This is a genomic window from Nitrosospira sp. Nsp2 (assembly GCF_003050965.1).
Classification (GTDB): domain Bacteria; phylum Pseudomonadota; class Gammaproteobacteria; order Burkholderiales; family Nitrosomonadaceae; genus Nitrosospira.
Genome location: NZ_QAOU01000007.1, coordinates 57,672 through 115,342, shown reverse-complemented (window position 1 = coordinate 115,342; position 57,671 = coordinate 57,672). Strand labels below are relative to the sequence as shown.

Sequence of the window (57,671 nt, the reverse complement as noted above, 5' to 3'; positions counted from 1 at the left end):
ACGACAGAATGTCACACTCCTTAGGATTTTTGAATTAAACGACAGGAACTTAAGTTAATTGCGTGAGATTGAAATTTCAAATGAATAATGATAGTATACTTAAGAATACTGATATGTAGTGCGGGTACAATTCCTCCAGAACGTGGAGGAGACGTTAGTCCGGTTACCTGGCGAAATATCTGAGTCTCCAAAATGATGGGGAAGTGTCGAGCCGACGGCTTGCGCTTCCCTTTTGTATTTGGGTGGGCCAATCCGTCAAGAAATCCACTTTCTTGATTGGAGAGCAACATGCAACATACATCCGCAACATCCCCAGTTCCTAGCCCTCGTCCCACCTTCCAGCTAAGCTCGACCGACGCAGCCGCGTATCTTGGCATTACCGCTGGTACTCTTAACGTTTGGCGCTGTACGAAAAGATACCTTATCCCATACATCAAGGTTGGCCGTCTCGTGAAATATCGCGTAGCCGATCTGGATAGCTGGCTCGCTTCCCGCACTATCACGGCAGGGGGCCTAAATGAAGACTGAGAAGAGTGCATTGCCGAAAGATGGCGAAGTACCAGAGTTGGTAAATGGGGAAGTGTCTCGTGGCGCTAATGTGCCCTCTCTGTTCCCCGTTAATTCCCGCTCCAAAGGAGAAGGAATTATCAATTGTTTCCCCAGTGCGCCTCAAGACGCGCCAGCGTTAAAACGACAACAAAGACTCACAGATATAGGGAACGCAGAGCGGCTAGTGGTTAAACATGGGGTAAACATCCGCTGGGTCGCAGAGTTTAAGCGGTGGATTGTCTGGGACGGCCTTCGATGGACCCCCGACGTCGACGGGGCAATCATGCGCTTTGCCAAAAAAACAGCAGAACAAATCTATCGTGAAGCAGCAAAGGCACAGGATAGGGAGCAAGCAAGAACCGTAGCCGCCCACGCTGATAAATCCCAGAATCTACCAAGCCTCCATGCAATGATAGAGCTTGCCAAGTCAGAGCCGGGGATTACGATCAGTCAGAAAGAGTTAGATCAGGACGACTGGTTACTTGGGGTTAACAATGGAGTTATAGACCTTAGAACCGGCCGGCTGAGAAAATCCCGTCGAGAAGAATATGTTACCAAGCATGCGCATGTTGATTACGAGGATGATTCGCACTGCCCAACCTGGATTTCATTTCTGGATAAGATTACAGGCGGCAACGTTCACCTTGTGGAATTCCTTCAGCGAGCCATCGGTTACAGCTTAACCGGAAACGTTTCCGAGCAATGCCTTTTCTTCCTCCACGGAATGGGCGCAAATGGCAAGAGTACGTTCCTGAACGTGATCAGGGAGATGTTGGGAGGCTATGCTACCCAGTGTGCGGCAGAAACTCTGATGGTGAAACGCGAAGGCAGTGCTACCAACGACATCGCTCGATTGCGTGGAATGCGTTTTGTGGCTACTTCCGAAACAGACGAAGGCCGCCGGTTTGGGGAGGCCACGGTTAAGCAACTTACCGGCGGCGACGATATTGCAGCCCGATTCCTTTATGGCGAACACTTTGTGTTCAAACCGACTAGCAAGATTTGGCTCGCCGCCAACCACAAGCCAGTTATTCGCGGTGATGATTACGCCATATGGCGGCGTATTCACCTAGTGCCTTTCAGTGTCACCTTTTCGCTAGATGAAATGGATCGCAAACTCGGAGATAAGCTGCGCTTGGAATATTCAGGCATTCTTGCATGGGCGGTCAACGGATGTCTGGACTGGCAGCGGCAGGGGTTAAACCCTCCCCGTGAAGTTACGGGCGCTACCGATCTATACAGGAAAGAAATGGACTTGGTCGGGGACTGGCTGGAAAGCTGCTGTATACAATTGGCTAGTGCTACTAGCGCAGCGAAATCGCTCTATAGCAGTTTTAAGCGACATACGGAAAATAGTGGGCGGGATATCATGAACTCCTGCCAGTTCGGAAGAAAGTTGACAGAGCGCGGTTTCACGAAAGATAAACGGGGGACGGTCTTTTATCACGGTATCGGTTTATTGGACGGTTCGGATAGTTCGGAGGGTTTTGGGAGAATTTCACCTAGTAACACTTATATGGGAATACTTCCTGAAAAACTATCCGAGCCTTCCAAACTGTCCAACAGCTGCGTACCTGGTTCAGGTGGTGTCGATTCGCTGGAAGGAGGGCAAAAGTCATGACAGTATTAAGGAATGTCGGGCATGAGAAACTCGCTAGCGATCTGGGAGATGGGCTCTCACACGAGAAGGCCTACGTTGCGGGCTGCGTCCTGGCTGGGTGCTCCGAAACTCCTTTAGCTACGTAACACGCCAGGATAGCCACGCTCTTTTATCTCTCGAAGCAACACTACGGCCGGAATCCAGTGCGGCCCTGCGGCATGGACACGTTCCAGCAAATAATCCTTGTACGGATCAAGCTTGATTGGACGCGCCATCTCCCGAATTCGAGTACCGGGCCGCATCAATACCTTGATTGATTTTTACTGCTTCCTCCTGAGTCAACATAATCGGCAGCCAAAAAGTCCCTATATTCACCCAAGCGAGTCAGTTTTACTCCGGTTCAATGGGTCAGTATTACAGCGGCACTAACACGTAGGATTCGTAGCGAATTGGGATCAATCGACTGAGTCTAATTAGATCATGGCGACTCGCTTTTTATGCGCCGCCACCAGTTAAATTTTTTCCTAGAATTATGTTATGGCCCTCAGTTTTACATAAAGTCGAAAAACAGGATTAATAAATTCATATATCCCTTGTCCTTCCGGAATTCTCCTTAATACTGGGCCATAGTTTTTATCGATTAAACGCGGAAGGTTTTGATCGAGATTATCGACATCAAAATCTGGTGCGTCCCTCCTAACGTTTTTAAGAAAAATCCGTCCAACGTCCTCGTGAAACAATGTCTCTTCCTCTGGGTGGTCAGCGAGAAGGTGTAATAGCATTTGTCTGCTTTCAGAATTACCAATGGCTTTTTTATAGGAACTCTCAAGATTGGGGAAAGCGATACCGTTCTTTATGTCGTTCATTACCTTGCCGTAAACAGTTTCATTGACGCAAGTAGCTCCCAGTTGAGATGCTTTATTGGCACAAGATTTTCCTATCATCTGTATAAAGTACGGGTAGCCTTGGGATACAGACACTATTGCGTCTTTTACATCGCGATCAATAGTAAGCTCTCCCTGAAATAATTCTTCCGCCTTATCCAAAACAGCACAGGCTTCGTCATGGGGCATTGGTTTAACATGGATAGCGCCTTGTTCCAAAAGACGCTCTACCGATGCGTGATCATCAATAAGATTTGTCAAATCTTGACCGATGCCACAAACACCAAACTTTACATCTTTGGAGCTTAGCGATTTAATTAGTGAACCCAACCCTGTTTTGTTCGGTAAAACATCAAACTCATCTAGGAGGATGAGTAAACCATCCCGTTTCATCATTTTCTTAACTTGGTGCTGAACGATAGATGAAACAAAATTCCTAAAAGTTTGAACCGTATTGCCGTCTACAACCTTGGCGTATTTTGATGTTTCAATTCCTTTAATACCCCAATTAACAACCTTCAAATCAGCGCCGCCGCCGACTTCTTTGGTCCTAGTAAACTCTACCAATTCCTTACCGTCACTAGGCACAAGCCGCAACAATCCATCTTCATCATTTTGGTCATTACATAATCGGTGGAGGAGTTCCTCACCGGAATTTATGATTGAGTCACAGGAATAAAAAACGGTTAAAAACGTTCTAGGCGATTGGGGTATTTCATGATCTAAACCGGCCCTAGTTGCTAAACTGTAATCTCCTAGAGCCATTTGTTGCACTTGTCTTAGTAACGATGATTTTCCAACCCCCCGTTTGCCATATATTGCGATTAAGCTAGTGGGGGAGTTCAGTGCTTGCATGCAGGATCTGATGAGTTCCGTACGTCCAACAAATCGTTCCGGATCTGTTATAACGTCGGATGTGAATCCTTTTTCTGGATCAATCAAGTAAGACCTCTTTGATAGTGATAGCTTGGATAAATACTAAGGTTGAAAAAAATGAAGAGAGAAAGTAGGAGTTTTTAACAGTCGGGAAGACGCATATCCAGGATATTCCATGTCCGGTATTGCCGGGAGGGTCGGACAGTCCCTGTGGCAATGTGACTTTGACTATCAAAAAAAATAGACACAAAGTATTAGAGTATTAGCAGAAATGGTCCAGGGCTGGAAATGGCAAAGGTTGAGTAAATTGCTGAGCAATGTAAATCTTGCCAATAACGCATACGCCCAAATCGGTCGAGATACTCCTATCCTTTTCACCCACGTCAGTATTGAACCTGAACCCCTGGCGCCCTGTCACGTGTTCATTATTGGAGCTTCGTTACAATATTGGGTATCAAGTGAGGGGGACATTAACAATAGCTTAACGAACGGCAGATGATAAATTAAAGTTTTCCAAACCGAATCTTGTCAAATATGCCGTTTAAACAATCTAATTGGTGTGCGAATTGGAAAATCGGGCAGCCAAGGTAAGACGCTAGTGGAAACTGGAAACGTTTCCAGTGTGGCGAGTTAAGTCATTGAGAATTAAGGATGTTTATTTTGGATTTTTGCCCTGACCCCCTGAGCTTATGACGCCGGAGGAAAGTCAGGAGCTACTGTGTAGTATAAGCAATAGCGAGCCGTGTTTATACGCTACTGTGAGGTTTACATGTTAATAAGCACGGTCTCCCATTGTTAACTTTGTTCATAGTAATGATGAGCCTCTTGAAAGCGAAAAACTATTGACAAGGGGTGACGTGCTCCCCATAAACAGTGCATTTAGAATCTAGGAAAGTTCGTTTTTCGAGAGGAGAACGAATGTGAAGAAACGGTTTACGGATGAGCAAATTATTGGGTTTCCGAAACAGGCCGATGGAGGGGTTCCGGTCCGGGAATTATGCCGCCAGTATGACTTTAGCGATGGCTCGTTCTACACTTGGCGTGCGAAGTTTGGCGGGATGACCGTGCCGGACGCGAAACGGCTGCGGGACCTTGAAGCTGAGAATAACCAACTCAAAAAGCTATTAGCAGAGTCATTTCGGGATGCTGAAGCCCTGAAGGTAGCCTTGGGCCGAAAGCCTTAACTCCACAAGCAAGGCGTGAGGCAGTAAACGGCGATGTGGGAGCAAACGGGGATCTCGGAGCGTCATGCCTGCCTGTGGAATTATCGCGCACCGTATTGCACTACGATACATCTTTAGGCAAATTTTCTAGATGGGTTATTATCGTTGGCGCATGCGATAACAGTGTAAAGAATCCGGCTCCAATAGCAGAAACGACAGCCGAATTTGTTTTCCGCTGCATGTTAAGTATCTGCTCCTCTTGCGTAATGGATCTAATGTGCGGTCATCGCTGGAACGTTCTTTGGACGAAAAGATGGAGTGGATCATGCTCGTAACACGCCTCCTTCGCATGTTCATGACTGCCAACTAAAGCTACCTCAAGCATTTCCGCCCTTCTCTTGGAATTGCTCCATTCTGTAGCCAGCTTTGCCCTTGGTTAGGAAATTACCCGTGCACGCCTACGTTAGATTCATCGATAAAATCTACTAATTTCTTAATCTGCTTCTTCAAATCTAATCTCGACAGATCGGGCTGGCAGTTTTCACTTATATGTTTCGCAACTTTCACTTTCGAAGCTGTGCCGGTTTTACCCTTGCTATCTAGCACAGATAAGTAATTCTCATACACCGTGAAGCTTGAAATGCAAGTTAAAGAGGGCTGTGCTGTTCTTATAGCCTCTTCTATATGTGTCGAATCTAAGTAATTTTCGATCTCTCTGCCTTCAGTTATCCAGGCAAATCCGGGGCCTTTGTCGAATTCTTCGCGCAGTCGCATCTTCGTCGAATTGATAGGAGACCTTTTCTTCTCCCTGTCACTATCGATTAAAACAACTCCTCGTCGGTTAAGGCGTCGTAATGATATGAAATCGTCCAGAAACCCGTTTATGTCTTTTACATCTTCTCCCGAAAGGTGAGAAGCTAGCCTACCTCCATAAAACATGATCGAATAATGAATCCCTTCAATCAATCGCTTCGTAATTGAGCTGATCCACCAGTTCAGGTAAATACGATCCGATGGCCCCTCCACCCATATCACGCAGTTCGACTGAAGCAAATCCGAGGGGTGATACCCTAGATCTTCGCAAATGGCGGACCTTGTTTTATCCGTTGTCGCACGTTCTACCATAGACTTTCCACCTAAAAGCTGAATGTGGTAGATCTCGGCTTGTGGTGTGTCCATAAAGGACGCAGAGTGAGTTGAGATAAAGTATTGATTATTAGTAGAATTCAAGAGATGCCTAATTAGTTTCTTTTGAAGAACCGGATTCAAGTGAAGTTCCGGCTCTTCCATGCAAACGACTGTGTTCTCCAAGATAGTCGCAGCAGCTGCCAGTATTATGACCTCATGAATTCCCGTACCCAGGGACTCTAATGGGAGCGCCTTTCCGTCCATGATAACGAGAATGGTATCTTTTTCGTGAGGGATCTCTATTAAAGCAGTTTCGTTATCCGTAACGGTCTGTAGAAACCTAACGATTTTTTGAAACTTCTCGTTATCTGTTCGATTATGGACGCCGGGATTCTGCAGCTTTACCAAGCGTTCGATAATTCCATCGCCGCTGAACTCCTCGGACAGGCTACCTTTGGTTCCCACGCGCCTAATCGCAGGGACCATCGCGACGCTGAAAGCTTTGAATTTTGGTGTAAGTGACCTCAAGCAGTCAGGATACCAATCTCTTTGGCGCATCCCGCCAGATTTAGCCGTCAATGAAGACCACAGCATTTCCATCTCGCTGTCTGAAAGGACTCGAAACGCTTCTTCCCAGTTCTGCTGAATTAAGCTGCGATCGGGATTGAAATCGAACCACACCTTTTTCGTATCATCTAGCTTGGCTTTTTCGCGGAAGACTCGTAATACGAACTCTTGCAATTTCGGCTGAGGTTTTCTGATTATGGGAAGGATCTCTTTATCGAAGTCACTCCAGTGGCTTCCCGAGTCGTCTGGAAAGGAAACAGCTGTTCCTGTTCGAAAGGCTGCGTGAGATGGAACGTGAAGGTCTAGCTTATCAAGACCTATGGAACCCTGCGCGAGCTTGGGATAAATATCGTAAAGGAAACGTAGGACGTTAGATTTTCCACAGTTGTTCTGTCCCACAAAGAGATTGATCTTCGAAAAGTCCTCAAATCGTTGGATGTTGTCCCCAAAGCTTCGGTAGCCTCCTAGGGCGAACCCTTTTATTAAAACATTCTTATTGTTCATCTTGAGTTCAGATTAATGAAAACATCCGACTTAAAAGCGCTCTTATTTTTCGTTGCGTGATGCAGTAGCAGCCAGCAACAAGAGCTAAGGCCGCCGAATAGTAGGGCGGGAATGACGCAGACGCGCCACGAAACATCTGCCCCTACGTTGGTGGTGACCTTACCCACCGGTCAGCGGGAGGCATTATATTCTAGAGCTTCTTTTTCAGCTGGCTATTGGACTTAGGTACGCCAAACACACCTATGCGTTGGAACAAAAGCCGCAATAGGCACATTGCAACCGGAAACGTTTCCACCTCGGATGAGCAACTGCCAAAGCAATCCGCACGGGGACATGTTGAATAATTATTCGGGTCAGTGCATCTGATTCCCTTTTTGCCATCGAAATTGTTAAAGGAATCGATCGATTGAACTTGCAGCCGTGACCCTTTCGAGGATCGACGGTAACGCTTTCCTGGCTCCTATAAACCGTGTAAAGGTTGTTATGCTGAAGGGTCCCTTTGGGAACGATTGACCTACCATAAGTAAGAGAAGTTTTTCTAGAAGATTTAAGTCTTCCCTAATCTACTTGGGGCGAAGCCGCTGACGTTCCCTAATGCTTTCTTCGTTGCGAAAGATTCGGGATATTAGTGACTATTCAACTGGAAAGCGACTGGGTGTTGGAAGTGAGCAATACGACGCAAGCGGGGGGAAAAGCACGAAAGGCTTAACATCTTAAGCCCTTCCTTATCGCAACAATTCGAATGAAGTTACCCCGGCGTTACCCGGCCGGTACCCCGCTGCTGACAGGTTTATGTAAGCCATTGGTGGAGATGGTGCTGTTGAGAGGAGTCGAACCTCCGACCTACTGATTACGAATCAGTTGCTCTACCAACTGAGCTACAACAGCCTTGAAAAGCGAAATGCGATTATAGAGGTTTGAACAACTACGGGCAAACGCGAGTTGTTTCCAGCAATCCGACTCGTCCATGTGGAAGATAAGCGAGCCAATTTTTTTGCCTGCCAAGTTTATTGCAATCTGTGCTGAGACAAACCGGGGGCCAACGACCGCTTTACGCAACCAAAAGCCGTGGCTCGTAGTAAGTCTAGGCAAAATCCCGGTATATTCGGCTATTTTCGCCGATCAATCAACCGATGCTAGACATTTTCGCAAGTTTACGTCAAACTTGCCGCCATGAAAAAGGGCCTAACTCGAGCACGAAGTATTTTGGTCTTGCATGGCCCCAATCTGAATTTATTGGGAAACCGAGAGCCGGGCATCTATGGAACGGTTACACTCGACGAAATTAACAGCAATTTGGCGAACATAGCAGCAGAAGCAGGTGCCCGATTAGCGCACTTTCAAAGTAATGCCGAAGCGGAGCTGATCAATCGTATTCAGAGCGCGCGCCAGGAACAAATCGACTTTATTATCATTAACCCCGCCGCTTATACGCATACCAGCATCGCGCTTAGGGACGCGCTGGCCGCGACCGGGATTCCTTTTATTGAGGTTCATCTTTCCAACATCTTCTCGCGTGAACCATTCCGCGCAAAATCCTATTTCTCCGATTTGGCCCGTGGCGTGATCACCGGCCTCGGACCGAAGGGTTATGAGCTCGCCCTGGGTTATGTACTGTCCCGAGATGCCCTCGAAGGGGGTGGCTTGGAATGATCGGTCAAAACGAGATTTTTACAACCACGGCCTATAACGCTTAGTGCTAACAGCAGATACTTGCGTTCATCGATGTTTCGACCAAACTGCAGTTAAAAATAAGCGTTATTGATTAGGCAAGATTACGAAAAATCTGGGGTGCTCCCCGGGAGGCTATATGGATCTTAGAAAGCTCAAAAAATTAATTGACCTGGTCGAGGAATCCGGTATCGCCGAACTGGAGATTACTGAAGGGGAAGAGAAAGTTCGTATCAGTAAATCGTCAAGTTCGGCGCAAGGCGCTGTCACCCAAAGGGTAACCACAGCTCCGCAGCAAGCTCCCCTTTTGTCTCCCCCCGCCGGTTCCCCGGAGCCGCAGGCTGCAGAGACAATTCCCGAGGGTCACATCGTAAAATCCCCGATGGTGGGAACGTTTTACCGCAGCTCTGCTCCCGGGGCCCCCGCGTTCGTTGAGGTGGGGCAAACGGTGAAAGAAGGCGATACGCTTTGTATCGTTGAGGCGATGAAGCTGCTGAATGAAATCGAGTCTGACAAAAGCGGAGTGATAAGGGCGGTCCTGGTGGAAAACGGGCAGCCGGTAGAGTATGGCGAACCACTATTTGTTATCGATTGATCTGGTCCCGCCTGAGTAATTAACGGTAAAACATGTTCGGAAAAATTCTAATTGCCAATCGTGGCGAAATCGCACTGCGGATACAGCGTGCGTGCCGCGAGATGGGTATCAAGACGGTAGCGGTACATTCGGAGGCGGATGCGGAAGCGAAATATGTCAAACTCGCCGATGAATCGGTCTGTATCGGACCAGCGCCTTCAGCCCAGAGTTATCTCAATATCCCGGCTATTATCAGTGCCGCGGAGGTAACGGACTCCGAGGCGATTCATCCGGGCTATGGGTTCCTGTCGGAAAACGCCGACTTCGCTGAGCGCGTGGAGCGGAGCGGTTTTGTGTTTATCGGGCCGCGGCCCGACACAATTCGGCTGATGGGCGATAAGGTCAGCGCCAAGTTGGCAATGAAAAAGGCGGGCGTGCCCTGCGTTCCCGGGTCGAATGGCGCGTTGCCCGATGCTCCGGAAGAAATCAAGGCGATTATGCGCGCTATTGGCTACCCCGTGATCATCAAGGCTGCCGCGGGCGGGGGCGGCCGGGGCATGCGGGTGGTACATACCGAAGCCGCATTGTCCAACGCGGTTATCATTACCCGGAACGAAGCCCAGGCGGCGTTCGGCAATCCGACGCTTTACGCAGAAAAATACCTTGAAAACCCTCGGCATATCGAGTTTCAAGTGCTGGCTGACGAACACCGCAATGCGATTCACCTCGGAGAACGGGAATGCTCGATGCAGCGGCGTCACCAGAAAATACTCGAGGAATCGCCCGCGGTCGGCATTCCTACGCGCTTGCGGGACAGGATCGGCACCCGTTGCGCGGACGCTTGCCGCCGTTTTGGTTATCGTGGCGTAGGCACGTTCGAGTTTCTTTTCGAACGAAACGAGTTTTATTTCATCGAAATGAACACACGCCTGCAAGTCGAACATCCCGTGACCGAAGCGGTAACCGGAATTGATCTGGTCCAGGCGCAGATTCGAGTGGCGGCTGGGGAAAAATTGAATATTCGCCAGCGGGACGTGACATGGAAGGGTCATGCTATCGAGTGCCGCATTAATGCCGAAGATCCTTATAAGCTTACGCCGTCCGCCGGCCGCATCACGCAATATCACGCGCCGGGCGGGCCGGGAATCCGTGTCGACTCCCATGTCTACCATAACTACTTCGTGCCCCCCAATTATGATTCAATGATCGGCAAAGTGATCGCGTATGGAGATGATCGCGATCAGGCGATCGCGCGGATGCGCATTGCCCTATCTGAAATGGTGGTGGGGGGAATTAAGACCAACATCCCCTTGCATCTTGACCTGCTATCCGATGCAGCATTCCTGAACGGTGGCACGAGCATTCATTACCTGGAGCAAAAGCTCGCCAACTACAACAAACCGGAATAAGACGGCCTTGCGGCGCTCGTTCACCCAGGAGCGGCTATCGATAGCATGTCAGGCCGGCCGCCAAAGGCATTAAGTTATTATTTATAAGGCTGCCGTAGCAGAGAATGTCCGGTAGCCGAAGCCTTGGTGGACACATTGCGCTGAGGCGGCGCGAATTTCCGGGAGGACAGACCTCGTCCCTCCAACAGTGAGGGATCCTGCAAGACAGGATACTCAGTCACATTCCCCTTGTGGCTGTGGAAACGGATATTCCGATAACAAGTCATCGTATCGCTGTTCGCGATATAAAATAAAGTAAAAGCGGGGGCTCCTGGACCGGGCGCAACCCTTGTGCTCGTCCGCGGCTCCTCAAACGCGCGTCGAAGACTTTTCTAGGTTATTGCGTATGCCATGGATTTTGCTCGCTATCGAAACTGATGACACTCATGCACAGGTTTTGAGCGACGCATTGCTGGAACTGGGCGCCTTATCCACGGACCTGCATGACGCGGCCGTCGGCACCGAGCGTGAACAGCCCTTGTTCGATGAAGCCGGGGAGGCTTCGGGGCAGATTTGGGTTGCTGCGGAGGTTACCGCCCTATTTGATGAAGCGGTAGATATCCCGTCTATTGTGCACGCTGCGGCGGGTTTGGCCGGACTCCCCTTCTCGACCAGCTACCGTATCACGCGGGTGGAAGAGCAGGACTGGGTCCGGACTACTCAGGCACAGTTCAGTCCGATCCGGATATCTTCGCATTTATGGGTGGTTCCAAGCTGGCATCGCATCCCGGATCCCGGCGCAGTCAACCTGATACTTGATCCGGGACTGGCGTTTGGCACGGGCAGTCATCCCTCCACGCAACTTTGCCTAGCCTGGCTTGACGAAAACCTGCGAGGGGGCGAAGATGTTCTGGATTACGGCTGTGGTTCGGGCATACTCGCCATTGCCGCTGTAAAGCTCGGCGCACGTCATGTGGTTGGAGTGGATATCGATCCCCAGGCGATTGACGCGAGCCGCCAGAATGCAGTGCTCAATCAGTGCGGCGATGCGCAGCTGAAATTTTATGAGACCCGCGATGCCCGTACGGGCGACATAGACGGGATGAGTGCAGATATGATTGTCGCCAATATCCTGGCCGGACCGTTGGTCATGCTGGAACCCATACTGACGCGGGCTGCGCGCCCCGGAGGTCGCATCGCCCTCTCGGGCATACTCACGGAACAGGCCGACGAAGTCGCGCTAGCCTATCGGCAGGGGTTTGATATCCGAATCGCCCGAGAAAAGGATGGTTGGGTTTTGTTGACGGGAACGAGAACGTGACTTCATTTGCTCTAAAGCAGAACAGATATGGCCCTCATAACGCGGTGTCCTAGCTGTGCGGCTGCTTTCCGCGTAACGCCCCTGGATCTGCAGGCGCATGGCGGCGATGTGCGCTGCGGCCGCTGCGGGCAGATATTCAATGGTTATTCCATGCTCGCGACGGGGCGCGAGCCCGAAGCCGCGGAGCCGTCGCCTTCAGAGGCTGAGCAGCCGGCGCAAGGCGCCGCCAGCGGGGCCAGGATTGCGGGGCGAGATGATGGGTCCGAGCCCGCTTTATCAAAAGAAAGCTCGGTGCAAAGCGACGTTCCTTTGCGCCGACGCGATGAATCAATCCAGGAGGAAGTTACTGCAGAAGAGCCGCACGCGCAGGCAACAGCCTCCCCCCTGACGTCCGCCGAGCGCCTCGCGGCGGAGCAACCGGTCGCCGGGGAAGCCTTGGGAGAAGCACCCTGGGCCCGGGAACCGGTGATCAAAGACGAGGAAGCGGCGAACAGAGCCAGCGACAGCTCGATTGGCGAGACCGCTGGCAGGGAAGAGCCCGTCTGGCGGCCAGAGGAGGCCGACACACAGGCACAGGAAGACCTTTCGGACGAAGACTACTCGCCAAGACCCAATGCTTTTGAGAAAGCACAGCCGCGCCTGCACACCATTGTGTGGACCGTCGGGACCCTGTTTTTGCTTTTTGTCCTGGCAGCGCAGGCCACTTATTTTTATCGCGCCGAGTTGGCGTTTTCGGTGCCCGCCGCCAAGCCGTACCTTGAACGTTACTGCGAGCTGCTGGACTGCACGGTCCGGCTGCCTCAGCGAACAAAATCGCTGAATATTGAGTCCTCAGATATGCAGTCGGATACGCAGCGTCCCGGCGTGATTACGCTTAATGCCACGGTACGCAACCATGCTTCCTATCCTCAGGCATTTCCATTATTTCAGCTCACCTTAATTGACGCGAAAGACCGTCCGCTCGCTAGCCGCACCTTTTTGCCGGAAGCGTATCTCGGACACAAGGTGGGAGCGACCGATGCCATTGCCCCAAATGATGAAATCAACATAAGTCTTCACCTGGACAGTGGCAACCTGAACGCAGCCGGTTATCGCCTGTCGCTGCTTTATCCAGGCAGCTGATCGATCTTGGCAGGTAAAAGACGCAGACTGGGGCACAGCAATTTCTACCTCTTCAAAGGGATTAACGCCGTCTCCGCTCGCGATAGAATTATGTGCTGCATGCGCATTTAGATTAAAATCGACCTCCCCGAACGACGCATTCTCTTTCCAGAATGGCACCCGACGCTTTAATTGAAATCAGGGACGTGACCTTTTCCTACGGAGAGCGTCCGATTCTCAAGGGGATCGACATGGACATGCACCGCGGCCAGGTCATAGCCATCATGGGCGGCAGCGGCAGCGGCAAGACTACTTTGTTGCGCCTCATCGGCGGGGCGGTTCGGCCCTCTTCGGGATATGTCAAGTTCGCCGGTAAGGTCGTGCATGAGCAGACGCGGGACGAGCTTTTCCACATGCGCCGGAAAATGAGCATGCTGTTCCAGTTCGGCGCGTTATTTACCGATCTGTCCGTATTCGATAACGTCGCGTTTCAAATGCGGGAACATACTAATCTGCCGGAATCCATGATCCGCGACCTGGTCCTGATGAAACTGCAGGCTGTCGGCCTGCGCGGCGCGCACGACTTGATGCCCGCGCAACTTTCCGGAGGAATGGCGAGGCGGGTGGCGCTGGCGCGCTCCATTGCGCTCGATCCGGTCCTCATCATGTATGATGAGCCTTTCACCGGGCTGGACCCGATCTCGCTCACGGTCATCGGTAATTTGATCCGCCGCCTGACGGATGCATTGGGCATGACCTCGATCGTCGTCACGCACGATGTGCAGGAGTCCCTGAAAATCGTGGATTATGTGTATTTCATTTCCGATGGCGTGATTGCGGCACATGGCGCCCCGGCGGAAGTGCGCGAGTCAGTTGCGCCGTTCGTGCATCAGTTCGTGCATGGTGAAGAAGACGGACCCGTTACATTCCACTACCCGGCCCCGGCATATGCGAGTGATCTGAGACTGGAGAACGGTTTTGCCTAGACGCATTGTTGTCGGGATCCGCGGGGTCGGTCATCGCGTAATCGACAGTATTTGGCGACTGGGTTATGCCAGCCGCTTTTTCCTGCTGACACTGCTGAAATCCGGCACCAGCCTGCGGCGTTTCGGCCTGATCATCCGCGAGATATACTTCACGGGCGTACTGTCGTTAATCATTATTATCGTATCGGGGTTATTCGTTGGCATGGTCCTCGGCTTACAGGGCTACGAGACATTGCAGAGATATGGCGCCGAATCGGCCGTGGGCACAATGGTGGCATTGTCGCTATTACGCGAGCTGGGGCCGGTGGTGGCGGCGCTACTATTTGCCAGCCGCGCCGGATCAGCAATTACCGCGGAAATCGGCCTGATGAAAGCGACCGAGCAACTGGCGGCGATGGAGATGATGGCAGTCGATCCTATTGCGCGCGTAGTCGCTCCACGGTTCTGGGCTGGAGTGATCTCGATGCCGTTTCTGGCGGCATTGTTTTCCGCGATCGGCATATTCGGCGGTTATCTGGTAGCGGTAGTTCTTATTGGGGTGGACGACGGGTCTTTTTGGTCGCAAATGCAAAATGCAGTGGATTTCCATTATGACATCGTCAATGGCGTCATAAAGACCTGCGTTTTCGGCGTGGCGGTAACTGCAATAGCGGTATTTGAAGGCTATGATGCGTCACCCACGGCGGAGGGGGTATCGGGCGCTACCACGCGTACCGTCGTGACTTCCTCGCTGGCGATTCTCGGTCTCGATTTTGTTTTGACCTCATTCATGTTCAGGGGAATGAGCTGATGCAGCGAACAACAATGGATTTATGGGTGGGAATGTTTGTCATAGCCGGAATCGGCGCATTGCTGGTATTGGCTTTCAAGGTGGGAAATCTGGGAACTTACAGCGCGGATGACAGCTATACCGTGACGGGAAGTTTTGAAAATATCGGCGGCTTGAAAGTCAGGGCGCCGGTAAAAAGTGCAGGGGTAGTAGTTGGGCGCGTGACGGATATACAGTTCAGCACGCAAACTTTCGATGCCCAGGTGATCATGAACATCGATAGCCGTTACCAGTTTCCAAAGGACACTTTCGCGAGTATCCTGACGTCCGGCCTCATAGGCGAGCAATACATCGGGCTCGCAGCGGGGGGTGACGAGGCAGTGCTGAAGAGTGGTGACAAGATCATGAAAACCAATTCTGCGCTGGTTTTGGAAGAGATGATTGGACGATTCCTGTTCAACAAGGCGTCCGAGAGCGACGGGAAGGAAAAGGCCGAGGCAGACTGACGAGGGTTTTCAGCTGGGCAGATTCAATCTTTGGTCTAAGTAAATTTTAAGCGAGGAACTTATGAAAAAAAATCTTGGTATCCCTCTAATGCTTTCTGCATGGTTGCTGGCGGCCCCGGCGTGGGCGGTCGAAACCAGTCCGGATACACTGGTGGACAATACGGCCCAGGAGGTGCTTGCAATCGTGAGGCAGGATAAGGATATTCGCGGAGGCAATAAAGCGAAAATTCTTGATCTGGTGGAAGCGAAGATTTTGCCGCACTTCAACTTTAACCGTATGACCCGTCTGGCGATGGGCAAGAACTGGTCCAAGGCCGCGCCCGACCAGCAACAGGAGCTTGTGAAAGAGTTCAGAACGCTCCTCGTCCGCACATATTCCAACGCGCTTTCTTCCTATAGCGACGCCACTATCAAGGTTGAACCCCTGAAAAACAAGGGAGGGGAGACCGATACCACCGTAAAAACCAGGGTAATACAAGATCAGGGTCAGGAACCGGTTCCCATCGACTACAGCATGGAAAAAACCGGTGACGGGTGGAAGGTATACGATGTGACGGTTGCCGGAGTAAGTCTGGTGACAAATTACCGAAGCACCTTCAATAACCAGGTGCGTGAGGGGGGCGTGGAAAAGCTCCTCAAGACCTTGGCAGAAAAAAATCGCTCTCTAGTTGCATCCGATAAGAAGGCGGCACTAGCCCAATAACATGAGCGCTGACGTGGTTTTAGGCGAGGGCGGCGAGCTGAGTGTCGAGGGAGCGGCCACGATCGATACTATTGTCGGGATGGTTGCGCGGGGCGCCGCCCTATTTAACGGCGATAACCAAGTGGTTGACCTTGGGGGAGTAACCGAAGTGGACTCGTCGGCCGTCAGTATGTTATTGGAATGGCAGCGCGAGGCTAACCGCAGCGGACGCCGGATGTGTTTTACAAATATGCCGCCAAAACTGCAAAGCCTTGTTCGCCTGTACGGGGTTGCGGACCTGGTTCATTTGGCATAAACGCCCGCAAAAGCTCAAGCGCGTGCTCGCACGCGCGGTTCTCCCAGCTCGCGGGTGGTGGCAAGCACCTGACCCGCCGCATCTTCCATAATCCTGCGTCCTCAATGGCACTGGCAATCGAAGTCAAACAGCTGCACAAGCGCTTTGGCAATTTTCCTGCTTTGGGGGGTGTAGACCTCGAAATAGAAGCAGGCGAGTTTTTTGCCCTGCTCGGCCCCAACGGTGCCGGTAAAACCACGCTTATCAATATCATTGCCGGGTTGACCCTCGCGAGCAGCGGCAGCGTCAGCGTCATGGGACACGATGTTGTTATGCATTATCGTCAAGCTCGCCGCATGCTGGGCGTCGTACCCCAGGAGTTGGTGTACGATCCGTTCTTTACTGTCCGTGAAACACTCGCCATTCAATCCGGGTACTACGGCCTGAAAAATAATGGGAAGTGGATAGAGGAGATACTCCACCATCTCGATCTTGTCAGCAAGGCGGATGCCAACATGCGTGCACTGTCGGGCGGCATGAAACGACGTGTCCTGGTGGCTCAGTCGCTGGTTCATAAACCACCGGTAATCGTGCTTGACGAACCGACTGCGGGGGTAGACGTGGAACTGCGCCAGGGACTCTGGCGTTTTATCAGGCAATTGAACCGCGACGGTCACACGATAGTACTCACCACTCATTATCTAGATGAGGCTGAAGCACTGTGTAACCGGGTGGCGATGCTGAAGCAAGGGCGGGTCGTGGCTCTCGACAGTATCAGGAATCTCATCGCCAGCATCTCCGGGTGCTCCGTGCGTCTGCGGTTATCGCCGGACATATTGCCGCCTACGCTGCAGCCCCTGGCAAGTCAGCAGGATGATGGATTTCACATTCTGGCACTCAAGGGCTATTCGCAGATCGAAGACGTATTGGCCGCCTTGCGTCTGGCAAAAACGTGCATTCTGGAAATGGAGATTCTGCAACCTGATCTCGAAGAGGTATTCGTGAACATCACCGGCCCCGGCACCAAGCCCTCCGCAGCTTTGGCGCCATGACCGGGTTTCTTACTCTGCTGCATAAAGAGTTGCTGCGATTCTGGAAGGTTGGGTTTCAAACAGTATTTGCACCCATGGTGTCCACGCTGCTTTATCTCATGATTTTCTCGCACGTGCTTGAAGCGCACGTGGAGGCATTCCCCGGCGTAGCATATGCGGTCTTTCTGATTCCGGGACTGGTCATGATGGCGATATTGCAGAATGCCTTCGCCAACTCGTCATCCAGCCTCATCCAGTCGAAGATCACGGGTAACCTGGTTTTTGTTTTATTGTCGCCGCTTTCCTACCGGGAGATCTTTTTCGCCTATGTATTGGCTTCAGTTGCGCGCGGACTCGCGGTTGGGTTGGGGGTATATATCGTTACAACTGGGTTTTTTGATATCCCTATAGCCTCATTTCCATGGGTATTTCTATTCGCCCTGGTAGGAAGCGCGTTGCTGGGTGCAGTTGGGATTATCGCGGGCATCTGGGCGGACAAATTCGATCAGCTGGCGGCATTTCAAAACTTTGTCATCCTCCCGCTGACTTTTTTATCGGGCGTATTCTATTCCCTTCATTCACTACCGCCTTTCTGGCAGCAGTTGTCTCACTTGAATCCGTTTTTCTATATGATCGACGGTTTCCGCTATGGTTTTTTTAATGCCTCGGATATCTCGCCCTATATCAGCCTCGGAATTGTAGCGATGTGCTTTATAGCGGTATCATGGGTGACGTTGAAGATGCTGAAGAGCGGATACAAGATTCGCCATTAGAGGACCTCTGACCAAGGGTCCCTGAAGGATTTATTCAGAGGTTTCTTGGATGACTTAATTACAGGGCGAAGAATGGTTACAGCAGAGAGCATAAAAAGTCAGATTGAGGCGGGCATGCCGTGTGAACTGGTGCACGTTGAGGGAGACGACGGTTATCATTTCAGCGCAGTTATCGTGAGCGCTGAATTCCGCGGAAAGAATATGGTGCGCCAGCACCAGATGGTTTATGGCGCCCTTGGCGACAGGATGAAGCAGGAAATCCATGCGCTTTCCATGAAAACCCTGACCCCTGAGCAGTGGAATGAAAGCAACCCAACCTGATATCGCGGCTCCGTATGGATAAATTGCGAAGTTACGCTACCGTATAACAGCTTGGCAAAGTCAAAACCGCGATTTTCTTTACGATCATCCGCAAGACTTAATATTCGGGGCAGTCCCCATCGCTCCTATGCAATCGACCCCATGGCTGTCCGCATTTTTTGCATCGCTTTGACTTCAATCTGTCGGATACGCTCAGCCGAAACGCCCAACTCGTCAGCAAGGTCGTGGAGGGTGGCGGTGTCTTTTTCCCGCAGCCAGCGAGCTTCGATAATGCGACGGCTGCGCGAGTCGAGGCTTGCGAGCGCGCGTTCCAGTCCTTCTCCTCGCACTCGCCGGGTCTCTTCTGTTTCCAGCTGTTGCTGGGGTTCCGAGCCATCGGTGAGATAGGCGATCGGGCTGAATGTATCGTCCTCGTCGTCATCGGACATCGGTTCGAGCGAGATGTCACGGCCGCTAAACCGCGTCTCCATTTCTACGACTTCTTCGGCCTTGACCCCCAACTGCCTCGCAATGGCATTGACTTCGTCGGGATTCATGGTATCGAGAACCGGCTTCATACTCCGAAGATTGAAGAATAGTTTTCGCTGGGCCTTGGTTGTGGCAATCTTCACCAGTCGCCAGTTCCGAAGTATGAATTCGTGGATTTCCGCCTTGATCCAATGTACCGCAAATGAGACAAGTCTCACCCCACGCTCGGGATCATAGCGTTTGACTGCTTTCATCAACCCGATATTGCCTTCCTGTATCAAGTCGGCCTGGGGCAGGCCATAACCTTTATAACCGCGTGCAATGGCCACTACCACACGCAAGTGTGACAGCACCAGCTGACGAGCCGCGTCGATATTTTCTTCATCTCTCAGCGAACGCGCCAGACGGATTTCTTCTTCCTGAGAAAGAATGCGAAAGCCATTAACGGACTGAATGTAGCTTTCAATGCTGCCGCTTGCTGAGGGTACGGCTAGAGCAAAAGTCATGTAACCTCCTTAGTTTTTAGCAAAGTTTAATTCTTTTCCTCTGAGAGCGCCAACAGCGTACGAAAGTTCCCTCTTTAGTGCTCTTAAGCTGATGAATTATCGAGGTTCTATGCGCCACAACTGATTTGTAGCTGACAACCACGCCCCAGTCCACCCCAGCAGCGCCGAAAACAGCAACAAGCTCAAACTATCTTCAAGTGAGAGATGGTATAGGCGAAAATTCACTTCGTAGAGTTCCATCAGGTCTTTCAGTTGCTCGTCCGCGAGATAGATTCCCCAAGAAATAATGAGCCACGCCGCCACGCCGCCGACCGCTCCCTGAATGGCGCCAAAATACAGAAAAGGCCGGCGAATGAAGCCTTTGGTTGCGCCAATCAACTTGGAAACTTCTATTTCATCCCGCATCGTCATTATTTGCAGCCGAATGGTGTTAAATGCCACCGCCACAAGCGAGAAGCTCAGCAAAGCGGCAAGCATCAGTACGCCCGCCCGCCCCAGCTTAAGCAAGGCGTCCAGACGTTTCGCCCAGGCCGAGTCGAGCTGGGCATGCTCGATCTGCGGCAGCTTCGTCAGTTCCTTGCGCAACGCTTCCAGGCGCTCCGGAGCAATGCTCTTGGCGCTTAGGACAAAAGCATCCGGCAGAGGATTGCGCTCGAGGCCATCCATTACATCACCAATTTCTGAGCTTTGCTTGAGCTGCTCCAGTGCGCTATTCTTGGGAATGAACCTGAAACTGGCGACATCCGGGTGTTGCTTCAAGCGGGATTCTATTTCGGCTACCGCCTCCCCGTCTGCGTCAAGCTTTAGAAACAGGCTCAATTGAGGCGTTGCGGAGAATTGCCCCGAGAGCGAATGAAGGTTTTCCAGCAGCACATAAATTCCTGCGGGAAGGCTGAAGGCGATCCCGATGACTGCAATGCTGAGCAGGCTGCCCAGTGGCGCACGCGCCAGGCGCTTTATTGCAACTGCAAAAGCGTAAAAATGATGAGAAAGCCAGACGCTCATGCCGCCAGCCCGCCGTGACTGAGCTTAAAGATGTGGGGCTGCATACTGCTGAGCAGCTGGACGTCATGGGTTGCAATCAATACGGTGACGCCCACCTGATTAAATGATACGAACATGTCCATGATGTCTTTCGCATAATCCGGATCGAGGTTACTGGTAGGCTCATCAGCGATGAGTATTGATGGCCTGTTGACGATGGCGCGGGCAATGCACAGGCGTTGCTGCTCACCTCCCGAAAGAGTGATGGGACGTGCTTTTTCCCGGTTCAGCAGACCTACTTTATCCAGCGCCGCTCGCACCCGTCCCGTTGCCGCCCTTGAGCTAAAACCGCTGATTTGCAGTGGAAGCAATACGTTTTGAAAAACAGTGCGGTCGAACAGGATTTTCTGATCCTGAAACACAAGCCCGAGGTTTCGTCGCAGGAATGGAATTGCGCCACTCTTGAGCGCGCTAACGTTCTGGCCGTTGACGATAATACTGCCGGTTGTGGGACGCTCGATGGCGGCAATAAGTCTTAGCAATGTCGTCTTACCTGCGCCCGAATGGCCCGTGATCAGGCCCATCTCCCCTGTCTCAAGGGTAAAAGAAACATTCTTGAGGGCTTCGAAGCCATTAGGGTAACGCTTGTAGACCTGACTGAAGCTAATCATTCTTTGTTACGATAATGGCCCGGGCTTTCAATCAAACAACGCCTCCACAAATTCCCTTGCAGCAAACGGCCTCAAATCGTCCAAGCCCTCGCCTACCCCGATAAAGCGGATGGGTAGTGGCTGCTTGCCCTGGCGTTGCCTGGCGATAGCGGCGATCACCCCTCCTTTGGCAGTGCCATCCAGCTTTGTGACGATGAGGCCGGTCAAACCGAGCGCATCATCGAACGCCTGAACCTGAGCAATGGCATTCTGGCCGGTATTTGCATCGAGCACCAGCAGCGATTCATGCGGCGCGCCCGGCTCTGCCTTGGCAATGACCCGCTTCACTTTCCTGATTTCTTCCATGAGATGCAATTGCGTTGCCAGCCGCCCGGCAGTGTCCGCGAGGACGATATCGATCCCCCGGGCTTTCGCCGCGTTGACCGCATCGAATATAACGGCGGCAGGATCCCCTTTTTGCTGCCCGGTATTTTCCTGCGCAATCACAGCGATATTATTACGCTCGCCCCACGCCATAAGCTGCTCGCGCGCAGCCGCCCGAAAAGTGTCGCCGGCCGCGAGCAGCACGGTTTTTCCCTGTAGCTGAAAATGATGCGCAAGTTTACCAATGGATGTTGTTTTTCCGGCGCCGTTCACACCCGCAAGCATAATGATGAAAGGCTTGCTGGCCCCAGTTTCAAGAGGTAGCGACAGGGGTTCAAGCAGCGCGATGAGTGCTTCCTGCAATGCTTCCTTGAGTTGCGCCGCCTGGGTCAGTCCATTGCGTTTGACTTGCCTGCGCAGTTCGTCGAGCAGCCAAGTGGTCGAGCTCACACCAGTGTCGGCCATGAGCAGGACGGTTTCCAGCTCCTCGTAGAGGGCTTCGTCGATTTTGCCGCTGCCGAAGAGACCGGATAAGTGTTTACCCAGGTTTTGGCGGGTGCGCGAGAGTCCGGATCTTACCCTTGCCGCCCAATGGGAAGGGGAGTCCGCGGTCTCGGTACTATTTTTAGAGTTGAAGAAACTCGGCATTCTGGTAGGCTGTTATATTAGTCGGAATTCAATACCGAAACCCCGCAATCGCGGTGTTATTTCCGATTTTATCTGTTTACCCGGCTTTAGGTTGTTAAAAAAATGATGAGTTATCGGTATTTCCTCCTGTTTCCGGCAGGCTTGCGGTCGCTCGCGATGCTGTTCGCTTTGTTGCTTCCGGGGAGTCTCCTTGCTGACACCGCTCAAACGCATGAGTACATGCTTGCCAATGGTCTTAGGCTGATTGTCAGGGAGGATCACCGTTCCCCAGTCGTAATTTCGCAGATTTGGTACAAGGCTGGAAGTATTGATGAAGTAAACGGCGTTACCGGCGTGGCCCATGTGTTGGAACATATGATGTTCAAGGGCACGAAAAAGGTTCCCGGGGGTGAGTTTTCTCGCCGCATCGCGGCCGCGGGGGGTCGAGAGAATGCCTTTACCAGCCGCGACTATACCGCCTATTTCCAGCAATTGCACAAATCCAGGCTGCCGTTGGCGATGGAGTTGGAGTCCGACCGGATGCGCAACGTGATACTGACGGAAGAAGAATTCGCGAAAGAGATCAGAGTTGTGATGGAAGAACGCCGCCTGCGTACCGATGACCAAGCCCGCGCTCTGGTGCATGAAAAAATGATGGCCACATCTTATCAGGCACACCCATACCGGCAACCCGTAATCGGTTGGATGAATGACCTTGAAAACATGACCGTTCAAGACGCGAAGTCGTGGTATGACCGATGGTATGCGCCAAATAACGCTGTTCTGGTCGTGGTAGGCGATGTCAACCCAAAGGAGGTCTTTGCCCTGGCGCAAAAGTTTTATGGACCTATCAAGTCGGGGGTGCCATTACCACTGGATAAGCGCAAGCCACAGATGGAGCCGAAACAGGTCGGGATCAAGCGGATCACGGTGAAGGCGCCGGCGCAATTGCCCTATCTTGCAATGGTTTACCATGCCCCGGCGTTGCGTAACCCGGCTACCGATTGGGAACCCTACGCGCTCGAGATGCTCGCAGGGGTGCTGGATGGAAACGAATCAGCACGTCTTAATAAAACGCTGGTGCGCGAGCAGCACATTGCGAGTTCAGCGGGGGCGAGCTACGATTCCACGGCGCGGGGCCCGGGCATGTTTTATCTGAACGGCACGCCAAGCGAGGGCAAAACCCCGGCTGATCTTGAAGCCGCGTTGCGTATCGAGGTGGAAAAGATTGTACGCGAGGGCGTGACCGAGGAGGAACTCGTCCGTGTTAAGGCTCAGGTCGTGGCCGCTCATGTCTTCCAGCTCGACTCGATGTTTTTTCAGGCAATGGAAATCGGCCAACTGGAAAGCATCGGACTGTCATATCGTGATATCGATACGATTCTTGAGCGGTTGAAAGCTGTCACCGCGGAACAGGTACGGGACGTGGCAAAGAAATACCTGACGGATGACGTCCTCACGGTTGCGGTACTGGATCCGCAACCGCTGGAGCAGAAAACACCTTCTGCCCCGCCTGTGTTATTGAGGCATTAAGGCTATGAAATCCTGCTGATCTATTCCTGTTTCCGTTTAGCTTTCAAGAGCGTTTTCTAAAGAGGCCGCAATGCATGTGATGCGCTTCATGTTTTTACTGCTGTTAAGTTGCTGTTCACAATGGGCCTTGGCTACATTGCCCATCGAACATTGGCAAACACCTTCAGGCGCCCGGGTATATTTCATAGAAAGCCGGGATTTACCGATACTCGATGTCAGCGTAGATTTCGACGCAGGAAGCAGTACCGACACGGCGGATAAATCGGGCCGTGCCGGATTAACCCTGCATCTGTTGAGTCTGGGCGCCGGTGGATTGACCGAAGATCAGGTTGCGAAAGGTTTAGCCGACGTTGGGGCCCAGCTGGGGGCCCATTTCGATCAGGATCGGGCCGGTATTTCGCTGCGCACGTTGAGCAGCGCAAGAGAGCGCGGTCAGGCGCTGGATATATTTGGCCGCGTCATCCAGCATCCGGAGTTTGCTGGGAACGTGCTGGAACGGGAAAAGGCTCGGGTAATCGCGGGATTGAAGGAAGCCGACACCAAACCGGGCACTATTGCCGACCGCCTGTTGATGAAGATGCTCTACGGTAACCATTCCTATGGGTTGCGCAGTTCGGGCGAGGTTGACAGCGTAAGTGGGTTGCAACGCGACGATTTGGCTAATTTCTACCGTTCCCGTTATACCGTCGGCAACGCGGTAGTTGCGATCATGGGGAATGTAAGCCGCGCTGAGGCTGCCGCGATTGCCGAATCACTAACGAAAGAGTTACCGCAAGGAAAGCCGGCTGATGTTTTGCCTGAGGTGACGCCGCCGGCCCCCAACACCCGAAAGATTACCCACCCTGCGACCCAAAGCCATATAGTGCTCGCTTATCCCGGACTCCGGCGCGTCGATCCCGACTATTTTCCGTTGCTGGTTGGTAACCATATATTGGGGGGGGGAGGATTCACCTCCCGCCTGATGGAAGAGATCCGCCAGAAACGAGGTTTGGCTTATAGCGTGCACAGCCATTTCGCGCCGCTCAGAGAAAAAGGCCCTTTCGAGATAGGACTGCAAACCCGGAAGGAACAGTCAGAAGATGCGCTCTTGCTAACTCGAAAAGTCCTCGCAGATTTCGTGGCTGGCGGCCCAACAGAAAAAGAACTTGTGGAAGCCAAACAAAATATTATTGGCAGTTTTCCTTTGCGTATCGACAGCAACAAGAAGATTATCGGATTTCTTGCGATGATTGGTTTTTATAATCTCCCCCTCACCTACTTGGATGACTACGTAAAAGCGGTGGAAAGGGCGACCGTTTCCCAAGTCAAGGATGCGTTTCAGCGACGCATCAACCCGGACGGGATGGTAACTGTCGTGGTCGGTGCTGTGGGAACCGAATAGAACAGCTATTTCCCCTGGATCGTTCCAGTCGAACGCACCTCTATTCTCGACATTCGTATTGGTGAAAAATAAAGTTCGCATCATAGCCGGCGAGTGGCGAAGCCGCGTCCTCGTATTCCCCGACAAAACTGAGTTGCGGCCGACGCCCGATCGCGTGCGCGAAACCGTCTTCAACTGGTTGGGACAGGATATGAGCGGGAAATGCTGCCTGGATCTGTTCGCGGGGAGCGGCGCCATGGGCTTTGAAGCGGCGTCACGTGGAGCCGGGAAGGTCGTCATGGTGGAATCCAGCCCCGGCGTAATGACAACGCTGAGAGCTAGTTCGCTGAAACTGGGAGCTTCGCAAGTGGACTTGGTGGCGATGGATGCGTCCAATTTTATCGACTTGGATGCGCGTCGGTTCGACGTAATCTTTCTTGATCCCCCCTATCGCCTGGGGTTGCTACCGGAGCTGCTATCAAGGCTCCATGGGCACCTTTCTCCGGGCGGGCTCGTCTATGTGGAAAGTGACAGCCTTCCTGAGGCGCGTGCGGAGTGGCAGGTATGGCGGCAGGGGCGTGCGGGCAAGGTATTTTACCAACTTTTAAAATCCTTAAAACATGGAAAAAGCGATCTACCCGGGAACGTTTGATCCTATCACCCGGGGTCACGAGGATCTGGTTCGGCGGGCGTCAAGCCTGTTTGACCAGGTGGTGGTTGCGGTGGCAGATAGTAGGAGTAAAGCGCCATTTTTTACTCAGGACGAGCGGGTGGGGATGGTGCGGCAAGTACTGGTCGACTACACCAACGTCCAGGTAATGTCATTTTCGGGTCTGCTGATGGAGTTTGCGCAACAACAGGACGCAAGAGTCATCTTGCGCGGACTGCGCGCCGTTTCCGATTTCGAGTTCGAGTTTCAGATGGCTGGCATGAACCGTAGTTTATATCCTGATGTCGAAACCCTGTTTCTGACACCGTCGGAGCAATATATGTTCGTATCCGCCACTATAGTACGAGAAATCGCACTGCTCGGCGGAAGTGTGGATAAATTTGTGCATCCCTTTATAGCCGAGCAGTTGCGGATGAGAATCGAAACGCAATCTTGAGGTTGATATGGCTTTAATAATTACTGATGAATGTATTAATTGCGATGTGTGTGAGCCGGAGTGTCCAAATGACGCTATTTCGTCCGGAGAGGAAATCTATGAGATCGATGCCGCTCGGTGCACGGAATGCGTGGGGCATTATGAGGTTTCACAATGCGTGGAAGTATGTCCCGTGGATTGCATCGTCCTTAACCCGGACATAGCTGAGACAAAAGAGCAGCTGTACGAAAAATACCTCAGTCTTTCCGGGCAGCAAGTTCCTCAGGGATAAGGTAGCGTCTGGGACCGAAAATAGCGGTGCCCACTCGAACCATGGTCGCGCCTTCTTCTATCGCTATATCAAGATCCTCCGTCATTCCCATGGAAATCGTATCAAGACCATAACCCGCGTGGTTTAACAGATCGTACGCTTCTCTTACCATCCGGAATTGGCTGCGCTGCAGGGCGGTGGCCCTGGTAAGTTCGGGAATAGCCATCACCCCCCTGAGTTTCAGCCGCGGCAAGGTGACAATATGCGCCGCGAGGCCGGCGACTTCGTCGGGCGCTACGCCGCTCTTGCTATGTTCACCACTCACGTTTACTTGCAGGCATACCTGGAGGGGGAGTAACGATTCAGGCCTATCCTTGGACAGGCGGTCGGCAATTTTTTTCCGGTCCACGCTGTGGACCCAGGTAAAATTTTCCGCTATACGGCGGGTCTTATTACTCTGTATCGGCCCTATGAAATGCCACTCGATGGGTAAATCGGGGAGCGCCGCGATTTTTACCAGGGCCTCCTGGAGATAATTTTCCCCGAAAATAGTCTGGCCCGCGGCAAAGGCTTCGCGGAGGCACTCGGCCGGATTGGTCTTGCTTGCAGCCAAAAGCGTAATCGACTCGGGTTGCCGGCCTGTTTTCTCCGCAACCTCCTTGATACGCCCTCTCACCTTTTCAAGACCCGAGGCGATGGTTGTCGTGTTTGGTTCCATTTCTTCCTTCTTGATTTACCTTACTTATCTTACCCCCTCGTACAACTCGCCCATGAGGAAAAAAGTTGATGGGGCATCAGCATAGTAGTGGCACTCATCTTTACGGTCAAGCCACCCTCGCGTTCACGAGGCACTTCAGTACTGTTCGATCACTCCGGCGGGTCAGTAGATCACATTTACATGTTCTGGCCCGAAATGAGCTTCGAGCGATTGCAGCAAATCTTCATGGAGGCTCACCCGCCACGCCTCGCCCAGCGAGAGCTCGCATGTCGCGTTGTGGTTGCGATAGATCACGAAGACCGGGCAGGAAAAGTTATTTCCGCCGCTGACTCTACCCGCATTGCCGCGGTTACCGCGGTAGGGTCCTAGCAGTTCTCTCAGTCTTCGGGCATCGGAGGATCCGGTGCAACGAAGTTCAACGCGTTTTGCATAGCGCGAGCGGGCGCTGCTCAGATCGAACAGCTGATCGGCCGTAATCCGCAGTCCATACTCATCCTCTCCACCCTTGTTGTTCACTCTTGCCTCCACCACGAGCAACTGATCTTCCTTCAGCCAGTTTCGTGCCGATTCGAATAGCTCGCTATATACCACCAGTTCCACGCGTGCACTGCCATCATCCAATACGATCACTCCCATCCGGCCGCGACGTGTCACTTGCGTGCGCATTGCGTAGACAATGCCAGCAAGGAGTTGCGGTTCTCGCTGTGGGTTGAGCCGGTCCAGGCGGCAACGTACAAAATGTTTCAATTCGTCCGCGTAAGCGTGGAATGGGTGGCCGCTCAAATAGAATCCCAACGCCATTTTCTCGTTTTTCAGCTTTTCCTTCTCCGGCCACGCCGCCACATTCAGCAGGCTGGATCTTTCCAGGGGCGTATCGCGTTCTCCGAACAACGTGACCTGGTTGGCCGCACGTCCAGCCTGCTCGGCCGATTCGAGTGCAATGCCTACCGATGCGAGAAGGCCGGCTCGATGACGATCGATGGAATCGAATGCGCCCCCGCGAATTAGCGACTCAACCACGCGGCGGTTGACGATCCGCTTGTCCACCCGATGGCAGAAATCGAACAGGTCCTGGTAGGGACCGCTCATTTCGCGCGCTTTAATAATTGCCATAATCGCGGATTCCCCGGTTCCTTTTACCGCGCCTAACCCATAACGTATGGTTTTTGCGTCCACAGGAATGAAGCGATAACCGGACAGGTTAATATCCGGTGACAGCATGACCAGCCCATTGGCAATGCTGTCCTCGAAGAAGGAGTGGACCTTGTCCGTATCGTCCATATCAGCGGAAAGGGTCGCGGCCATGAATTCCGCCGGATAATGCGCTTTCAGGTAAGCGGTCTGAAAGGCGATGAGGGCATACGCGGCCGCATGCGATTTATTGAATCCATAGCCGGCGAACTTCTCCATCAGGTCGAAGAGCTCGGCCGCATTCCGCTCCGTCATGCCATTCTTGACCGCCCCGGCAACGAAAATGTCCCGCTGTAACGCCATTTCTTCGGGTTTTTTCTTCCCCATGGCCCGCCGAAGCAGATCGGCGCTGCCAAGGCTATACCCCCCAATAACCTGCGCGATTTGCATGACCTGTTCCTGATAGACCATCACACCGTAAGTGGGCTCAAGTATGGGCTGCAAGCGTGGATCGAGATATTCCACACGTTTGCCGTGCTTGCGTTCGGTAAACTCGGGAATAAGGGACATTGGGCCCGGTCGGTACAACGCCACTAGCGCGATGATATCTTCGAATCGGTCCGGTTTTGCCCGCTGCAGCAGATCTTTCATGCCGCGGGATTCGAACTGGAATACGCCCACCGCATTACCCTGGCGCAATAACGCATAAGTGGCGGTATCGTCCAACGGCAGATTTTCGAGGCAAAAGGCAAGGGAAAAGGACTGGGCGCCCGTGGCCTGAGTCGAGCTACCTTCTTCACGCTGCCTGATATATCGTACCGTCCAGTCGAGTATGGTCAACGTCCGCAACCCCAGAAAGTCGAACTTTACCAACCCGATTTTTTCGACATCATCCTTATCCAACTGGCTTATTACCGACTCGCCGGAATCCGTGCAATAGACCGGGCAAAAATCGGTGATCTTCCCGGATGCGATCAGTACGCCCCCAGCATGCATCCCCACGTTGCGTGTAAGCCCCTCGAGACGCTCAGCCAGTTCCAGCAAATTACGCACCTCTTCTTCCGCTTCCGCTCGTTCATTCAGTTGCGGTTCCTCCTCACGCGCCTTCTTAAGTGTCATGCCCAGATCGAATGGCACCAGCTTGGCCAACTGATCGACGAAACTGTAAGGCAGATCCAGCACCCGACCGACATCGCGCACTACCGCCTTCGCTGCCATGGTTCCGAAAGTGGCAATCTGCGAAACGCTCTCAGCGCCATACTTCTGCTTCACGTATTCGATCACGTGTTCGCGTCCGTCCTGGCAGAAGTCGATGTCGAAGTCAGGCATGGATACGCGTTCAGGGTTGAGAAAGCGCTCGAAAAGCAAATCGTAACGAAGGGGGTCAAGGTCGGTGATTCCCAGCGAGTATGCAACCAGAGAGCCTGCGCCAGAGCCACGGCCGGGCCCTACCGGCACGCCGTTGCTTTTGGCCCAATTGATGAAATCGGCAACAATGAGAAAATAGCCCGCAAACCCCATCTGGACGATGATGTCAGCTTCGAAATCGAGCCGCGCCCGATAACTGGGCATTTTCACTTCTCGCTCGACAGCATCGGGAAAAAGCGTCTTCATGCGCGCTTCCAGGCCTGAGATAGCCTGATTGCGCAGGTATAGCTCCAGGCTCTCGTTGTTGGGGGTAGGAAACAATGGCAGGCGATTCACGCCTAATTCCAGTGTCAGGTTGCACCGCCTGGCAATTTCCACGCTGTTGGCGAGCGCCGCTGGCATGTCGGCGAACAGCTCGGCCATCTCGGCCTGACTTTTAAAATATTGCTGTTCTGTGCAATGTTTCGGTCGGCGACGGTCGCCCAGTACATAACCTTCCGCTATGCATACGCGCGCCTCGTGTGCGCGGTAGTCTTCGGGGTTAAGAAACTGCACCGGCTGCGTCGCAACCACGGGCAAATGCAGGGCCGAGGCTAACATCAGCGAGCGCTGCACGACTGCCTCCGTATTCGGGTGTCCTGCCCGCTGCACTTCGATATAAAAACGACCAGGGAAGAGACTGGCCCATTCTCTTGCCAGCGTATCGGCTTGCGCCGGATCATTCTGCATCAGCACAAGACCAATCTCGCCGAGATTCGCGCCCGACAGGGCGATAAGCCCATCCGTGCCGAAATCGTTTTCTCTTAGCCAGGACTTTCGGATCTCGGCGCGCCCGCGATGATAATTTTCACGGTAGGCGCGTGAGAGAAGACGGCACAACAGCAGATAACCGGGATGGGACTGGGATAACAGCAAGATACGAGAGGGTTTGTCGCGGTCCGTTTCATTGCTTATCCAGACATCGCAGCCGACAATCGGTTTAATTCCGTTGTTGCGAGTGGCCTGATAAAATTTTACCAAGCCGAACAGGTTCGAAAGATCCGTTAGCGCCAGCGCCGGCATGCCCTCGGCGGCTGCTTTTGCCACCGCCTCGTCGATCCGTACGATGCCGTCCACAACGGAATACTCGCTGTGCATCCGCAGGTGAATGAAGATTGGCTGTGTGGGCATAACGGGCATGACCGATTCACTGGCTGCTATTGATACCATCCCGGTTAAGCCGGTACGTCAGCAACAGATTTAATTCCAAGTAGAGCTAAAGCGGATTTCAATTTTACACCAAATGAAAGTACCAACTCCCGCCTGCTCGAAAAGCATCCACGTTATCTAGCTTCTCCCGGCATCGCGAGATAACCGCAAGATACTCCGGAATGAACTATGACGATATATGCGAGCCGGCCAGTGATGTGACGGAAGATGTACGGCCCGGGGGATCGCTTCCGGGGGGTCGCGCAGTGCAGATGGAAAGCCCCTAGGCCAATAGATAACTTGCGTTCAGGAAATTTGGAACTCAGGAACCGTATTAATGGGTCGGAGGGCAGTGCGGCCGCCCTGTTCGCCAAAGAAACTGACAATTCTCTCCGGGAGCCAGGTCAGTTTGCCTGGAAACGGCGAATGTAAAAATCCCGCGTGTCCTCCTTCCTCCGGAAATTCCAGAACAACGGCAGAGGAGACGTCATAAGGTTGTGGCAGCACGGAAGCCGGCATGAAAGGATCGTTCAAGGCATTAATGACCAGCGTGGGTACCTCGATATGCCTTAGCCAGGGCTTGCTACTCGATTGCTCCCAGTAGTCTTCAGTGTCGCGAAAGCCATGCAGCGGGGCTGTTACCAAATTGTCGAACTCGTACAGCGTCGTGCACCCCGCCACTGCGGCAGAATCGAAAAGGCTCGGAAAGCGCTCAAGTTTCCCAAGCGCCTTGTACTTCAACGTGTCGAGAAAATGACGGGTGTAGAGCAGGTTGAAGCCTGAAGCGAGGGCGCCCCCAGCAGCTGCAAGATCCAACGGTACGGAAACCCCTACAACGCCATCCAGCAATTGGCAGGCCTGTCGTCCTTGCTCGCCCAGCCATTTCAGTAATGCGTTACCACCAAGTGAAACCCCTACCGCATAAATCGGCAGCCTATATCCCGGACGTTTGCTCTGCTGGCTTATCCGGCGGAGTATGAAGTCGATTTCAGTCGAATCGCCGGCATGATACGCACGCTCGAGCCGATTGGGCGATCCGGAACAACCCCGAAAATGCACCACTGCTCCCCGCCAGCCCAATTGCCGCAGCAGCGCCATCATGCTCAACGCATAGTGACTGTATGAGCTGCCCTCAAGTCCATGAAATAGCACAACCAGCGGCGCATCGGCTACGTTATCGAGCCAGTCAATATCGATAAAATCGCCATCGTCCAATTCCCAGCGCTCGCGACGGTAAACAACCGCAGGCCGTGCCAGAAAGTAAGGGTAAATTGTTTGGGCATGCCCCCCGCGGAGCCAGCCAGGAGCCTCGTAGGGTCTGGCGCACAGAGGGAAAGATGAGATTTTCACGCTGAGTCGTGGTTAGGCTTTGCCGGGTTCGAGCGAGCGCCTGAGAATGAAAAAGTCGTGTTAACCTGAATTCAACTATAACAAAAAAACCAGGCCTACAGCAAAATAACGTGAGCTTGAGTGTCCCGGCCGTTACCTAAAGATCGTCCCATTTTTTTTGAGCCAGGGCCCGATTCATCTTCGTCGTCCGCAGAATTTGGGCCACCTTACCGATCAGGGTCTCGCGCTCGACGGGCTTCACGACGAAGTCGATCACGCCCGCCTTAAGGCTCTCGATAACAATATCGCCTTCACTTTTTCCCGTCATCATCATCACTGGCAGATTTGCGAAAGCAGGCATCGCTTTTAGCCGGCGTGTGGCTTCGATGCCATTAACATCCGGCATCATAAGGTCCATCAGGACAAGATCCGGTCGCACGTTCCGCAATATTTCAAGTGCAGCGAGCCCGCTCTCAGCATAAAGCACCCGATAGTTCAAGGGCTCGAGTATCTTCGCCACGATTGTTTGCTGAAAATTATCGTCATCCACAACCAACACAGTCGGTTGTAACCGATCAGCCATCTCATTAAGCGTACGGGCTGCTTTAATGTGAGGAACACACTCTTGACTGAAGCCATCGATCCAGAGCTTCAATGATTGAGTCATTTCCTCGAAACTGCGCAGGCGCGGGTCTATTTCGTTCTGCTTAAACGAGGCAAATTTTTTTGGTAAGCCGTATTCGCCAACATCGGGCGGCCCCTCCTGCGCAAGCTGCCGGGAGAACTCATCCAGAGCCGCGCCGATTTCTCGCTCCGCTTTTCGCATAGCCGAGTCCGCAATCTCGATTTCCCGATTTCCGTGCGCCACGTGCTTATGCAAGAGTGTCTCCATTTCGCTCAAGCGCCGCGCTTGAGCCGCAAATTCTTCGGCTGTCGGGCTAGCGTCAAGCATGGTGAGTTCACGTATTGCCAGATGCAATGACATGAGCAAACGCGGCGCATCATGTGTCATCGGCCAAAAAAACACGTAGTCGTGGAAACGCTCCTTCTTGCATAGCTGGTACGCACGCCCGATATTGTTCTTGTCGCAGAGAACTATCACGCGATGTTCCGTCGTCCCAGCCTCGTTGCTACGCGTTCTGAGAGCGTGATAATAGTGTTCTGACTTTTCCAGGGAATCGAACGCAAGCAGCAGCACATTCGGTAGCCGCAGCTCGAAATCTTCTACTATCCTGTCTGGAGCAGTCGAAATGAATACATTGTCAAACTCCGCATCAAGGATCGTTTTTATCAGTTCGCCATCAGCGATATTGTCCGACGCTATGAGTATTGTCGCCGCCGGTCTTGAGGGCTTACCCATCATAAAGGCCCTGCGACCATTCAGTCCCCGTCTGTTTTTGGAAGGCCGTGACATTTTCGTTATTACGAGCCAAGATACTCATCCAGGGCAGCTATTTCAGTCTCGAAGCGATGGATAAAACTATCCAGCTGCGCCGTCTTTTTAGTAGAACAGGCATCTTCCATACTGGCGCATAACTCACCCAGGAAAACAGCGCCGACGGAGCGGGCGGAAGACTTGAGCTTGTGCGCGGCTTCGCCGACCTGTGCCGTTTGTCCAGCGCTGTAAGCTGCCTTTAATTCACCGCTAGTCTTTGTCGCCGTTTTCCGGAAACTCTGCAGGCATTCTTTAATCACAGCAGGGTCGTTTCCCACCAATCTTTCGAGAACAGTAATATCGATGGGCGCCGAACTCGTGTGGGGCGGCGCGGTTGGCGACGCATCAACAATCGCGGGAGCGGCAACGAGACCGGCGCGTGTGGCGGGCGGCAGCCATTTTTCCAATGTTTTCTTCAAATCCCTTAGTTGAAGCGGTTTGCTCAGATAATCATCCATACCCATGGCGCGGCAGTGCTCCGCTTCGCCCTTCAGGGCATTAGCCGTGATGGCTATGATAGGAGCATGGGCTGAGCCGGTCTCGCTGGCCCTTATGGCAGCGCAAAGCTCATAACCGTCCATTTCGGGCATATGCACATCGGTCAGCAGCAGCGAGTACTTGCCGGTTTTCCACAACTCCCATGCTTCGCGTCCATTTCCGGCCACGGCGATGGCATAACCGAGCAAGGCGAGTTGGCGTCGGATCACCTCCTGATTGGTCTCGTTGTCCTCGGCTACCAGGATTACCTGTGAATGCTCCCTGCTCTGGACATTCGGGGAAAAGCCAAGAACGTCCTCTTGAGCGGGAAAGGAGCGTATTTCTTCTTCTTGTGTCCTGTTTGCCGCAAGCGCCACTGCTTTGAACAAGGATTGACGGGGCAGCAGGTTCCCGTCTACCGTTATGACACCGTTTTCCCGCAGGCGCGGCGAGCGTCGCTTGCCGCGCCCGATAATGACAAAACGCAGATCCAGGCCGGGCTTTGCGTAAAGCGCGGCACTCAGGCTCTCCAGCGCGGGCGTAGTGTTTTTCGCATCGATTACCGCTATCCATAGCCCAGGTCGGCAGCGGCCGATCCACTCGCTGATGTCCGAAAGATGCGGGACGCGCTCTACACTTGCGCCCGCGTGCTCCAGGTGGAAGGCAAGGTCGGGCCCAACACCATCTGCGCTCCCTGCAACGAGACACGACAAGCCGGCAACCTCGGACGTTGGAGAGGCCATCTGGGGGTTTGCCACCTTCCGTGGCTCGAACGGCAGGCGTACGGAAAACGTGCTGCCTTTTCCCACCGCGCTTTCGACACTGATTTCTCCCCCCATCAGTTCAACCAGGTTACGTGAAATGACCAGTCCCAATCCTGTACCGCCAAAGCGCCGCGTGGTTGAAACATCTGCTTGTGTAAAGGGGGTGAACAGCTTTGCCTGGGTCTCTTCATCCATCCCAACGCCATTGTCGATAACCAGAAATTCGACAAATATCTGCTCCCCGTTCTGTTGGGCAGGCAATACGCGTACTGATACCTTTCCTTGCCGCCGCTGATCGGCCGAAAATTTTACGGCGTTGCTGATCAGATTAAGAAGGACCTGGCGCAGCCGTAGCGCATCCCCTACTACTTCAAGGGGAACCCTGGGGTCCGTGAATAAGGCAAGTTCGACCCCCTTTTTCTGTGCCAGTTGATCTAACAGATTGCAGACTTTCTCTGCGACCTCGGCTATGGATACCGCGCCGTGCTCGATCTGAAGCTTGCCCGCCTCGATCTTGGAAAAATCCAGGATATCGTCAATGATACTCAGCAACGCCAACGCTGATTCACGCATCAGATCAACCATTTCCATCTGGTCGCTCCGCAGGCTGGTGTGATGCAGCACATCGATCATGCCGATCACCCCGTTCATGGGCGTCCGAATCTCGTGACTCATCGCAGCGAGGAAATTCGATTTAGCTCGATTCGCCTGTTCAGCATCGCGTCGGGCATGCTCCAGTTCGGCAGTGCGTGACGCTACCATGGCTTCCAGCTCCTTGTTGTAGCGTTCTCGTTCGTAGTGCACCGTGGCTACGGTACGCGAAAGCTGTCCAATCTCATCTTTTGCATCAAGGTCTAATTGAGGCGCACCGTTCCCCTGGCTGGTATTTTTGGTATGGAGTTCGAGTAATTCCAGGCTATCAACCTTTCGCCTCACAATAAAATAAGAAAGAATAAGCCATACGAGAAGAACTGCGAGGGTGATGAAGACACAAGAAACGTAAAACCTTGTACGTTGTGCGGCAACATCGACAATGTTGCGGGTACGCTGGTCGTTCAGCTCATGAAATTCATTGACTGACCGAAAAATTTTGGCTTTAGCAGTGTGATATGCCTCATCGTTCAAAATATCGCGAGCCAGTTCGTTGTCAGGCTTGCCTTTGACGACAAACCGGCCGGCGTCGTCCCGGAAAAGACCTTTTACCGCGTTTAGCGCGGTGCTCTCCGTCTGCGTTAACGAATTTGAACTATTTTCTGCTTCTTCCAATTTAGCGGCCTCTGCGCGTGTAAGTCCGAGTTTCTCCCATCGCGCACGCAAAGAGATTTTCGTGGTCTCATACTGTGGCTGAAAATCGGGGTCCCCGATGATGAGGTTCCAGTAACCTCGTTCGTAGTGACGCGGAGGCGCCATTTCTCCATTTCGAATGGCGAGCGTCTGCCAATACATTTGCTCGAACTTGGGGTCCTTGGTAGTCGTAAAGCTTCGTGCCAAACGTGTAAGGTCGTCGGAGGATTGCCGCAGTTCATTTGCAATCAGGGAGGCGGCGTAGCGGGTATCCTGCGCCTGTGTAAGCTTGCCCTGCTCGAAAAAGCGTAGAGAGACAAACAGCGTAAGCAGAAGAATGAGCAGCCCTGTTACAACATAAAAGATGTGGCTCAGTTTGCGGATCGTCATATCGAATCCTGCTGCATTGTCAGGGAAAAGGGAGCGCGATATCAACGGGTCAGCGAGAATTAACTATCCTATCGACCGTTTCTTGATTTGCATTCACTCCCAGCGCTATGGCGAACGGTTGCACGGAACACATCTGGTTAACGGTCATCGGGGAATTTTCTTTCCGTAAAGTAGCCTTTGAAGCGATGGAATTAGGAACAGTACGAAGCGCCCGGCAGGTTTTGGCAGCGCGTGTGGAGGAATGACGGCCCGACTTGACCATAGCTTGCTTCCGAATCACCTCATCCGTAAACGCTCTGCGCAGGCTTGTCAACGTGCAATCGCGATCGGATTAAGCTTTACAGCCTCCGCTTTCGGCGGGATTATGAAAATTTCTCTTTTAAAGACGTGACGCACGTTCCATTGGGTGCGTCGAAGCCTCCGGTACCGGGCCCGAGGCTCCCGGAGATTCATCAATAGTGGTGAACTCGAAAGCAAGTCGAGTCTATTCCGGGTCAGATGGAGATGTTCCGGCAAATAGCGACGTAAAAACCTGTTAAATCTGGGGTAGGAATCACGGGGAAACCTTTTTACAACCCTTCATTTTGGGAGGGACAATGCACGCGCGACGGTCACGCTAGGAGTTGAAACGGTTTAGATCTCATCCGTTCATGTTCAGCTACTGCTCCTTTTCTTTGGACAAGGGCAGGCGCAAGATTCAAAGTTGCGGCACTAGAGAAACGAGTAGGGGCCGGCACTGGTCAGCGGTCGGGATCGCGCTAGAAGCGAGATGAACCGGTAACGTGTTAAAGCACGACGCGACTAGCGCGCGACTTAATTTTTAGACTCTATCTCAGGAGAACAGATGCCGTGGACCATAACAGTATCCTTTACCCAGTTCTAGCCAAGTGATGCCGGATCGGGCGCCGAGCTACTTGGTGAGCAACTGCTTGCGCTGCGCACTCGGTCTACGGAAAACAGCTTCGACGAACGTGCTACCAAGCGCAGCCTTCTTAGGTCGACCTGGAAATAATAGGCTTTTAAACAGCGACTTTAGCCCGCTAAGAGCCGCTAACAATGGGCAAGATCTGATCCGGTTTCCGCAGATCTCCGGAACACCGGATCATTGGCTGCCTGCCTTGCGTGACTGATCTTAAAGAAGAAGTCCGTGGCTAATAGCCTCCTGATCCTGCCGATGTTCCAGAGGTGCTGGAGCCCTGCGAGGAGCTCGATCCCATCCCGGTAGCCTGACCGGTGGAGCCGGCTGACTCTTGTGACTTTGCATAATCCTTTGATTGGTCTTTTCCGTACGTGTGGAAGCCTGACCCCTGTGACTTTGCGTAGTCCTTTGATTGGTCTTTTCCGTACGCGTGGAAGCCTGACCCCTGTGACTTTGCATAGTCCTTTGATTGGTCTTTTCCGTACGCGTGCGAACCCGGGTTGGAGGTAGAACTGTTTGGCTTTTTTGCGGCGCTGCTTTGGGCGTGAACAACGCCTGTTACCCCAAACATCACGCTGGCAATCATGATAGATCGAGTAATATTTTTTAAAGCGAAGGTATTTTTCATGGCCGTCCCGTTTTTCAATCCAGCAAAATTGCTGTTTTGAAATGGTACGCTAGCTCTAGAGTTGTTCCGTACGTTGTCGCACCAAACACGCGCAAGGAAATACTCGTCGTGCGGCGATACGAACGTTACCGCGCGGGAATAGTAAAGTCAGGTAAGGGCTCAGAGATGATCTTCTTTTCTATCGGAGTGCTTAGCGTGGGTCTTTGATTCTGCCCGGGAGAGAACGTCACGCGCTAAAAAAGCTGACAAAGGCATTCCGCTCGTGACCTCCGGAGGGGTGTGTCCGGCTAAGCAATGGGGCGACAACGCGACATATAGCCTATCAGAAGGCCCAGACCGGCCAGCATCAGGACATAGGAGGAGGGCTCGGGGACTAAGCTCGTGTTGACGATCACTTGGCCCAGATTATTAATTCCGACAGCATGGCTCGAAAATACCCCATGCGGAGCCAGCAAAGGCTGGAGATCGGTCATCCCGACGCCATTGGGGCCGGTGATAAAGGCGTGAGAAGAACCATAATCCAGGCCAGAATGCCCTACCACCTGGCCGGCGTCGTTAATGGCACTAGCGAAAGTGCTATTTCCCCCCAGTGCACCGAGATCGGTCATGCCAACGCCATTGGGACCGGTGAGGAACGCATGCGTAGAACCGTCCGTCAGGCTGGAGTATCCTGCTACCTGGCCAGCGTCGTTGACGGCAGTGGCGACAGTGCTATTCCCACCCAGCGAACCGAGGTCGGTCCTGCCCACGCCATTGGGGCCCGAAATGAAGGCGCGTGAAAGGCCGTTTCCCGTCTCTGAATATCCTACTACCTGCCCGGCTGCGTTAATGTCAGTGATGTAACCCCGACTTAGCATACCCAAATCGGTCATCCCTACGCCATTGGGGCCCGTGATGAAAGCATGCGTAGAACCGTCCGCGACGGTAGAAGATCCTGCCACCCGACCGGCATCGTTTATGGTACTAGCGGAACTACTATCCCCGCCCAGGGTACCCAGATCTTTCATTCCCACACCGTTGGGGCCGGTGATATAGGCATGGTATGGATCGCTTCCAGTTCCGGATAGAGTTAAGGTCGAGGCTCCTACCACCTGTCCGGTATTGTTCACTCCGCCGGCGAAATTGTAGTTCCCCCCCAACGTACCGAGATAACTATTTCCCACTCCGGCTGGACCGGTGATGTAGGAATCCGCATAAGCGTCTCCGATGTTAGGATATCCGACCACCTGCCCCTTATCGTTGATGCCTACGGCCCAGTTGTCCCAGTTGCCATCGCCGACCGAAGCACCAATGTAGGTCAGCTTACCATCCGGATTTACGATGATGGGGACCTCGGTAGCGAAAACAGGCGCTACAAGGCCAAGGCTCATACTCAGGAATGCTGTGACAAAGCTGCGGACTCTGCGGACTTTAAGGCAATGAGTTCTTTGCATGGCGCTTCTCCGGCAAGAGCTGAAATTTAAAGGTTTCGTTGTTTCAATGTAGATGGCGGTGCCTGAATTGTCAAAAGGAGCTTCGACGTCGGGAGAACAGACCTCATGCCGCCATGCCGGCTACGCAAGCAGAGCCGTTCGCTAACGCTGCTTCCGTATTCATCCAGAAACCCGTGATCATTACAAGGCAGAGAATCCCGAGTATCGCTTAATAGAGGGACCCCAATTGCATACGCCTAAAGTCGGTATCATTAGAAATAACGCGCTGTCGGGAGCGTTCTGCTAGCGGTACGTTACGGCACAATAGTGTCCTCGAAATCGAACAGGTACTCTTGGTCCTTCGTTTGGGGTCTCGAGTTCTATTCCTATAGAGGGATAACGGAAACGTTTTTTTTCAGGTGTTTCAGCAACAGCTTGTAGGTGTCCAGATCGAAACTCAACGATGAGCGCGTCTCCCGCACCTCTTCAAGCGCGCTTTCGTCTTCCACTGTTGCAATATGGCACCAGCTGTCAAAAACGTGAACCTGTGTGCGACCTGACTCCTTATCGTGTTCGCGAATTCCAATCCTGCCCGGATACGGCCAGGTCTTCAGCTGGTGAGGAGTTAATGCCTGTTTCAGGCGCAGGTAGTGCAGCTCAGGGTTTTCTTTACCTGCACATACGCCATCACAGCATTTGACCTGATGAGCAAAGCACGCACCTTTACCGCTTTCTATGCCAATCGTGCGCGGGCACAGTCCATGTTCTTTTGCCAGGCCGCGCAGCATTTCAGTGGCCGCCTTTCTTGAACGAAAGAAGCCGTACAGATATTCGAAGACTTCGGGGTGGATCTCATCCTTGTCTACAATATTCACGAGCGATATATGGTTGAGACCGCCTGCCAGACTAAGAGAGAATAGACTGGAGGATGCGCGCAGCAGTCGGTTGTGCACGGGTTGGCGCTCCTTGATCAACCTCGATTCAAGCAGCAGTGCGCCCAACTCTCCTGCAGTCTCCATCCATTCAACGCGGCGAACCTGTTGTCCGATGCGCATTGCGCGGCTCGAAGCATGATCTCCGCTGAAATGGGACATCACTCGTGAGCGCAGGGTGACACTCTTGCCAATATAGAGCGGCAAATCGTTTTCCCCATGGAAGAGATAGACGCCGGGACTGTCAGGTATCTCATCCAGGAACGTGGGATCGAGGCCAGCGGGTAGACTTGGTCCCTTGACTAGGGATGCCACAGCCTCAAGCACACGGGCTTCTCCTAGTTCGCGCCTGGCCAAGTCAAGATAAGCCACCACGACCTCGACATCGCCCATTGCCCGGTGGCGCGCATCAGTCCTGAGCCCATGCCGCTGCATGATTGCATCTAGCCCATGCCCTCTATGCTCGGGATAGAGCTTGCGCGACAGCTTCACCGTGCACATGACCTTTTGTCGCAGCACCGCACCCAGGCGGTTGAATTCGCTCTTCAGGAAGCCATGATCGAACCGCACGTTATGCGCTGCCAGTACCGCTCCTTCGATATAGCCATATAAGGTAGGTGCAACCTCCTCGAAGGTCGGTGCATCCTTTACCATTTCGTTGGTAATGCCGGTCAAGTGGGTTATGAAGGGCGGGATACTGATGCCGGGGTTGACCAGCGTCTGCCAGCGCTCAGTTTCCACGCCGTATTCAAACCGGATCAGGGCGATCTCGGTAATGCGATCATATAGCGGAGTCGCGCCGGTGGTCTCCAGATCCAGCATGACGTAGTTGGGTAGGGTAGCAAACATTCCTTGTATATACTTTCCTAGTGTTCGGCAGTCACCACCGGGAGCCAGCGATCATGCACCCAGGCGTATTGCGGCGGGGCGGAGTGACGCGCGTGAGGATATATACAAGCTTCTCTGCACTGAATGTACAACAGTCCTTCTTCAGCCTGTTCTTGCGATACCTTGAGGCAGTTTGATTACCTCGTCTTTTTGCAGGAAAGTCTGGAACGCGAGCCGGTCGAAGGAGAGATTTAAAGCGAACGATCTGAGGGAAGAGGCGGGGGATGCGAAACCGACAAATGACTATTGCTTTTCGCGCCTCTAGTGGTCTACTGTTGACTTAACCGTTGATTAATCTCGTCTAGCTCGGCTATAAGTTCGCAATAGGGTAGCAATGAATAACAAAAACAGCTGGTGATGAACCTAACTAGTTGAAATTATGGTAGGCCGTGCCAGATTCGAACTGGCGACCAACGGATTAAAAGTCCGCTGCTCTACCGGCTGAGCTAACGACCCACTGATTCCCACGGGACGTGCATTATACCGGCTCACCCCTCGGATATAAAGTTTTTTGGACTGAGCTGGGCTGCAGAATGACTGCCAGCTTGTCCTGCTTCGGCATAAAAATTAATTTAAACTGCCGATGATGCGAAGGATTAATTTTTGAGCGACGTTCTCATCATCGGCGGCGGAATTGCCGGCTTGACCACCGCCCATGAATTGTTGCGGCAGGGGGCGACCGTAACGTTACTGGAACGTGATCGCTGTGGACAGGAGTCATCCTGGGCGGGCGCCGGAATCCTTTCACCGCTATTGCCCTGGGATTACCCTGATCCTGTCACGCTGCTGACGCGGTTGAGCAACCGGCTATATCCAGCATTTATCGATGCCTTACGGACGGAGACGGCGATCGATCCGGAGTATCAGGCCAGTGGCATGCTGGTGCTGAATGGCCAATCAGGCGAAGCAGAGGCGCGTCTGGAGAAGGCTCGTCTCCATGCAGCGGAAGTCTGGTGCGCTCGGTTTGGTTTTTCCCTGAACAGGGTTCGTTCTCACAAAATCGCGCCGGCGCTTTCTCGCGACGAACCCGCACTTTGGCTGCCTGACGTTTGTCAGGTGCGCAATCCCCGCTTGTTACAAGCGCTGATCAGGGGGGTGGAACTGCGTGGAGGCGACATCGTCGAGCACACGGAGGTCGCTCGCTGGAATATAGCCCAAGGCCGGATTCAATCAGTCGGCACGAGTCAGGGAAAGGAATACGCCGCGACCAATTACATCGTTGCCGCGGGGGCGTGGAGCCGCCGGCTTTTGCGTGAACACGCCCTAAAGCTCGACATCTGGCCGGTGCGCGGCCAGATCCTGCTTTTCAAGGCCCAACCGGGCCTGTTAAACGCGATCGTATTACAGGAACCGGATAAATTTTATCTAATCCCCCGGCGAGACGGATTTGTGCTGGCGGGCAGTACCCTGGAGGATGTCGGGTTCGATAAATGCCCGACTGCCGAGGCGCGTGAAATGCTGCTCGCAAAGGCCCGCGCGCTCGTGCCTGAATTATCCCCGGAAATGGTGGCGGTCCATTGGGCAGGTTTACGTCCCGGATCACCTGGCAATGTGCCGATTATCGATCGTCATCCTGTTATCTCGAACCTCTATCTCAATAGCGGTCATTACCGCTATGGTGTTACCATGGCTACCGGCAGTGCCCGGCTTTTATCCAACATCCTTTCGAGCAGGCCCCAGCCAATCGACGCTAGGCCTTATCGCTGGCCCGCATGAATAGTGATAGATCGCACTTCCCACCTCAGCAGTCCTCGGATTCTTTAACCCTTAAGAAAATATAAGTCTGTTCGCCGCCGAACAGAATAACCCCTTCCTAATTGCGAGTATTTCACTGCCACTTCGACTCCTATTGGGGCGGTTTTGCTGGCAAATAAGAAGAGGACGTTAAAATGTATCTCCGGTGGAACGCATCCAAGGCCCGTATAAGGGAGGCCGAGAACGCGCGTGGCAATCGCGCGCAGATGATTCAAGCATATTCCCAGGGTCAGGTCACACGACGCGACTTTATCAAATGGGGGCTTATCACAACTGGCGGCTTGCTTGTACCGATCCATGGCCTGAGCCCTTACGCGAAGAGTGCTTACGCGGGGGACGAGATCCCGACGGGAATGCCACCCAGCCCCATGTTCGGAGTTCAGGCCTTCACGCAGCCCATGCCTCGCTTCGACGTTCTGCCTCGAAAGCCATACACGCCGGGGACGGGAGTGATGAATCCACTCCCGACATTTGCGGGCCGTCCGGGACCCGATCCGACGATTGAGGCGAATACCACTCAGCAGCCTGTGTTCGCGGAACTGGGCGGCGGTACTGGGCCCATTGAAGGTCGGCCTCCCGGTCCAATCTGGGCGCACCAGCAGTGGAACGAGTTTCCGCCCAAGGTGGTGGTGGAGGTTACCCAGGAGGGTGCCAAGGTCAACACCGGGTACAATCCGGGCGTCCCTTCGAGCCTCAATTCCGGTATCGACGCAGTTGCGCCGCTCCGTCCCGCTTTCCATCCCAGTCTTCCCCAACAGGGGGCGCTAAAGGTCTGGACGTTCAATGGAACGTTGCCGCCCAAGCTTCTGATCGGCCGTTGCCATGAGTCCATCATTTTTCGGCACCATAACAGATTGCCTCTCAACCGCCGCCACAATGGTGGTTTCGGCAGGCATACGCTTTCAACCCATGAGCATAACGGGCATCATGGAGCGGAGAACGACGGGTTTGCCGGCGCCTTTTTTTATCCGGGGCAATTCTACGACTACCATTACCCCATCTGCCATGGTGGCTACTTCAGCGTTAACCGGGAGGCCACCGATCCGCGATGCGGGAGCCCGACCGATGGGGGTGGCATTGAGAAGTACCCGGGGGACTGGCGCGAGACGATGAGCACCCACTGGTTTCACGACCATATGTTCAGCTTCACGGCGCAGAACGTGTACAAGGGAAACGCCGGAATGTTCAACCTATACAGCAGCCTGGATCGCGGTAACGAAGCCATTAACGATGGCGTGAATCTCAGGCTGCCCAGCGGTACCGCGAAGCCATGGGGAAATCTCGACTACGATGTGAACCTCATGATCGCAGACAAGGCCTGGGACCGGGAGGGGCAACTCGCCATGGATATCTTCGAGTTCGACGGGGTTCTTGGCGACGTGATGACGGTGAACCTCGCGTACAAGCCCTACTTCGAGGTAGAGCGGCGGAAGTACCGCTTTCGCATCCTAAATGCCGGGATTTCCCGTTTCTTAAAGATTGCGCTCAGTGATTCCTCCCCCATGATCATGATTGCCAACGACGGGAACCTGTTGCCGAGTCCGGTGACGCTCACCCGCCTCGACGAGCAGGGTACCGCAGAGCGCTACGACATTGTTATCGATTTCTCGCGCTACAAGGTCGGCGATAAAGTCTGGATGGTGAACCTGGCCGAGCACTCGAACGGCAAGAAGGTGGACGAGAACCTGTCGGTGCAAGAGGCGCTGTCCGGTGCGTCTCATGATCCCTGCGTCGGGAAATTCCTGGAATTCCGCATCGCGCGCAATCCCAGCGAACCCGACGTCAGCCAGGTGCCTTCGGTCCTCTGCCCCAATCCGGATCTGTCCAAGATCCCAGTTGCCGCGGAGCGGGTATTCGAATTCGGACGGGGCGCCGATCAGACGACTAACGACCCTGTCTCGTCATTCTTCGGTCCTTGGGGAATTAGGACCGATGGTAAAGACATGCTCAACGCCGACTTCGGCCGGATTTCCGCTGCGCCGCGCTTGGGAACAAGGGAGATCTGGACATTGAAAAACAGCGGCGGGGGCTGGGATCACCCGGTTCATATCCATTTCGAAGAGGGGCAAATTCTCGCCCGCGATGGGAGCGCGAACAAGGTTCCGGCGTGGGAACGGGGACGAAAGGACGTGTACCGCCTCCGTCCCGGGGGAAGCGTCAAGCTTACCATCCAGTTCCGGGATTTTGGCGGGATGTTCATGGAGCACTGCCATAACTCGCCACACGAAGACAACGCCATGCTGCTACGTTGGGAGGTCAGGGACGGGAACGCTTCCCTGACGCCGCTGCCAACCCCGATCCCCACGCCGCAGGGTGTGAGGTTCGAGGACCCTACTGAGATTCTTTCCACCGCGTATCGGTGAGTGGACCGGGCAACCACCTAGTCGGGTGTCATATGAATGGAAACGGATGTGGATTCCGGGGAAGCCAAACATCATCTGGCAGGTTTAGGCGATTAATGTGGCTCGGCGCGGGAACGGTCCTTCTGGCTGCCGGTACCGCGGGTGCCAGCAGCCGTTGGGGTGAGGATTATTTCCCCAATGTTCCGCTGATTACGCAGAACGGCGAGGTGATCCGTTTCTATGACGATCTCCTCAAGGACAAGGCGGTAGTGATAAACCTGATCTATACCAATTGCAAAGATCGGTGTCCGCTTGAGACTGCGCGACTTGGTCAGGTGAAGCGGTTGCTGGGTGACCGTGTAGGCACGGATATCTTCTTTTACTCAATCAGCATCGACCCCGAGCACGACACGGCCGAAGTGCTCAAGGCTTACGCGGACAGCTTCGGTGCCGGCCCAGGCTGGCTATTCCTTACCGGCAATGAGGCTGACATCAAGCTTATCAGTAAAAAGCTTGGGCTGTCGTCGATCAACGATTCCGCGGACCGTGACGGGCATCTCCCCAGCCTCATGATTGGCGAAGCGTCTACAGGCCAGTGGATGCGTCTTTCCGCCGTGGACGATCCGCGGTTTCTTGCTACGAAGATCAGTACTTTTCTGAGCGACTGGAACAACTCGCAAGGCACGGGGAAGAGCTACAGTGCAGCACGTCCCATCCAAGGATTGGATGCCGGGAGCTACCTCTTCCGAACGCGTTGCTCGGCATGCCACACTGTTGGCCAGGGCGACGGTTTAGGTCCGGATCTGCTTGGCGTCGCACGCGTGCGGGACCGGGCATGGCTCGCCCGTTTTATCAAGACACCCGAAGAGATGCTGGCGGAAAAAGACCCTATCGCCATGGAACTGTTCATCAGGTACAGGGGGGTGCGGATGCCGAACCTGCGTCTGGGTGACGGAGATGTTGAGACGCTGATCCAGTACCTGGAGACGCAAACGGTCGCTCACGAAAGTGGCGAAAGGGAAAATGCGGCAGCGTCCTCGATGAAATCCCTGAAACGCCCCCCGCGCGTTGAGAGGCCCCGGCCGGAGCGAGGAGAGAATGATGAACATTAATTGCCTGCGATCGGCTGTAGTATCCTTGACTCTCCTGACCGGATTGGCAAGCACCCCGATTCTGGCCGATTCATCCGCCAGGCAAAATCGCGACACATCCGATCTCATTATTCCCATTTCTGGGACCGCACATGGCGATCTGGAATCCATTGCGCTTTCCGGTCGCGCTCGCATAACCAGTGTCCTGGTTACCGATCCCGACTTTGGTACACCGCCCAGCGTATTCCTGTCTGTCGATCTCGTTAGCGTAACAGGGGTCGGACAACGTACGGGCACGAAGTATCAAGTAACGGGTGAAGATAAAGTAACCAGGGTGTTACGTCATTCTGATCTGGTGGAGATCGCTTTTCCCATCTTCCCAATGGGCCAGAACAGGGCTCCGCTGGCGCACTCAATCCTCGCTTCATTCATCCTCACCTTCAATGTTCACAACGGCCGCCTCACGGCAGCCAAAGCCAGGCTTTCATCCCCCTCCCCGTAACGGCCACTCTCCTGCTTCAGGCATTGCGTAGCGTTGCAATATCCGCGACTATGCCCTGCTCTGAGCTTTATGCTCGTGGTACGCGGTGATACCATTGCATTACTCAACAAGAGGGCAAAAGGCACATTATCATGGCGGGTCACAGCAAGTGGGCTAACATCAAACACAAGAAAGCCGCGCAGGACGCCAAGCGCGGCAAGATTTTTACACGGCTCATCAAGGAGATTACCGTCGCCGCCAGGCTCGGAGGGGGGGATACCAACAGTAACCCGCGGCTACGCCTGGCAGTTGACAAGGCGTATGAGCAGAATATGCCTAAGGACAACGTAGAGCGCGCGATCAAGCGTGGCAGCGGTGGATTGGAGGGCGTGAATTATGAAGAAATTCGGTACGAAGGTTATGGGACCGCCGGCGCGGCGGTATTGGTGGATTGCATGACCGACAACCGCGTTCGCACCGTTGCGGATGTGCGCCATGCTTTTACCAAGTACGGTGGTAATCTCGGCACGGATGGCTCCGTCGCGTTTCTGTTCAAGCACTGCGGAGAACTTCTTTTTGCGCCCGGCACCGATGAAGACAGGCTAATGGAAATAGCGCTGGAAGCTGGCGCTGAGGACATCGTCACGCACGATGACGGCAGTATCGAAGTCGTGACCGCGCCGTATGAATTTGTCCCGATCCGCCAAGCGCTGGAGGCGGCCGGGTTTAAAGCGGAGTTGGCTGAAGTGACAATGAAGCCGGTCAATGAGACCGCTTTGGACGGCGATGATGCGACGAGAATGCAAAAACTGCTCGATGCGCTGGAAAATATCGACGATGTCCAAGAGGTTTACACGACTGCGGTAATCGATGGATAGTTTCCAGTCCAATTTCTTCTTAATAATCTATGCGTGTCTTTTTATTACTTGATGTCCGTGCCCGCGAACGCGGGTTCGCTACCTGAGGTGTCCGAAAATCCGTATCCTTGGGATCGATCCCGGCTTGAGAATTACAGGTTTTGGAGTCATCGACAAAACAGGTGGCAAACTCGCCTACGTCAGCAGCGGATGTATCAAGACAGTAGTTGGTGAACTGCCTTTGCGTCTGAAGTCCATCATGGATCATCTCAATGAGGTCATCGCTGAACACCGGCCCGACCAAGTCGCGGTGGAGCAAGTATTCGTCAACGTCAATCCAAGGTCCACGCTGATGCTGGGACAGGCTCGCGGAGCGGCCATCTGCACCGCGGTGCTGAATAACCTGATTGTGGCCGAATATACTGCGTTGCAGGTCAAGCAGGCAGTGGTCGGCAAGGGTCATGCAAAAAAAGAGCAGGTTCAGGAAATGGTCAAGCGCCTGCTGCAGCTTGACGGCAGCCCCAGCACAGACGCGGCCGACGCCCTTGCCTGCGCGATATGCCACGCCCATGGTGGACTGGGGCTGGGCGGCATATCCACCGCGGGTTATCGCATGAAGCGAGGGCGGTTGGTATGATCGGCAGAATAACCGGGCTGCTTTTGGAAAAAATTCCGCCTTTGGTGCTGGTCGACGTGCGTGGGGTCGGTTATGAGATCGACGTGCCGATGAGCACATTCTATAACCTGCCCTCCGTCGGAGCCGAAATCGTGCTTCATACCCATCTTGTCGTGCGTGAAGATGTGCATCTGCTTTTTGGCTTCGCTACTGAGGCGGAACGGGCGGCTTTTCGCCAGCTGGTGAAAATCTCGGGCGTCGGGGCGAGGACCGCCCTTGCCTTGCTGTCCGGCTTGAGCGTCGCCGACCTGCACCATGCGGTGGCTGCGCAGGATAGCGGACGGCTGATTAAAATTCCCGGCATTGGAAAAAAAACGGCCGAACGCTTATTGCTGGAGTTGCGCGACAAGCTCGGCTCTGGCATGGAGGGCGCACCAGAGGCGGCGGGAGGCGTGCGCGTGGCGACAAGCGGCAGCGACGTACTTAATGCCCTGTTGTCTCTCGGGTATAATGACCGCGAGGCCAATTGGGCGATCAGGCAATTACCCGCGGACGTGACGGTAACCGACGGCATACGGCAGGCATTGAAAATCCTTTCTAAAGAAAAGTAGTGGCCGGAACATGCGCAATATTGCCAGGCCGAGTGTCGAGCGGGTAGCTCGACTTCAAGTTCCCGTTTTATCAGGACGATCGATGGCGTGCGGATCGGATGTGCACTGAATGATTGAAACCGATCGATTAATCAACTCCACGCCCGTTTCTCACAAGGAAGAGGAGCTTGAGCGAGCGCTGCGTCCCAAGCTCTTAGCCGAATACGTCGGTCAGGAAAAAATTCGTGGGCAGTTGCAGATTTTCATCGAGGCGGCGCGGCGTCGTCGGGAAGCGCTCGATCACGTACTTCTCTTTGGTCCGCCCGGTTTAGGCAAGACCACCCTCGCCCACATTATTGCGCGAGAAATGGGTGTTAGCCTGCGCCATACTTCAGGTCCAGTGCTGGAGCGTCCCGGCGACCTCGCCGCCCTGCTGACCAATCTCGAACCCAACGATGTGTTGTTCATTGATGAAATCCACCGCCTCTCCCCCATCGTGGAGGAGATACTTTATCCGGCGCTGGAGGACTACCAACTCGATATTATGATCGGCGAGGGCCCTGCAGCGCGTTCGGTCAAGCTCGATCTGCCGCCGTTCACCCTGGTCGGCGCTACCACCCGCGCGGGTATGCTCACCAATCCCTTGCGCGACCGTTTTGGCATTATTTCCCGCCTTGAGTTTTATACCGTCGAGGAGCTGACCAAGATCGTGGCTCGGTCGGCGGCATTGTTAGGTGCTGAAATGTCCATGGATGGGGCCCTGGAAATCGCTCGCCGCTCGCGCGGAACGCCCCGCATCGTAAATCGACTGCTACGGCGCGTGCGTGATTTTGCTGAGGTCAGGGCTGACGGTCGCATCACCCGGCAAGTGGCCGACGCGGCATTGCTCATGCTGGACGTCGATTCCATTGGCCTGGACGTGATGGATAGAAAGCTGCTCCTGGCGGTAATGGAAAAATTCGGTGGCGGTCCGGTAGGGGTGGACAACCTTGCCGCCGCTATCAGCGAAGAGCGTGGCACGATCGAGGACGTGCTGGAGCCCTATCTGATCCAGCAGGGATATATGAAACGTACCCCTCGTGGCCGCATGGCCACACAGACGGCTTATCAGCATTTTGGCATCGCGCTGCCGAAAAACGGGTTGAGTGGAGAGCTGTGGGATGATAGCCAGTAGCCCGGGAAATTGCAGTGAATGCAAGCAGGTAGACAGGAAACCTGCGCTGACAATCTGTTTTGTGGCCAGTCTCGTGCTCGGGCATGCCCTCGCGCACGGTGCGGATGATTTTGCACGAGAAGTTCAATACCTCAGATAGATGGATAATCCCGCGCCTTATCCAAATTTTGCTCTGCCCGTGCGTGTCTATTATCAGGATACCGACGCAGGCGGAGTGGTTTATCATTCGACATATCTCGATTTCCTGGAGCGCGCCCGCTACGAATGGTTGCGGGACCTGGGCTTCGATATCAATTCATTGGTTCAGGTTCACAAGGTGATTTTCATGGTTCGTTCCCTCAGTATTGAATACTTCAAACCCGCATTTCTGGATGATTTGCTGCACGTGACCGTGCAGGCGGCGGACTTGGGCAGAAGCCGCATAACTATTTCGCAGCATGTGCTGCGTGGGACAACGCTGCTGGTCAACGCTACCGTGGAGGCGGTGTGCGTGGGGGCCGAAACTCTCAGGCCCGTGAGCGTGCCCATGCCGTTGCGCCACAAACTGGGAACCCGGACATGAGCCCAACAGTTACGCAGGACATGTCCTTATTTCATCTCATTGGCAGCGCCAGCCTGCCGGTGCAACTGGTCATGGTCTTGCTGCTGCTGGCTTCATTTTTGTCGTGGTGGTTCATCTTTCGCAAGCTGTTCGTGATCCGTGAGGCGATGCGGCAGAGCGACGAATTCGAGAATGTTTTCTGGAAAGGCCCCGACCTCAACGCGCTGTTTCAAAGCGCGGCCGCTTCGCGTCATACCGCCGGCAGCATGGAACGGATTTTCGAGGCGGGTTTCCGCGAGTTCATCAAACACAAGCGCCAGCCCGGCATGGATATCAGCGTGGTCATGGACGGAACGCGTCGGGCTATGCGCGCCACATACCAGCGCGAAATGGACAGCCTGGAGTCCCATCTTTCGTTTCTGGCAACGGTGGGCTCGGTGAGCCCGTACGTCGGCCTGTTCGGCACGGTATGGGGGATTATGAATTCTTTCCGTGGATTGTCCAACGTTGCGCAAGCCACTATCGCTCATGTGGCGCCGGGCATAGCGGAGGCACTGATCGCGACTGCCATGGGATTGTTTTCTGCCATTCCTGCGGTGATCGCCTATAACCGCTACGCCAGTAACATAGATCGACTCGCGACCCGTTTTGAGAGTTTCATGGAAGAATTGTCTAATGTATTGCAGCGGCAAGCGTCCGGATGAAGATGATGCCATGGGGCAAATGCAATGACTGAGCGCCGCAGCAGACGCCGCCTGATGAACGAGATAAACGTCGTTCCGTACATCGACGTAATGCTCGTGCTGCTGATAATTTTCATGATTACCGCGCCGTTGATCACCCCCGGCGAGATCGAATTGCCTCAGATCGGAAAATCTCTGGCGCCACCCGTCGCGCCGCTCGAAGTCATCGTCAAGGCGGACGGCAGTTTGAGACTCCATGACCGGTCCGTGGCCGGGGGTGAGCGAAAAATCAGCCGGGATGAACTGGTCGAGGCCATCAAACGGAAACAGGCTGTAAACACCGAGCAGCCGGTGGTAATTGCCGGGGATAAAAGTGTCCGTTATGAAGAAGTGATAAATGTAATGGATATTCTGCAACAGCAGCAGGTGAAGAAGGTGGGGCTGCTGGCCAGACCGAAATGAACGGTCCGACGTGACAGGCATCGCATTGCGCAATTCAACGCATCTTGAGCCGGGACGGTTGCGAGCGGGCGTGCTGGCAGTACTCGTACATATCGTTTTTTTTGCGTTCATGATTTTCGGCCTTAATTGGAAAACATTTCCGCCGGAAGGCATGGCGGTGGAGTTGTGGAGCAGCCTGCCGCCCCCCCCGTTGCCCGTTCAGCCGGAGGTAAAAGCACCGCCGCCCCCGCCGTCGCCGCCACCGCCTCAGGAAGCCAAGCCGTTCCCGCCTCCACCGAAGCCCGAGGTTCCGCCTCCGGCAAAGCCGGATATTGCTATCAAGGAAAAAATTGAAAAACCCAAACCGGAGAAAAAACCGGTGGAGCAGAAGCAACAGTCCAAGAAAGAGCAGAAGGAGCTAAAGGAGCAGGCGGAGAAGGAAAAGGCGAAAGAACTTAAAGAGAAAGAGCAGAAGGAGAGGGAGAAGGAGCAGAAGGAGAAAGAGCAGAAAACAAGAATCGCCGCGGAGGTCGAGCGGCTTCAACGGGAGCAGGAAGCAAACGACAAGCTTCAGCAACTGGCGGCGGCACAGTCGCGTTTGGCGGACGAGATGGCGGAGTACAAAGCCAAAATCATGGCAAAGATCAGACGGAACATCGTCATGCCGCCCGATTTGCCGGGAAACCCTGCCGTGGAGTTCGACGTTACGTTGCTTCCCGGGGGCGATATTCTTGACGTCAAAATGCGCAGGACAAGCGGATATCCCGCCTTCGACAGCGCCGTGGAGCGCGGCATTTTCATGTCCAAACCACTTCCGCTGCCGCCCGATCCCGCGCTCTTCTCCAAATTCCGCAATTTGAACGTCAAGGTGCATTACCACGAATGACTGGTATAATTTACGTCCTCCCGCGAATTCCCTGAAGGTCATATCGATGCAAATTCGCCTGCGCAGATTTTTAAGCTATGCCGCTGTCCTTTTCCTGTGGTTGGCGGGTGCAACCGCTCAAGCCACGCTCAACATCGAGATTTTTGGCGGCGGAGCAACTCAAATTCCAATCGCCATCGTTCCCTTTGCCGCCGAAGAAAAACTCCGGCAGGGTATCACCCCTGTGGTGGCGGCAGATTTGCAACGCAGCGGATTATTCAAGCTGGTTGAGCCGGGTGGTCTCAGGCCGCATGAACCGGTCGAGGTGAGTTATCCGGACTGGATCAACCGGGGCGCCGGGGCCCTGGTTATTGGCAGCACAACCACCCTGGCGGGGGGGCAAGTCTCGATCAGGGTCCAGTTACTGGACGTTGCCAAGCAGGTGCAACTGGCGAGCTATGCGGAGACCGTGGCCCCGGAACAGTTGCGCGCCGCCGCGCATCGCATAGCCGATTTGATTTACGAAAAACTGACCGGTGACCCCGGCGTGTTCAGCACGCGTATTGCATTTGTGGTGAAGCAGGGAAAGAAATATTCGTTGCAGGTGGCGGACGCGGACGGCTATAACGCCCAGTCTGTGATTGAATATACCGAGCCGATAATATCCCCCTCCTGGTCGCCGGACGGCACCCGGTTGGCCTATGTGTCGTTCGAAAACAAGAAACCGGTGGTATACGTGCAAACCCTCGCAACGCGCGCGCGCAAGGCGGTCGCCAATTACAGGGGCAGCAACAGCGCCCCCGCATGGTCGCCCGATGGCACCAAGCTCGCCGTGGTGTTATCACTGATGGGGGGGTCGCAGATTTTTCTGGTTAACGTTGATGGTGGGGGATTGCAGCGCCTGAGCCAAAGTTCCGGTATCGATACCGAGCCAAGTTTTTCTCCCGACGGCCGTTATATCATTTTTACCTCCGACCGCGGGGGCAGCCCACAGATCTATCGCATGCCCGTAACTGAAGGCACATCCAGGTCAGCGGAACGCCTTACGTTCGAGGGCAGTTATAACGTCAGTCCCCATTACAGCCCTGACGGAAGAAGCTTTACGTTTATCCATCGCAGCGGCGACAGATACAATGTCGCGATACAGGATCTGGCTACCCGCCAGGTGCAATTGCTTACAGATTCACAATTTGACGAATCTCCAAGCTTTGCTCCCAACGGCAGGATCGTACTGTATGCAACTGAAATAAAGGGCCGTGGTATATTATCCGCGGTTTCCAGCGATGGCAAAACAAGACAACAGCTTTCAACGCAAGCTGGAGATATAAGAGAGCCGGCATGGGGACCCTTGCGAAAGCCGCATAACTAGCATCCGCATTTTTTAGTCAACCTGAAAGGAAATGAAATGAAAAAAGTTGTAGGCGTGTTATTGATCTGTCTTTTGACGGCGTGCGCGAGCAAGACCACGAAGCCTGGTGCGGATGTCGAAGACAAGTCCGTGGGCGGCAAACCGGCGACGGAAGCTCCTCGAGCGACGACGGAAGCCGCGCCGAGTCTCAATCCACTCACGGATCCGAATAATATTCTGTCCCGACGGAGCGTTTATTTCGACTTCGACAGTTACGTTGTAAAGGATGAATATAAATCGCTCGCGGGCGCGCATGCCGGGTATCTTCGCAGCAACCCAAACGCCAGAGTTCTTTTGCAGGGTAACACCGACGAGCGCGGCAGCCGGGAATACAACCTTGCGCTGGGTCAGCGTCGGGCCGATGCCGTAAGATATGCAATGACACTGTCGGGCGCCAAGGAATCTCAGATTGAATCCGTCAGTCTCGGTGAGGAGAAACCTCGCGGCACAGGCCACGATGAGGCCTCCTGGGCCGAAAACCGCCGCGTCGATATCCGCTACCAGGGCGAGTAACGATGCGGTTGCGCGCTTTTTTATTGTTGGTTCTGATCGGTAGTAACGCGAGCTACGCTGGTCTGTTCGACGACGAAGAAGCGCGCAAGCAGATCGCTTCGCAGCAGGCCCTGATCGCGGATTTGCGCAACCAGGTGCAGGCGCTTGACGCCCGTATTATTAAACTGGATGAAGCACTCAGCAGCCAACCGCTGTTGGACCTGCATAACCAGATCGAGGCTCTGAGGCTTGAGCTGAACAAATTGCAGGGCCAGATCGAAGTGTTGGGCAATGAGAGCGAATTGACACAGAAGCGGCAGAAGGATTTTTATATTGATCTGGATGATCGGTTGAGGCGACTGGAACAGCGCAGCGAAACCGGGGGTTCTGAATCTGCCGCACCCGGACATAAAGAGAAGGAGCCTGACGCGCATTCAGCGACTGATGTCGGCAGCGTACCGGAAACGGATGCAGGGACCGTCGCCATGGCCCCCGCTCCGGTTGCTGTCGTTCCTTCTTCCGCACCGGCCTCAAGTTCGGGCGCCGCTGCGCCGGCTGACAGCGCTGAGAACCAGGCGTATGAGGCGGCTTACAGCCTGTTCAAGGCCGGGAAATACAAAGACGCTATTTCTCAGTTCAACAAGTTCATCAAGAGCTACCCGGCATCAAATTTCGTGCCGAGCGCTCAATACTGGATCGGTAACTCTTATTACGCCCTGCGTGATTTCAAAAACGCTATTACTGCGCAGGAGAAATTACTCAACAATTATCCGGGCAGCGCCAAGGCTCCGGACGCGATGCTCAATATTGCCAGCAGCCACCAGGAAACGAATAAAAAAGCTGCCGCCAAAAAAACGCTCGAAACCCTTATCGCCAAGTATCCGGGAAGCGAGGCGGCCGAGAAAGCCAAGCGCCGCCTAGCCAATTTGAAGTAGCGTGTCGGGGGAACCTGCGGAGATCCGGTCGCGCTCGCAACGGACTTAAAAGGACATGCCTCTACTTGACATTCGTGCTGTTAACGCCATTGCCAGAAATAGTTCAAACTTCCGCTCAGCCTGAAAACCAAGCTTCTGCATCGCCGGAGCGCGCCCTACGCGTCAGCGAGATTTTTCTTTCGCTTCAGGGGGAGACCAGCCGCGTAGGGCTGCCGACGGTATTCGTGCGTCTCACCGGTTGTCCATTGCGGTGCGTCTATTGCGATACCGAGTATGCTTTTTATGGTGGCCGGCCTATAGCTATTTCCGCCATTATGGCGGAGATCGCAAGTTACGCCGTCCACCATGTGACCGTGACCGGCGGGGAGCCTCTGGCGCAAAGAGAATGCCCTATGTTGCTCGGACTGTTGTGCGACGCTGGATATTCGGTATCGCTCGAAACCAGCGGCGCTTTGGATATATCTAAAGCGGACGTGCGTGTTTCCAGAATCCTCGATCTGAAGACTCCAGGTTCTGGCGAGCTGGACAAGAACCGCTGGTCCAATCTCGATCACCTGACACCCCATGATGAAGTGAAGTTTGTGCTCTGCGATGAAAGCGACTACGAATGGGCGGTCGAGGTTACGAGCGAGCGCCGGCTGGATCGGATTTGCCCGATTTTATTTTCGCCCGTATATGGCAAACTTGACCCCGCCATGCTGGCTGAATGGGTTTTGCGTGACCGTCTGCCGGTACGGGTGCAGGTCCAGTTGCACAAATTGCTGTGGGGCGAGGGACCCGGGCGATGACGACAGGAAGGATGTATTGGCAAGGATTTGATGGCTAAGGCGGTCGTGCTGTTGTCCGGCGGTTTGGACTCCGCGACTGCGCTCGCCATTGCTCATAGTAGGGGCCATGAGTGTTTCGCTCTAAGCGTGGATTACGGGCAGCGGCATGTATCGGAACTCGCAGCCGCCGCAGCGCTGGCCAACTCAATCGGAGCGGTCGAGCATAGGGTCATCAAAGTTGACTTATCCACCTTTGGCGGGTCGGCTCTGACCGATCTATCAACTGCGATACCGGCTGGGGGAATCAAACCCGGCATACCCGTCACGTACGTGCCTGCCCGAAACACCATCATGTTGTCTCTCGCACTCGCCTGGGCAGAAGTGCTCCGGAGCCTTGATATTTTTATCGGGGTCAACGCCGTGGATTACTCCGGCTATCCCGATTGCCGACCCGAATACATCACCGCGTTCGAGAACATGGCTAACCTCGCCACAAAAGCTGCGATAGAGGGCGCGAAGCTACGTATCCATGCGCCGCTCCTTAATCTTTCCAAGGCTCAAATAATCGAGCAGGGAAATTTGCTGGGTCTGGATTATAGCGTCACGGTATCCTGCTATCAGGCGGACGAAGCCGGGTGGGCGTGCGGAATATGTGACTCATGCCGAATACGTCGAGCGGGATTTGAGTCTGCTCAGGTTCCCGATCCCACGCATTATCGCCCCTTGTTCCCATAGTCCTGCAACTCGGCGACCTGTGACCTTAAAATAGCGCTTTTTGAGTTTCAGGATGTATAGATGATTCCCTGGCTTGGACCCGAATCGCCCTTTCCTCCACTAGAAGCCGCGCTCACCAGACCAAATGGCCTCCTGGCAGTTGGTGGGGACCTCTCGCCTGCAAGGTTAATCGAAGCCTACCGCCGCGGCATTTTTCCATGGTCCAACGAAGGCGAGCCTATTCTATGGTGGAGCCCCGATCCACGCATGGTGCTGTTTCCCGAGGAACTCAAGATTTCACGATCGCTGGCGAAAGTGCTAAAGAGAGAGAACTATGAGATACGGGCCGATAGCGCATTCAAACAAGTAATGGAGGCATGCGCTGCTCCGCGCCAGGGGCATACTGGCACCTGGATTCACCCGCAAATGATTACGGCATACCGAGAGCTGCATGAAATGGGTCTTGCCCATTCAGTCGAAACCTGGGTAGGGGGCGAAC

At 53.8% G+C, this 57,671-nt stretch carries 52 protein-coding genes, 2 tRNA genes and 2 pseudogenes (1 of these 56 only partly in view); 39 read left to right on the top strand and 17 right to left on the bottom strand.

Translation table 11 applies throughout. From position 1 onward, the window contains the following. Positions 1–288: 288 nt before the first annotated feature. The gene (locus tag C8R31_RS13800; protein WP_107694652.1) at positions 289–528 is read left to right on the top strand and encodes a helix-turn-helix domain-containing protein; all 240 of its coding nucleotides are present in this window, start codon (positions 289–291) and stop codon (positions 526–528) included. Then, complete coding sequence (locus C8R31_RS13795; RefSeq protein ID WP_107694651.1) at positions 518–2,170, top strand: phage/plasmid primase, P4 family; 1,653 nt, start codon at positions 518–520, stop codon at positions 2,168–2,170. The genes C8R31_RS13800 and C8R31_RS13795 overlap by 11 nt, the downstream gene beginning before the upstream one ends. A gap of 122 nt (positions 2,171–2,292) precedes the next feature. On the opposite strand, the pseudogene C8R31_RS13790 reads toward C8R31_RS13795, so the two are convergent. Next, a pseudogene (locus C8R31_RS13790) lies at positions 2,293–2,494 on the bottom strand (IS21 family transposase); the annotation flags it as partial. A gap of 185 nt (positions 2,495–2,679) precedes the next feature. Continuing rightward, a complete protein-coding gene (locus tag C8R31_RS13785) occupies positions 2,680–3,975 on the bottom strand; it encodes an AAA family ATPase (protein ID WP_146164604.1) in 1,296 nt (431 codons plus the stop codon). Between the two features lie 854 nt (positions 3,976–4,829). Here C8R31_RS13785 and C8R31_RS13780 point away from each other — a divergent pair. Then, positions 4,830–5,165: pseudogene (locus C8R31_RS13780) on the top strand (transposase); the annotation flags it as partial. Between the two features lie 351 nt (positions 5,166–5,516). On the opposite strand, the gene C8R31_RS13775 reads toward C8R31_RS13780, so the two are convergent. After that, positions 5,517–7,271, bottom strand: coding sequence for an AAA family ATPase (locus C8R31_RS13775; RefSeq protein WP_107694649.1), 1,755 nt, complete (start codon positions 7,269–7,271; stop codon positions 5,517–5,519). An 812-nt stretch (positions 7,272–8,083) separates the two neighbouring features. After that, positions 8,084–8,159 (bottom strand) — tRNA-Thr (locus tag C8R31_RS13770). 285 nt (positions 8,160–8,444) lie between these two features. Between C8R31_RS13770 and aroQ the strand changes: the two genes are divergently transcribed. From aroQ to C8R31_RS13705, 13 genes are all read left to right on the top strand, one after another. Continuing rightward, positions 8,445–8,924, top strand: a complete 480-nt coding sequence (gene aroQ, locus C8R31_RS13765; protein ID WP_107694648.1) for a type II 3-dehydroquinate dehydratase — start codon at positions 8,445–8,447, stop codon at positions 8,922–8,924. A gap of 157 nt (positions 8,925–9,081) precedes the next feature. Continuing rightward, positions 9,082–9,537, top strand: a complete 456-nt coding sequence (accB, locus tag C8R31_RS13760; RefSeq protein WP_107694647.1) for an acetyl-CoA carboxylase biotin carboxyl carrier protein — start codon at positions 9,082–9,084, stop codon at positions 9,535–9,537. Between the two features lie 32 nt (positions 9,538–9,569). Continuing rightward, positions 9,570–10,925, top strand: a complete 1,356-nt coding sequence (gene accC / locus C8R31_RS13755) for an acetyl-CoA carboxylase biotin carboxylase subunit (RefSeq protein WP_107694646.1) — start codon at positions 9,570–9,572, stop codon at positions 10,923–10,925. Between the two features lie 385 nt (positions 10,926–11,310). Then, positions 11,311–12,225, top strand: a complete 915-nt coding sequence (prmA, locus tag C8R31_RS13750; RefSeq protein ID WP_107694645.1) for a 50S ribosomal protein L11 methyltransferase — start codon at positions 11,311–11,313, stop codon at positions 12,223–12,225. Between the two features lie 27 nt (positions 12,226–12,252). Next, positions 12,253–13,347: a DUF3426 domain-containing protein gene (locus C8R31_RS13745; RefSeq protein WP_107694644.1), complete on the top strand. Its 1,095-nt coding sequence runs from the start codon at positions 12,253–12,255 to the stop codon at positions 13,345–13,347. 152 nt (positions 13,348–13,499) lie between these two features. Beyond that, positions 13,500–14,312, top strand: coding sequence for an ABC transporter ATP-binding protein (locus C8R31_RS13740; RefSeq protein ID WP_107694643.1), 813 nt, complete (start codon positions 13,500–13,502; stop codon positions 14,310–14,312). After that, on the top strand, positions 14,305–15,102 hold the full coding sequence (gene mlaE, locus C8R31_RS13735) for a lipid asymmetry maintenance ABC transporter permease subunit MlaE (protein ID WP_107694642.1): 798 nt from the start codon (positions 14,305–14,307) through the stop codon (positions 15,100–15,102). Before C8R31_RS13740 ends, mlaE begins: the two co-directional genes overlap by 8 nt. Then, positions 15,102–15,587 carry an outer membrane lipid asymmetry maintenance protein MlaD gene (gene mlaD / locus C8R31_RS13730; RefSeq protein WP_107694641.1) on the top strand — a complete coding sequence of 162 codons (486 nt, stop codon included), beginning with the start codon at positions 15,102–15,104 and terminating at the stop codon, positions 15,585–15,587. The genes mlaE and mlaD overlap by 1 nt, the downstream gene beginning before the upstream one ends. A 61-nt stretch (positions 15,588–15,648) precedes the next feature. After that, on the top strand, positions 15,649–16,290 hold the full coding sequence (locus tag C8R31_RS13725; RefSeq protein WP_107694640.1) for a phospholipid-binding protein MlaC: 642 nt from the start codon (positions 15,649–15,651) through the stop codon (positions 16,288–16,290). Position 16,291: 1 nt separating this feature from the next. Then, positions 16,292–16,585, top strand: coding sequence for a lipid asymmetry maintenance protein MlaB (locus C8R31_RS13720; protein WP_107694639.1), 294 nt, complete (start codon positions 16,292–16,294; stop codon positions 16,583–16,585). 104 nt (positions 16,586–16,689) lie between these two features. Continuing rightward, positions 16,690–17,616 (top strand): ABC transporter ATP-binding protein, encoded by a 927-nt coding sequence (locus tag C8R31_RS13715; RefSeq protein ID WP_107694638.1) that lies wholly within the window; start codon positions 16,690–16,692, stop codon positions 17,614–17,616. Continuing rightward, positions 17,613–18,368, top strand: a complete 756-nt coding sequence (locus C8R31_RS13710) for an ABC transporter permease (RefSeq protein ID WP_107694637.1) — start codon at positions 17,613–17,615, stop codon at positions 18,366–18,368. Before C8R31_RS13715 ends, C8R31_RS13710 begins: the two co-directional genes overlap by 4 nt. A gap of 72 nt (positions 18,369–18,440) precedes the next feature. Beyond that, positions 18,441–18,689, top strand: a complete 249-nt coding sequence (locus tag C8R31_RS13705; protein ID WP_107694636.1) for a BolA family protein — start codon at positions 18,441–18,443, stop codon at positions 18,687–18,689. Positions 18,690–18,814: 125 nt separating this feature from the next. Here the strand turns inward: C8R31_RS13705 and rpoH are convergent, their stop codons facing one another. From rpoH to ftsY, 4 genes are all read right to left on the bottom strand, one after another. Continuing rightward, positions 18,815–19,663, bottom strand: coding sequence for an RNA polymerase sigma factor RpoH (rpoH, locus tag C8R31_RS13700; protein ID WP_107694635.1), 849 nt, complete (start codon positions 19,661–19,663; stop codon positions 18,815–18,817). Between the two features lie 96 nt (positions 19,664–19,759). After that, positions 19,760–20,668 carry a permease-like cell division protein FtsX gene (gene ftsX, locus C8R31_RS13695; protein WP_107694634.1) on the bottom strand — a complete coding sequence of 303 codons (909 nt, stop codon included), beginning with the start codon at positions 20,666–20,668 and terminating at the stop codon, positions 19,760–19,762. Next, on the bottom strand, positions 20,665–21,318 hold the full coding sequence (gene ftsE / locus C8R31_RS13690; protein ID WP_107694633.1) for a cell division ATP-binding protein FtsE: 654 nt from the start codon (positions 21,316–21,318) through the stop codon (positions 20,665–20,667). Before ftsE ends, ftsX begins: the two co-directional genes overlap by 4 nt. A 27-nt stretch (positions 21,319–21,345) precedes the next feature. Then, complete coding sequence (gene ftsY / locus C8R31_RS13685; protein WP_107694632.1) at positions 21,346–22,329, bottom strand: signal recognition particle-docking protein FtsY; 984 nt, start codon at positions 22,327–22,329, stop codon at positions 21,346–21,348. A gap of 105 nt (positions 22,330–22,434) precedes the next feature. Here ftsY and C8R31_RS13680 point away from each other — a divergent pair, with 105 nt between their 5' ends. From C8R31_RS13680 to C8R31_RS13660, 5 genes are all read left to right on the top strand, one after another. Continuing rightward, positions 22,435–23,841, top strand: coding sequence for a M16 family metallopeptidase (locus C8R31_RS13680; RefSeq protein ID WP_375136134.1), 1,407 nt, complete (start codon positions 22,435–22,437; stop codon positions 23,839–23,841). Positions 23,842–23,911: 70 nt separating this feature from the next. Then, complete coding sequence (locus tag C8R31_RS13675) at positions 23,912–25,222, top strand: pitrilysin family protein (RefSeq protein WP_107694631.1); 1,311 nt, start codon at positions 23,912–23,914, stop codon at positions 25,220–25,222. Between the two features lie 61 nt (positions 25,223–25,283). Further along, positions 25,284–25,853, top strand: coding sequence for a 16S rRNA (guanine(966)-N(2))-methyltransferase RsmD (rsmD, locus tag C8R31_RS13670; protein WP_107694630.1), 570 nt, complete (start codon positions 25,284–25,286; stop codon positions 25,851–25,853). After that, on the top strand, positions 25,822–26,307 hold the full coding sequence (coaD, locus tag C8R31_RS13665; protein WP_107694629.1) for a pantetheine-phosphate adenylyltransferase: 486 nt from the start codon (positions 25,822–25,824) through the stop codon (positions 26,305–26,307). The genes rsmD and coaD overlap by 32 nt, the downstream gene beginning before the upstream one ends. A gap of 7 nt (positions 26,308–26,314) precedes the next feature. Continuing rightward, positions 26,315–26,578, top strand: coding sequence for a YfhL family 4Fe-4S dicluster ferredoxin (locus tag C8R31_RS13660; protein ID WP_107694628.1), 264 nt, complete (start codon positions 26,315–26,317; stop codon positions 26,576–26,578). Here C8R31_RS13660 and C8R31_RS13655 read toward each other — a convergent pair. The 9 genes from C8R31_RS13655 to C8R31_RS13615 all read right to left on the bottom strand — a co-directional run bounded on the left by C8R31_RS13655 (position 26,544) and on the right by C8R31_RS13615 (position 41,876). After that, positions 26,544–27,275 carry a YggS family pyridoxal phosphate-dependent enzyme gene (locus C8R31_RS13655; protein ID WP_107694627.1) on the bottom strand — a complete coding sequence of 244 codons (732 nt, stop codon included), beginning with the start codon at positions 27,273–27,275 and terminating at the stop codon, positions 26,544–26,546. The two genes, C8R31_RS13660 and C8R31_RS13655, sit on opposite strands and share 35 nt — an antisense overlap. A 162-nt stretch (positions 27,276–27,437) precedes the next feature. Next, entirely contained in the window at positions 27,438–30,944 is a 3,507-nt protein-coding gene (gene dnaE, locus C8R31_RS13650) for a DNA polymerase III subunit alpha (RefSeq protein ID WP_107694675.1), read from the bottom strand. Positions 30,945–31,268: 324 nt separating this feature from the next. Then, on the bottom strand, positions 31,269–32,312 hold the full coding sequence (locus tag C8R31_RS13645; protein WP_107694626.1) for a YheT family hydrolase: 1,044 nt from the start codon (positions 32,310–32,312) through the stop codon (positions 31,269–31,271). 136 nt (positions 32,313–32,448) lie between these two features. Then, on the bottom strand, positions 32,449–33,654 hold the full coding sequence (locus C8R31_RS13640) for a PleD family two-component system response regulator (protein WP_181320621.1): 1,206 nt from the start codon (positions 33,652–33,654) through the stop codon (positions 32,449–32,451). Between the two features lie 59 nt (positions 33,655–33,713). Beyond that, a complete protein-coding gene (locus C8R31_RS13635) occupies positions 33,714–36,641 on the bottom strand; it encodes an ATP-binding protein (RefSeq protein ID WP_107694624.1) in 2,928 nt (975 codons plus the stop codon). 1,151 nt (positions 36,642–37,792) lie between these two features. Then, positions 37,793–38,188: a hypothetical protein gene (locus C8R31_RS13630; protein WP_107694623.1), complete on the bottom strand. Its 396-nt coding sequence runs from the start codon at positions 38,186–38,188 to the stop codon at positions 37,793–37,795. Between the two features lie 287 nt (positions 38,189–38,475). After that, positions 38,476–39,621 carry an HAF repeat-containing PEP-CTERM protein gene (locus C8R31_RS13625; RefSeq protein ID WP_107694622.1) on the bottom strand — a complete coding sequence of 382 codons (1,146 nt, stop codon included), beginning with the start codon at positions 39,619–39,621 and terminating at the stop codon, positions 38,476–38,478. Positions 39,622–39,986: 365 nt separating this feature from the next. Further along, complete coding sequence (locus C8R31_RS13620) at positions 39,987–41,381, bottom strand: exonuclease domain-containing protein (RefSeq protein WP_107694621.1); 1,395 nt, start codon at positions 41,379–41,381, stop codon at positions 39,987–39,989. 419 nt (positions 41,382–41,800) lie between these two features. After that, positions 41,801–41,876 (bottom strand) — tRNA-Lys (locus C8R31_RS13615). Between the two features lie 147 nt (positions 41,877–42,023). Here C8R31_RS13615 and thiO point away from each other — a divergent pair. The 18 genes from thiO to aat form a co-directional block, all read left to right on the top strand. Next, entirely contained in the window at positions 42,024–43,136 is a 1,113-nt protein-coding gene (gene thiO / locus C8R31_RS13610; RefSeq protein WP_107694620.1) for a glycine oxidase ThiO, read from the top strand. A gap of 173 nt (positions 43,137–43,309) precedes the next feature. Then, the gene (locus tag C8R31_RS13605; RefSeq protein ID WP_107694619.1) at positions 43,310–45,538 is read left to right on the top strand and encodes a multicopper oxidase family protein; all 2,229 of its coding nucleotides are present in this window, start codon (positions 43,310–43,312) and stop codon (positions 45,536–45,538) included. A 95-nt stretch (positions 45,539–45,633) separates the two neighbouring features. Beyond that, positions 45,634–46,629: an SCO family protein gene (locus C8R31_RS13600; RefSeq protein ID WP_107694618.1), complete on the top strand. Its 996-nt coding sequence runs from the start codon at positions 45,634–45,636 to the stop codon at positions 46,627–46,629. Further along, positions 46,616–47,110, top strand: coding sequence for a hypothetical protein (locus tag C8R31_RS13595; RefSeq protein WP_146164603.1), 495 nt, complete (start codon positions 46,616–46,618; stop codon positions 47,108–47,110). Before C8R31_RS13600 ends, C8R31_RS13595 begins: the two co-directional genes overlap by 14 nt. A 131-nt stretch (positions 47,111–47,241) precedes the next feature. Further along, the gene (locus C8R31_RS13590; RefSeq protein WP_107694616.1) at positions 47,242–47,967 is read left to right on the top strand and encodes a YebC/PmpR family DNA-binding transcriptional regulator; all 726 of its coding nucleotides are present in this window, start codon (positions 47,242–47,244) and stop codon (positions 47,965–47,967) included. A gap of 97 nt (positions 47,968–48,064) precedes the next feature. After that, positions 48,065–48,583 carry a crossover junction endodeoxyribonuclease RuvC gene (gene ruvC, locus C8R31_RS13585; RefSeq protein ID WP_107694615.1) on the top strand — a complete coding sequence of 173 codons (519 nt, stop codon included), beginning with the start codon at positions 48,065–48,067 and terminating at the stop codon, positions 48,581–48,583. Then, positions 48,580–49,173: a Holliday junction branch migration protein RuvA gene (gene ruvA / locus C8R31_RS13580; protein WP_107694614.1), complete on the top strand. Its 594-nt coding sequence runs from the start codon at positions 48,580–48,582 to the stop codon at positions 49,171–49,173. Before ruvC ends, ruvA begins: the two co-directional genes overlap by 4 nt. 109 nt (positions 49,174–49,282) lie before the next feature. Next, positions 49,283–50,326, top strand: a complete 1,044-nt coding sequence (gene ruvB / locus C8R31_RS13575) for a Holliday junction branch migration DNA helicase RuvB (protein ID WP_107694613.1) — start codon at positions 49,283–49,285, stop codon at positions 50,324–50,326. A gap of 139 nt (positions 50,327–50,465) precedes the next feature. Then, on the top strand, positions 50,466–50,888 hold the full coding sequence (ybgC, locus tag C8R31_RS13570; protein WP_107694612.1) for a tol-pal system-associated acyl-CoA thioesterase: 423 nt from the start codon (positions 50,466–50,468) through the stop codon (positions 50,886–50,888). Then, the gene (gene tolQ / locus C8R31_RS13565) at positions 50,885–51,571 is read left to right on the top strand and encodes a protein TolQ (RefSeq protein ID WP_107694611.1); all 687 of its coding nucleotides are present in this window, start codon (positions 50,885–50,887) and stop codon (positions 51,569–51,571) included. Before ybgC ends, tolQ begins: the two co-directional genes overlap by 4 nt. Before the next feature lie 24 nt (positions 51,572–51,595). Beyond that, positions 51,596–52,012 (top strand): protein TolR, encoded by a 417-nt coding sequence (gene tolR, locus C8R31_RS13560; protein WP_107694610.1) that lies wholly within the window; start codon positions 51,596–51,598, stop codon positions 52,010–52,012. Between the two features lie 10 nt (positions 52,013–52,022). Beyond that, on the top strand, positions 52,023–52,877 hold the full coding sequence (gene tolA, locus C8R31_RS13555) for a cell envelope integrity protein TolA (RefSeq protein WP_258192713.1): 855 nt from the start codon (positions 52,023–52,025) through the stop codon (positions 52,875–52,877). 46 nt (positions 52,878–52,923) lie between these two features. Further along, positions 52,924–54,225 (top strand): Tol-Pal system beta propeller repeat protein TolB, encoded by a 1,302-nt coding sequence (gene tolB, locus C8R31_RS13550; RefSeq protein ID WP_107694609.1) that lies wholly within the window; start codon positions 52,924–52,926, stop codon positions 54,223–54,225. 36 nt (positions 54,226–54,261) lie between these two features. After that, positions 54,262–54,777 carry a peptidoglycan-associated lipoprotein Pal gene (gene pal / locus C8R31_RS13545; protein WP_107694608.1) on the top strand — a complete coding sequence of 172 codons (516 nt, stop codon included), beginning with the start codon at positions 54,262–54,264 and terminating at the stop codon, positions 54,775–54,777. A gap of 2 nt (positions 54,778–54,779) precedes the next feature. Further along, positions 54,780–55,691, top strand: coding sequence for a tol-pal system protein YbgF (gene ybgF, locus C8R31_RS13540; protein WP_107694607.1), 912 nt, complete (start codon positions 54,780–54,782; stop codon positions 55,689–55,691). A 98-nt stretch (positions 55,692–55,789) separates the two neighbouring features. Then, positions 55,790–56,479, top strand: coding sequence for a 7-carboxy-7-deazaguanine synthase QueE (gene queE, locus C8R31_RS13535; RefSeq protein ID WP_107694673.1), 690 nt, complete (start codon positions 55,790–55,792; stop codon positions 56,477–56,479). A gap of 30 nt (positions 56,480–56,509) precedes the next feature. Next, on the top strand, positions 56,510–57,193 hold the full coding sequence (queC, locus tag C8R31_RS13530; protein WP_107694606.1) for a 7-cyano-7-deazaguanine synthase QueC: 684 nt from the start codon (positions 56,510–56,512) through the stop codon (positions 57,191–57,193). 60 nt (positions 57,194–57,253) lie between these two features. Further along, positions 57,254–57,671, top strand: partial view of a leucyl/phenylalanyl-tRNA--protein transferase gene (aat, locus tag C8R31_RS13525; protein ID WP_107694605.1) — the 5' portion only. Its footprint extends 281 nt past the window's final position; the window shows 418 of its 699 coding nt (coding positions 1–418); it begins with the start codon at positions 57,254–57,256; its stop codon lies off the right edge, out of view.

What these genes read in the sequence shown, in the direction of transcription:
- C8R31_RS13740 (WP_107694643.1), top strand. Translation starts at nt 13,500, where the DNA reads ATGGCACCCGACGCTTTAATTGAAATCAGGGACGTGACCTTTTCCTAC.
- C8R31_RS13625 (WP_107694622.1), bottom strand. Translation starts at nt 39,621, where the DNA reads ATGCAAAGAACTCATTGCCTTAAAGTCCGCAGAGTCCGCAGCTTTGTC.
- ruvB (WP_107694613.1), top strand. Translation starts at nt 49,283, where the DNA reads ATGATTGAAACCGATCGATTAATCAACTCCACGCCCGTTTCTCACAAG.
- ybgC (WP_107694612.1), top strand. Translation starts at nt 50,466, where the DNA reads ATGGATAATCCCGCGCCTTATCCAAATTTTGCTCTGCCCGTGCGTGTC.
- C8R31_RS13630 (WP_107694623.1), bottom strand. Translation starts at nt 38,188, where the DNA reads ATGAAAAATACCTTCGCTTTAAAAAATATTACTCGATCTATCATGATT.
- queC (WP_107694606.1), top strand. Translation starts at nt 56,510, where the DNA reads ATGGCTAAGGCGGTCGTGCTGTTGTCCGGCGGTTTGGACTCCGCGACT.
- C8R31_RS13655 (WP_107694627.1), bottom strand. Translation starts at nt 27,275, where the DNA reads ATGGAACCAAACACGACAACCATCGCCTCGGGTCTTGAAAAGGTGAGA.
- C8R31_RS13720 (WP_107694639.1), top strand. Translation starts at nt 16,292, where the DNA reads ATGAGCGCTGACGTGGTTTTAGGCGAGGGCGGCGAGCTGAGTGTCGAG.
- C8R31_RS13640 (WP_181320621.1), bottom strand. Translation starts at nt 33,654, where the DNA reads ATGATGGGTAAGCCCTCAAGACCGGCGGCGACAATACTCATAGCGTCG.
- C8R31_RS13680 (WP_375136134.1), top strand. Translation starts at nt 22,435, where the DNA reads ATGAGTTATCGGTATTTCCTCCTGTTTCCGGCAGGCTTGCGGTCGCTC.
- tolR (WP_107694610.1), top strand. Translation starts at nt 51,596, where the DNA reads ATGACTGAGCGCCGCAGCAGACGCCGCCTGATGAACGAGATAAACGTC.
- pal (WP_107694608.1), top strand. Translation starts at nt 54,262, where the DNA reads ATGAAAAAAGTTGTAGGCGTGTTATTGATCTGTCTTTTGACGGCGTGC.
- C8R31_RS13710 (WP_107694637.1), top strand. Translation starts at nt 17,613, where the DNA reads ATGACCGGGTTTCTTACTCTGCTGCATAAAGAGTTGCTGCGATTCTGG.
- C8R31_RS13620 (WP_107694621.1), bottom strand. Translation starts at nt 41,381, where the DNA reads ATGTTTGCTACCCTACCCAACTACGTCATGCTGGATCTGGAGACCACC.
- C8R31_RS13595 (WP_146164603.1), top strand. Translation starts at nt 46,616, where the DNA reads ATGATGAACATTAATTGCCTGCGATCGGCTGTAGTATCCTTGACTCTC.
- C8R31_RS13660 (WP_107694628.1), top strand. Translation starts at nt 26,315, where the DNA reads ATGGCTTTAATAATTACTGATGAATGTATTAATTGCGATGTGTGTGAG.
- aroQ (WP_107694648.1), top strand. Translation starts at nt 8,445, where the DNA reads ATGAAAAAGGGCCTAACTCGAGCACGAAGTATTTTGGTCTTGCATGGC.
- C8R31_RS13605 (WP_107694619.1), top strand. Translation starts at nt 43,310, where the DNA reads ATGTATCTCCGGTGGAACGCATCCAAGGCCCGTATAAGGGAGGCCGAG.
- ybgF (WP_107694607.1), top strand. Translation starts at nt 54,780, where the DNA reads ATGCGGTTGCGCGCTTTTTTATTGTTGGTTCTGATCGGTAGTAACGCG.
- ftsE (WP_107694633.1), bottom strand. Translation starts at nt 21,318, where the DNA reads ATGATTAGCTTCAGTCAGGTCTACAAGCGTTACCCTAATGGCTTCGAA.
- dnaE (WP_107694675.1), bottom strand. Translation starts at nt 30,944, where the DNA reads ATGCCCACACAGCCAATCTTCATTCACCTGCGGATGCACAGCGAGTAT.
- C8R31_RS13675 (WP_107694631.1), top strand. Translation starts at nt 23,912, where the DNA reads ATGCATGTGATGCGCTTCATGTTTTTACTGCTGTTAAGTTGCTGTTCA.
- tolQ (WP_107694611.1), top strand. Translation starts at nt 50,885, where the DNA reads ATGAGCCCAACAGTTACGCAGGACATGTCCTTATTTCATCTCATTGGC.
- ruvA (WP_107694614.1), top strand. Translation starts at nt 48,580, where the DNA reads ATGATCGGCAGAATAACCGGGCTGCTTTTGGAAAAAATTCCGCCTTTG.
- rpoH (WP_107694635.1), bottom strand. Translation starts at nt 19,663, where the DNA reads ATGACTTTTGCTCTAGCCGTACCCTCAGCAAGCGGCAGCATTGAAAGC.
- C8R31_RS13745 (WP_107694644.1), top strand. Translation starts at nt 12,253, where the DNA reads ATGGCCCTCATAACGCGGTGTCCTAGCTGTGCGGCTGCTTTCCGCGTA.
- coaD (WP_107694629.1), top strand. Translation starts at nt 25,822, where the DNA reads ATGGAAAAAGCGATCTACCCGGGAACGTTTGATCCTATCACCCGGGGT.
- ftsY (WP_107694632.1), bottom strand. Translation starts at nt 22,329, where the DNA reads ATGCCGAGTTTCTTCAACTCTAAAAATAGTACCGAGACCGCGGACTCC.
- C8R31_RS13715 (WP_107694638.1), top strand. Translation starts at nt 16,690, where the DNA reads ATGGCACTGGCAATCGAAGTCAAACAGCTGCACAAGCGCTTTGGCAAT.
- C8R31_RS13590 (WP_107694616.1), top strand. Translation starts at nt 47,242, where the DNA reads ATGGCGGGTCACAGCAAGTGGGCTAACATCAAACACAAGAAAGCCGCG.
- prmA (WP_107694645.1), top strand. Translation starts at nt 11,311, where the DNA reads ATGCCATGGATTTTGCTCGCTATCGAAACTGATGACACTCATGCACAG.
- C8R31_RS13775 (WP_107694649.1), bottom strand. Translation starts at nt 7,271, where the DNA reads ATGAACAATAAGAATGTTTTAATAAAAGGGTTCGCCCTAGGAGGCTAC.
- ftsX (WP_107694634.1), bottom strand. Translation starts at nt 20,668, where the DNA reads ATGAGCGTCTGGCTTTCTCATCATTTTTACGCTTTTGCAGTTGCAATA.
- C8R31_RS13635 (WP_107694624.1), bottom strand. Translation starts at nt 36,641, where the DNA reads ATGACGATCCGCAAACTGAGCCACATCTTTTATGTTGTAACAGGGCTG.
- C8R31_RS13725 (WP_107694640.1), top strand. Translation starts at nt 15,649, where the DNA reads ATGAAAAAAAATCTTGGTATCCCTCTAATGCTTTCTGCATGGTTGCTG.
- C8R31_RS13705 (WP_107694636.1), top strand. Translation starts at nt 18,441, where the DNA reads ATGGTTACAGCAGAGAGCATAAAAAGTCAGATTGAGGCGGGCATGCCG.
- C8R31_RS13600 (WP_107694618.1), top strand. Translation starts at nt 45,634, where the DNA reads ATGTGGCTCGGCGCGGGAACGGTCCTTCTGGCTGCCGGTACCGCGGGT.
- accC (WP_107694646.1), top strand. Translation starts at nt 9,570, where the DNA reads ATGTTCGGAAAAATTCTAATTGCCAATCGTGGCGAAATCGCACTGCGG.
- accB (WP_107694647.1), top strand. Translation starts at nt 9,082, where the DNA reads ATGGATCTTAGAAAGCTCAAAAAATTAATTGACCTGGTCGAGGAATCC.
- mlaD (WP_107694641.1), top strand. Translation starts at nt 15,102, where the DNA reads ATGCAGCGAACAACAATGGATTTATGGGTGGGAATGTTTGTCATAGCC.
- C8R31_RS13800 (WP_107694652.1), top strand. Translation starts at nt 289, where the DNA reads ATGCAACATACATCCGCAACATCCCCAGTTCCTAGCCCTCGTCCCACC.
- C8R31_RS13795 (WP_107694651.1), top strand. Translation starts at nt 518, where the DNA reads ATGAAGACTGAGAAGAGTGCATTGCCGAAAGATGGCGAAGTACCAGAG.
- tolB (WP_107694609.1), top strand. Translation starts at nt 52,924, where the DNA reads ATGCAAATTCGCCTGCGCAGATTTTTAAGCTATGCCGCTGTCCTTTTC.